This window comes from Lysobacter sp. S4-A87 (assembly GCF_022637455.1).
Lineage (GTDB): Bacteria > Pseudomonadota > Gammaproteobacteria > Xanthomonadales > Xanthomonadaceae > Lysobacter_J.
The window spans coordinates 3,644,916-3,702,586 of sequence record NZ_CP093341.1; the positions used below are offsets into that span (position 1 = coordinate 3,644,916).

At 67.7% G+C, this 57,671-nt stretch carries 44 protein-coding genes (2 of these 44 cut by a window edge); 34 read left to right on the plus strand and 10 right to left on the minus strand.

Annotated elements, in window-relative coordinates:
• Together MNR01_RS16500 and MNR01_RS16505 are read right to left on the minus strand one after the other, a co-directional pair.
• A protein-coding gene (locus MNR01_RS16500; protein WP_241920662.1) for a C40 family peptidase crosses the window boundary here: on the minus strand, window positions 1-167 show its beginning. It extends 421 nt beyond the left edge of the window; 167 of the gene's 588 nt are visible here — the first part of the coding sequence; it begins with the start codon at window positions 165-167; the stop codon falls past the left edge of the window.
• A gap of 252 nt (window positions 168-419) precedes the next feature.
• Window positions 420-980 (minus strand): C40 family peptidase, encoded by a 561-nt coding sequence (locus MNR01_RS16505; protein ID WP_241918800.1) that lies wholly within the window; start codon window positions 978-980, stop codon window positions 420-422.
• Window positions 981-1,066: 86 nt separating this feature from the next.
• Here MNR01_RS16505 and MNR01_RS16510 point away from each other — a divergent pair, with 86 nt between their 5' ends.
• The 8 genes from MNR01_RS16510 to MNR01_RS16545 all read left to right on the plus strand — a co-directional run bounded on the left by MNR01_RS16510 (window position 1,067) and on the right by MNR01_RS16545 (window position 11,555).
• A complete protein-coding gene (locus MNR01_RS16510) occupies window positions 1,067-1,546 on the plus strand; it encodes a peptidylprolyl isomerase (protein WP_241918801.1) in 480 nt (159 codons plus the stop codon).
• Window positions 1,547-1,866: 320 nt separating this feature from the next.
• Entirely contained in the window at window positions 1,867-3,780 is a 1,914-nt protein-coding gene (locus MNR01_RS16515) for a serine hydrolase domain-containing protein (protein WP_241918802.1), read from the plus strand.
• Window positions 3,781-3,791: 11 nt separating this feature from the next.
• Window positions 3,792-5,510, plus strand: a complete 1,719-nt coding sequence (locus tag MNR01_RS16520) for a D-aminoacylase (protein ID WP_241918803.1) — start codon at window positions 3,792-3,794, stop codon at window positions 5,508-5,510.
• Window positions 5,507-6,748: a DUF418 domain-containing protein gene (locus MNR01_RS16525; protein ID WP_241918804.1), complete on the plus strand. Its 1,242-nt coding sequence runs from the start codon at window positions 5,507-5,509 to the stop codon at window positions 6,746-6,748. Before MNR01_RS16520 ends, MNR01_RS16525 begins: the two co-directional genes overlap by 4 nt.
• Window positions 6,749-6,832: 84 nt before the next feature.
• Window positions 6,833-8,089, plus strand: a complete 1,257-nt coding sequence (locus tag MNR01_RS16530; protein ID WP_241918805.1) for an FAD-dependent oxidoreductase — start codon at window positions 6,833-6,835, stop codon at window positions 8,087-8,089.
• On the plus strand, window positions 8,086-9,450 hold the full coding sequence (gorA, locus tag MNR01_RS16535; protein ID WP_241918806.1) for a glutathione-disulfide reductase: 1,365 nt from the start codon (window positions 8,086-8,088) through the stop codon (window positions 9,448-9,450). The genes MNR01_RS16530 and gorA overlap by 4 nt, the downstream gene beginning before the upstream one ends.
• A 52-nt stretch (window positions 9,451-9,502) precedes the next feature.
• Window positions 9,503-10,291 carry an N-formylglutamate deformylase gene (gene hutG, locus MNR01_RS16540; protein WP_241918807.1) on the plus strand — a complete coding sequence of 263 codons (789 nt, stop codon included), beginning with the start codon at window positions 9,503-9,505 and terminating at the stop codon, window positions 10,289-10,291.
• Window positions 10,292-10,301: 10 nt separating this feature from the next.
• Window positions 10,302-11,555, plus strand: a complete 1,254-nt coding sequence (locus tag MNR01_RS16545; RefSeq protein WP_241918808.1) for a crosslink repair DNA glycosylase YcaQ family protein — start codon at window positions 10,302-10,304, stop codon at window positions 11,553-11,555.
• A 22-nt stretch (window positions 11,556-11,577) separates the two neighbouring features.
• Here the strand turns inward: MNR01_RS16545 and MNR01_RS16550 are convergent, their stop codons facing one another.
• Window positions 11,578-13,569: a prolyl oligopeptidase family serine peptidase gene (locus MNR01_RS16550; protein ID WP_241918809.1), complete on the minus strand. Its 1,992-nt coding sequence runs from the start codon at window positions 13,567-13,569 to the stop codon at window positions 11,578-11,580.
• Window positions 13,570-13,680: 111 nt separating this feature from the next.
• The gene (gene parE, locus MNR01_RS16555; protein ID WP_241918810.1) at window positions 13,681-15,588 is read right to left on the minus strand and encodes a DNA topoisomerase IV subunit B; all 1,908 of its coding nucleotides are present in this window, start codon (window positions 15,586-15,588) and stop codon (window positions 13,681-13,683) included.
• A gap of 284 nt (window positions 15,589-15,872) precedes the next feature.
• On the opposite strand from parE, the gene MNR01_RS16560 reads away from it, so the two are divergent.
• The 9 genes from MNR01_RS16560 to MNR01_RS16600 all read left to right on the plus strand — a co-directional run bounded on the left by MNR01_RS16560 (window position 15,873) and on the right by MNR01_RS16600 (window position 23,445).
• The gene (locus tag MNR01_RS16560) at window positions 15,873-16,121 is read left to right on the plus strand and encodes a hypothetical protein (RefSeq protein ID WP_241918811.1); all 249 of its coding nucleotides are present in this window, start codon (window positions 15,873-15,875) and stop codon (window positions 16,119-16,121) included.
• 183 nt (window positions 16,122-16,304) lie between these two features.
• Window positions 16,305-17,969: a CTP synthase gene (locus MNR01_RS16565; protein WP_241918812.1), complete on the plus strand. Its 1,665-nt coding sequence runs from the start codon at window positions 16,305-16,307 to the stop codon at window positions 17,967-17,969.
• 66 nt (window positions 17,970-18,035) lie between these two features.
• A complete protein-coding gene (gene kdsA / locus MNR01_RS16570; protein ID WP_241918813.1) occupies window positions 18,036-18,869 on the plus strand; it encodes a 3-deoxy-8-phosphooctulonate synthase in 834 nt (277 codons plus the stop codon).
• A gap of 174 nt (window positions 18,870-19,043) precedes the next feature.
• Window positions 19,044-20,333 carry a phosphopyruvate hydratase gene (eno, locus tag MNR01_RS16575; RefSeq protein ID WP_241918814.1) on the plus strand — a complete coding sequence of 430 codons (1,290 nt, stop codon included), beginning with the start codon at window positions 19,044-19,046 and terminating at the stop codon, window positions 20,331-20,333.
• A 17-nt stretch (window positions 20,334-20,350) separates the two neighbouring features.
• Window positions 20,351-20,680: a cell division protein FtsB gene (gene ftsB, locus MNR01_RS16580; RefSeq protein WP_256451850.1), complete on the plus strand. Its 330-nt coding sequence runs from the start codon at window positions 20,351-20,353 to the stop codon at window positions 20,678-20,680.
• A 72-nt stretch (window positions 20,681-20,752) separates the two neighbouring features.
• The gene (gene ispD / locus MNR01_RS16585) at window positions 20,753-21,439 is read left to right on the plus strand and encodes a 2-C-methyl-D-erythritol 4-phosphate cytidylyltransferase (RefSeq protein ID WP_241918815.1); all 687 of its coding nucleotides are present in this window, start codon (window positions 20,753-20,755) and stop codon (window positions 21,437-21,439) included.
• Window positions 21,440-21,508: 69 nt separating this feature from the next.
• Window positions 21,509-21,988 carry a 2-C-methyl-D-erythritol 2,4-cyclodiphosphate synthase gene (gene ispF, locus MNR01_RS16590; RefSeq protein ID WP_241918816.1) on the plus strand — a complete coding sequence of 160 codons (480 nt, stop codon included), beginning with the start codon at window positions 21,509-21,511 and terminating at the stop codon, window positions 21,986-21,988.
• Window positions 21,985-23,061: a tRNA pseudouridine(13) synthase TruD gene (truD, locus tag MNR01_RS16595; protein WP_256451851.1), complete on the plus strand. Its 1,077-nt coding sequence runs from the start codon at window positions 21,985-21,987 to the stop codon at window positions 23,059-23,061. The genes ispF and truD overlap by 4 nt, the downstream gene beginning before the upstream one ends.
• 147 nt (window positions 23,062-23,208) lie before the next feature.
• The gene (locus MNR01_RS16600) at window positions 23,209-23,445 is read left to right on the plus strand and encodes a hypothetical protein (RefSeq protein WP_241918817.1); all 237 of its coding nucleotides are present in this window, start codon (window positions 23,209-23,211) and stop codon (window positions 23,443-23,445) included.
• A gap of 29 nt (window positions 23,446-23,474) precedes the next feature.
• Here MNR01_RS16600 and MNR01_RS16605 read toward each other — a convergent pair whose 3' ends face one another.
• Window positions 23,475-24,038: a Smr/MutS family protein gene (locus MNR01_RS16605; protein WP_241918818.1), complete on the minus strand. Its 564-nt coding sequence runs from the start codon at window positions 24,036-24,038 to the stop codon at window positions 23,475-23,477.
• 184 nt (window positions 24,039-24,222) lie between these two features.
• Here MNR01_RS16605 and surE point away from each other — a divergent pair, with 184 nt between their 5' ends.
• The 4 genes from surE to MNR01_RS16625 are packed head-to-tail and all read left to right on the plus strand — an operon-like array spanning window position 24,223 to window position 27,218.
• A complete protein-coding gene (gene surE / locus MNR01_RS16610; RefSeq protein WP_241918819.1) occupies window positions 24,223-25,038 on the plus strand; it encodes a 5'/3'-nucleotidase SurE in 816 nt (271 codons plus the stop codon).
• A complete protein-coding gene (locus tag MNR01_RS16615; RefSeq protein ID WP_241918820.1) occupies window positions 25,035-25,712 on the plus strand; it encodes a protein-L-isoaspartate(D-aspartate) O-methyltransferase in 678 nt (225 codons plus the stop codon). The genes surE and MNR01_RS16615 overlap by 4 nt, the downstream gene beginning before the upstream one ends.
• Before the next feature lie 46 nt (window positions 25,713-25,758).
• Complete coding sequence (locus MNR01_RS16620) at window positions 25,759-26,376, plus strand: YqaA family protein (RefSeq protein WP_241918821.1); 618 nt, start codon at window positions 25,759-25,761, stop codon at window positions 26,374-26,376.
• Entirely contained in the window at window positions 26,343-27,218 is an 876-nt protein-coding gene (locus MNR01_RS16625; RefSeq protein WP_241918822.1) for a peptidoglycan DD-metalloendopeptidase family protein, read from the plus strand. Before MNR01_RS16620 ends, MNR01_RS16625 begins: the two co-directional genes overlap by 34 nt.
• 122 nt (window positions 27,219-27,340) lie before the next feature.
• Here the strand turns inward: MNR01_RS16625 and MNR01_RS16630 are convergent, their stop codons facing one another.
• Complete coding sequence (locus MNR01_RS16630) at window positions 27,341-27,715, minus strand: Mth938-like domain-containing protein (protein ID WP_241918823.1); 375 nt, start codon at window positions 27,713-27,715, stop codon at window positions 27,341-27,343.
• Window positions 27,716-27,742: 27 nt separating this feature from the next.
• On the minus strand, window positions 27,743-28,048 hold the full coding sequence (gene yhbY, locus MNR01_RS16635) for a ribosome assembly RNA-binding protein YhbY (protein WP_241918824.1): 306 nt from the start codon (window positions 28,046-28,048) through the stop codon (window positions 27,743-27,745).
• Between the two features lie 92 nt (window positions 28,049-28,140).
• On the opposite strand from yhbY, the gene rlmE reads away from it, so the two are divergent.
• From rlmE to MNR01_RS16685, 10 genes are all read left to right on the plus strand, one after another.
• Entirely contained in the window at window positions 28,141-28,788 is a 648-nt protein-coding gene (rlmE, locus tag MNR01_RS16640) for a 23S rRNA (uridine(2552)-2'-O)-methyltransferase RlmE (RefSeq protein ID WP_241918825.1), read from the plus strand.
• 81 nt (window positions 28,789-28,869) lie between these two features.
• Window positions 28,870-30,765, plus strand: a complete 1,896-nt coding sequence (ftsH, locus tag MNR01_RS16645) for an ATP-dependent zinc metalloprotease FtsH (RefSeq protein WP_241918826.1) — start codon at window positions 28,870-28,872, stop codon at window positions 30,763-30,765.
• Between the two features lie 229 nt (window positions 30,766-30,994).
• A complete protein-coding gene (folP, locus tag MNR01_RS16650; RefSeq protein ID WP_241918827.1) occupies window positions 30,995-31,894 on the plus strand; it encodes a dihydropteroate synthase in 900 nt (299 codons plus the stop codon).
• Between the two features lie 751 nt (window positions 31,895-32,645).
• Window positions 32,646-33,614 (plus strand): tRNA (adenosine(37)-N6)-dimethylallyltransferase MiaA, encoded by a 969-nt coding sequence (miaA, locus tag MNR01_RS16655; RefSeq protein ID WP_241918828.1) that lies wholly within the window; start codon window positions 32,646-32,648, stop codon window positions 33,612-33,614.
• A 149-nt stretch (window positions 33,615-33,763) separates the two neighbouring features.
• Window positions 33,764-34,042, plus strand: coding sequence for an RNA chaperone Hfq (hfq, locus tag MNR01_RS16660; RefSeq protein ID WP_241918829.1), 279 nt, complete (start codon window positions 33,764-33,766; stop codon window positions 34,040-34,042).
• A 159-nt stretch (window positions 34,043-34,201) separates the two neighbouring features.
• Window positions 34,202-35,518: a ribosome rescue GTPase HflX gene (gene hflX, locus MNR01_RS16665; RefSeq protein WP_241918830.1), complete on the plus strand. Its 1,317-nt coding sequence runs from the start codon at window positions 34,202-34,204 to the stop codon at window positions 35,516-35,518.
• A gap of 104 nt (window positions 35,519-35,622) precedes the next feature.
• Window positions 35,623-36,738: an FtsH protease activity modulator HflK gene (gene hflK, locus MNR01_RS16670; RefSeq protein ID WP_241918831.1), complete on the plus strand. Its 1,116-nt coding sequence runs from the start codon at window positions 35,623-35,625 to the stop codon at window positions 36,736-36,738.
• Entirely contained in the window at window positions 36,735-37,598 is an 864-nt protein-coding gene (gene hflC, locus MNR01_RS16675; RefSeq protein WP_241918832.1) for a protease modulator HflC, read from the plus strand. The genes hflK and hflC overlap by 4 nt, the downstream gene beginning before the upstream one ends.
• Before the next feature lie 17 nt (window positions 37,599-37,615).
• On the plus strand, window positions 37,616-37,804 hold the full coding sequence (locus tag MNR01_RS16680; protein ID WP_158731711.1) for a DUF2065 family protein: 189 nt from the start codon (window positions 37,616-37,618) through the stop codon (window positions 37,802-37,804).
• Window positions 37,805-38,223: 419 nt separating this feature from the next.
• On the plus strand, window positions 38,224-39,516 hold the full coding sequence (locus MNR01_RS16685; protein WP_241918833.1) for an adenylosuccinate synthase: 1,293 nt from the start codon (window positions 38,224-38,226) through the stop codon (window positions 39,514-39,516).
• Window positions 39,517-39,572: 56 nt separating this feature from the next.
• Here MNR01_RS16685 and MNR01_RS16690 read toward each other — a convergent pair whose 3' ends face one another.
• Both MNR01_RS16690 and MNR01_RS16695 read right to left on the minus strand, forming a co-directional pair.
• Entirely contained in the window at window positions 39,573-40,346 is a 774-nt protein-coding gene (locus MNR01_RS16690) for a hypothetical protein (protein WP_241918834.1), read from the minus strand.
• Window positions 40,347-40,376: 30 nt separating this feature from the next.
• Window positions 40,377-41,168: a transporter gene (locus tag MNR01_RS16695; protein ID WP_241918835.1), complete on the minus strand. Its 792-nt coding sequence runs from the start codon at window positions 41,166-41,168 to the stop codon at window positions 40,377-40,379.
• Window positions 41,169-41,669: 501 nt separating this feature from the next.
• On the opposite strand from MNR01_RS16695, the gene MNR01_RS16700 reads away from it, so the two are divergent.
• Both MNR01_RS16700 and MNR01_RS16705 read left to right on the plus strand, forming a co-directional pair.
• Window positions 41,670-54,293: an SdrD B-like domain-containing protein gene (locus MNR01_RS16700; protein WP_241918836.1), complete on the plus strand. Its 12,624-nt coding sequence runs from the start codon at window positions 41,670-41,672 to the stop codon at window positions 54,291-54,293.
• A gap of 8 nt (window positions 54,294-54,301) precedes the next feature.
• On the plus strand, window positions 54,302-55,300 hold the full coding sequence (locus MNR01_RS16705) for an OmpA family protein (RefSeq protein ID WP_241918837.1): 999 nt from the start codon (window positions 54,302-54,304) through the stop codon (window positions 55,298-55,300).
• A 107-nt stretch (window positions 55,301-55,407) separates the two neighbouring features.
• Here the strand turns inward: MNR01_RS16705 and MNR01_RS16710 are convergent, their stop codons facing one another.
• Window positions 55,408-57,093 (minus strand): mechanosensitive ion channel family protein, encoded by a 1,686-nt coding sequence (locus MNR01_RS16710; protein ID WP_241918838.1) that lies wholly within the window; start codon window positions 57,091-57,093, stop codon window positions 55,408-55,410.
• A 324-nt stretch (window positions 57,094-57,417) separates the two neighbouring features.
• Between MNR01_RS16710 and MNR01_RS16715 the strand changes: the two genes are divergently transcribed.
• Window positions 57,418-57,671, plus strand: the beginning of a protein-coding gene (locus tag MNR01_RS16715) for a M1 family metallopeptidase (RefSeq protein WP_241918839.1). It continues 2,410 nt past the right edge of the window; only the first 254 of its 2,664 coding nucleotides appear in the window; it begins with the start codon at window positions 57,418-57,420; the stop codon falls past the right edge of the window.

The following is a 57,671-nucleotide window of genomic DNA, read 5'->3' on the forward strand; positions in this document are numbered from 1 at the left end:
CCCGGGGCGAACAGGCGGTTGAGGTCGGTGGCCAGCAGCAGGGCGCGATCGGACAGGCCCATGGCCTCCGGCAGCATCGTGCTGGTGGCGGCGGCCGGTGCATCGGCGGAATCGGCGGCCAGCGACGACGACGGCATCTGCTGGGCCAGCGCCGGCACGGCCAGCATGGCCAGCACGGCGGAGAAGAGGAATTGCACGCACACCCGGAAGGGGCGGCGGAGGGTTACGGCGGCTTGGCCGGTGCAGGGCAGGTTGAGCGTCACGCGGTCATCACGAAGTCGTCGACCCGGGGGATCATGCCTGCCAAACCCGTGGATTGGGTTCAAATTTCGTTATGGAAACGTTAAACGACCTGTGGGCAGTCACAAATCGTGCCACTACTAAGCCCATGTCCCTGTTCAGAAATTCGGCCGAACGGCCTAGTTCAGCACACGCTTGGCGCCGCTGTAGTGGTCGCGCCAGTAGCTGCCATCGAGGGTGTCCAGGCGGACCGTGCCACCGGTGCTGGGCGCATGCACGAAGCGGCCTTCACCGACGTAGATGCCGACGTGGCTGACATTGCCGCCCTGGCCAAAGAACACCAGGTCGCCGGCGGCGAGGCGCTCGGGGACGATGCGCGGGCCCTGGAAGCTGGCGAGGTCGCGCGAGGTGCGGGGCAGGCGCAGGTCGAGCATGTCGCGGTAGACGTAGTTGACCAGGCCGCTGCAGTCGAAGCCGCCTTCCGGGGAGTTGCCGCCGTAGCGGTAGGGCGTGCCGACCAGGCTGATCGCGCGCATCAGCACCGCGTTGGCGGCGACCGGGTCCTCGGGCTGGACGGCCGGCCAGGCCCGTGCCGGGGGCCGCGACTGGCGCACGGCTTCGTGGCCGCCACCGCAGGCGGCGAGGGCCAGGCACAGCAGCACGAGGGAAATGGTCCGCGGTCCGCGCAGTGGCGCGGGGGCGGTGTTGCCGGGATAATGCCGCGCTTTCGTCACGGCCATTAGCTTGGCCGTTCATGTTGCCGACGGTCAAGCCGTCGCCGCCCCCAGCTGCCGTATCGGTGGCATTCCATGTCGAGCCCCCTGCAATGAACATCGAGAAAGATCGCGTCGTCCTTTTCCATTACTCCGTTTCCGAGCAGGGCCAGGAGACGCTTGAAAGTTCGGAAGGCCGCGAGCCGCTGGCGATCCTGATTGGCCACGGCAACATCATCCCGGGCCTGGAGAAGGCGATGGAAGGCCACGTGGCCGGCGACAAGTTCGAAGTCGATGTCGCTGCGGTCGATGCCTATGGCGAGCGTCGCGAGGGTCTGACCCAGCGCGTGCCGAAGAAGCACTTCCAGGGTGCTCGCCTGGAGCCGGGCATGCAGGCGGTGCTGCCGACCAATTTCGGTCCGCGCGCTGTCACCATCCAGAAGGTCGGCATGAGCGTGGTCGATGTCGATCTGAACCATCCGATGGCGGGCAAGGATCTGCATTTCTCGATCGAGATCGTGGAAGTGCGTGAGGCTTCGGCGGAAGAGGTCGAGCACGGTCACGTCCACGGTGAAGGTGGTCATCAGCACTGATCCACTGGGTTCCGCCAGGGAGAGCAGACGGCCCGCGCAAGCGGGCCGTTCTTGTTTGCAACTTCACCGTCGTCCCGGCGAACGCCGGACCCAGGCCATTGCTCGACCCGCCGCGTCACGTCATCCCCGCGATGGCGGGGATCCATGGACGTTGCTTTTCGAACCGCACGCACCACCCCATGCCCATGCTTTAATCGGCGCTTCTCCTGGGGAGGGGCGCGTCAATGGCGGCAACTGGCTTGCACTGGGCGCGGGCAGTCGCGCTGGCTCTGGCGATTTCCGGGGTCGCGATCGCAAACGCTGCTCCGCCGCAAGGCGCCTTGCCTGCGGCTCCCTCCGATACGTCAGCCCTGGCCGCCGATGCACTCGCGCTGCCACCGCCGCGCGTGGTCGATGCCGCCGACCTGTCGGCCTACGTCGATGGTGTGGTCGAAGGCTACATGCGCCGGCTCGGCATCGCCGGCGTCACCGTTGCCGTGGTTGACCAGCAGGGTCCGCTGCTGCTGCGCGGCTACGGCATGGCCGGGCAGTCGCCGCATCGCGATGTCGATCCTGCGCGCACGCTGTTCCGCGTCGGCTCGGTGTCCAAGACCTTCACCTACCTGGAAGCGCTCAAGCTCATCGATGCCGGCAAGCTGTCGCTCGATGCTCCGGTAAACGACTACCTTCCGGCCGACCTGCACCTTCCCGACGACGGCTATCCGCCGGTGCTGGTCCGACACCTGCTCACCCACAGCGCCGGCTACGAGGACATTGCCCTCGGTCACCTGTTCGCCAGTACGCCCGAAAACTCGCTGACCCTGCACGACTACCTGCTCAACCACCGTCCGGCCCGGGTGCGACCGCCGGGCACGCATGCGGTCTACTCGAACTACTCGCTGGCGCTGCTCGGTGCGGTGCTGGCCCGGGTCAACGACGTCTCCTTCGAAACGCTGGCCGAACGCGACCTGTTCGAGCCGATGGGCATGCAGCTGACCACCTTCCGCGAGCCACTCGGCCAGGGCGACCCGCGCAACGCCGATGCCCGTTTCCAGGGGCTGTGGTCGCAGGGCTTCAAGCGCGAAGGCGGCGGCTACAGCAGTGAGCCGTTCGAATACATCGCGCAGATCGCGCCGGCCGGCAGCGTATCGAGCAATGCCGCCGACATGGCGCGCTACCTGACCATGCTGGTCAACCGCGGCGAACTCGACGGCCGTCGCATCGTCCCGGCTGAGGCATTCGCGCGCCTGGAAGGCGAACCGCTGTTCCGCAATGCGCCCGACGCCACCGGCTTCGCCTATGGCTTCTTCCGCAAGCGCTACGGCCAGGTGCAGAGCCTGGAGCACGGCGGCGCGACGATGTACTTCCATTCCAACCTGGTCGCGGTGCCGGAACTGGGTTTCGGTGTGTTCGTCTCGACCAACACCGACAACGGCGTGCGCCTTGCCGCGGAACTGCCGCAGCTGCTGCTGCAGCGCTACTTCCCGCGTGCCCGTGACGCCGCGCTGCCGGCGCCGCCAAAAGACTTCGCCGAGCGCGGCCAGGCCTACGCCGGCAAGTACCTGGGCGAGCGCCGGCCGTTCCTCGGCTTCGAGAAGCTGCTGCTGGCCAGCGACGCCACCGTCGCCGTCACCGACGATGGCTACCTGACCCTGACCAGCGGCGGCGAAAGCTCGCGCTGGGTCGAGGAGAAGCCGAATGTGTTCCGCGCCCTGCAGGGGCCGGGACGGCTGGCCTTTCTCGTCGGCCAGGACGGTGCGGTCACCGGCTTCGTCAGCCCCGGCGGCCATGACGTCTACGACCGCGCCGGCACCCTCGACGATTCGCAACTGCTGATCGCGATGATCGTGCTGGCGGCGCTGACCGCGCTGGCCATCATCACCGGTGCCTGGATGCGGCGCTGGAAGCGGCGCAACGGCGAGACGATGGGCGCCATTCGCAGTGCGCAATGGCTGTATGTCGCAGCGGCGGCGTGGCTGGTGCTGGCGGTGCTGCTGGCGGTGGCTGCCTTCGGCATCGTCCAGGGCGGCAATGGCCTGATGTTCAGCTACCCGGGCGTGCCGTTGCGACTGGCCCTGTGGTGGGCGCTGCCGGTGATGCTGCTGACGCTGGTGTGCATCGTCCAGCTGTGGCCGGCATGGCGCGCGCGCACCTGGGGCTTCTGGCGCAAGCTGCGGCACACCAGCGCGGTGGCGATCTTCGCCTTCGCCGCCGTGCTGATGTGGTCCTGGAACATGGTGGGCTGGAAACTCTGAGGAGACTGCCGATGCTGCGTGCGTCCGTGATTGCCGGTTCGATTGCGCTTTCCCTCGCCCTGGCTGGGTGCAGCGGGTCGGCGCCGCCGGATGTTCCCCGCTATGACCTGCTGATCCGCCACGGCCAGGTCTTCGACGGCAGCGGTGCGCCGGCCAGGCGGGTCGATGTCGCCGTGCGCGGTGACCGCGTCGTTGCGCTCCTTGCGCCCGGCACGTCCGCGCAGGCCAAGCAGGAACTCGACGCGCACGGCCAGGCCGTCACGCCGGGCTTCATCAACGTGCTCAGCTGGGCCACCGAATCGCTGATCGCCGACGGCCGCGGCCAGGCCGATACGCGCCAGGGCGTGACCCTGGAAATCTTCGGCGAAGGCTGGTCGATGGGACCGCTGACGCCGGCGATGAAGACCGAGGCCATCAAGCAGCAGGGCGACATCCGCTATCCGATCGAGTGGACGACGCTCGGCCAGTACCTCGAGTACCTCGAGCATCGCGGCATCACGCCGAACGTCGCCTCCTTCGTCGGTGCCGCCACGGTGCGCATCCACGAACTGGGCGAGGCCGATGTCCAGCCCGACGCGCAGCAACTGGCGCGGATGCAGGACCAGGTGCGCCAGGCGATGCGCGAAGGTGCACTCGGCGTTGGCAGCTCGCTGATCTATCCGCCGGGGTTCTATGCGCGCACCGACGAGCTGATCGCGCTGACGCAGGCGGCCGCCGAAACCGGCGGCGGCTACGTCGCGCACATGCGCAGCGAGGCCAACGGCATGCTCGAGGCCCTCGACGAGACAATCGCGATCGGTCGCGCCAGCGGCCAGCACGTCGAGGTCTACCACCTCAAGGCGGCCGGGCAGGGCAACTGGCCGAAGATGGCCGAGGCCATCTCCAGGATCGACGGCGCGCGCGGGCAGGGCGTCGACATCGCCGCCAACATGTACGCCTACACCGCCGGTGCCACCGGCCTGAGCGCGAGCCTGCCGCCGTGGGTGCAGGACGGTGGCCATGACGCGATGATCCGTCGCCTGAAGGATCCCGCCACGCGCGCCCGCGTCATCGCCGAGATGAAACGCAGCGACGGCAAGTGGGAAAACCTGCGCCTGCAGGCCGGCTCGCCCGAACGCGTGCAGTTCATCGGATTCAAGAGCGACAAGCTCAAGCCGCTCACCGGCCTGACCCTGGCGGAAGTCGCCAAGCGTCGTGGCACACCGGCCGAGGACACGGTGGTCGATCTGATCGTCGAGGACGACTCGCGGGTGGACACCGCCTACTTCCTGATGAGCGAGGACAACGTCGAACTGGGCCTGCGCCAGCCGTGGGTAAGCCTGGGCTCGGACGCCGAGTCGTCGGCGCCGGAAGGCGTGTTCCTCAAGTCCAGCACGCACCCGCGCGCCTACGGCAACTTCGCCCGCTTCCTCGGCCACTACGTGCGCGAGCAGAAGCTGATGCCGCTGGAGCAGGCAGTCTTCCGCCTGACCGGCCTGCCTGCGCGCAACTGGAAACTGAAGGACCGCGGTTGCCTCGCCGTCGGCTGCTACGCCGACATCGCCGTGTTCGATCCGGCGACGATCCGCGACCACGCCACGTTCGCCAAGCCGCAGCAGTACGCGACCGGGGTCAGCGATGTGTTCGTCAACGGCGTGCAGGTGCTGCGCGCCGGCGAACACACCGGTGCCAAGCCGGGACGCGTGGTGCGCGGGCCGGGCTGGCAGGGCGCCGCACAGGGACGTCCATGACCGAAGCGGCACCGCTGGCGCCGGTTGCAGCGCGCCAACGCCTGCACGCGCTGGACGTCCTGCGCGGCATTGCCCTGCTGGGCATCGCGCTGATGAATGTCGAGTACTTCGGCCGGCCGCTGGCCGATGTCGGCAACGGCGTCGATCCGTCGCAGACCGGGCTCGACCACGCACTGTCGTGGCTGATCTACGTGTTCGTGCAGGGCAAGTTCTGGATCCTGTTCTCTCTGCTGTTCGGCATGGGTTTCGCGGTGATGGGCGCGCGTACGCAGGCAGCGGGCGGCGGGTTCACCCGCCTGTACGTGCGCCGCAGCCTCGGCCTGCTGGTGATCGGTCTGGTGCATGCGCTGGCGATCTGGGCCGGTGACATCCTGGTCACCTACGCCATCGGCGCCCTGCTGTTGTTGCTGTTCCGCGATGCGTCGCCACGGCGGCAGGGCCAATGGGGTGCACTTCTGTACGGTGCGCCGGTGCTGGGGCTGCTGATGATGGCCGCGGTCATGCTCGCGCTGCAGTCGTCCGGACTGTCGTCCGGCGACCACGTCGATCTGGCGCAGGAGGCCCGTGAGCAGGCCGCGCGCGCGGCGGAGATCGCCGCCTATTCCGACGGCACCTGGTGGCAGGCGACCGTGGTCCGTGCGCGTTACCTGCTGACCCACATCCCGGAAATGCTGGTGTTCGAGTGCTTCGCCGTCGGCATCTTCCTGATCGGCGCCTGGTTGCTGCGCAGCGGCGCGATCGCGCAACCGTCGGATCATGCCGCGCTGTACCGGCGCCTGCGCCACCTTGCGCTGCCGGTCGGCGTGGTGCTGGCGCTGCTCAGTGCCGCGGTGACCGTGCACCTGGACTGGAAGGAGCAGGGTGCGCGCGCGATGCTGGCGATGGCCCTGATGCTGGCCGCCAGTCCGCTGCTCAGCCTGGGCTACCTGGCCCTGGTCGTCGCTGCGCTGCAGACGGCGTTCGGCGCGCGCCTGCTGGCCCCGCTCGCGCCGCTGGGGCGGATGGCGCTGAGTAACTATCTGCTGCAGTCCCTGGTCGGTACCTGGCTGTTCTATGGTCATGGACTGGGCCTGTGGGGCTCTGTGCCGCGGCGCTGGCAGGTTGCCGGCGTGGTCGCGGTGTTCGTCCTGCAGGTGCTGCTCAGCCGGATCTGGCTGGCGCACTTCCGCCACGGGCCGGTGGAATGGCTGTGGCGAGCGTGGACCTACCGGCAGGTTCCGCCGATGCGGGCGCGCTGAGCACCGCACCAGGCACCCGAACGCAACAATCGAGAAGACCTTTGTCTGATGGCCGAGCCGACCCAAGCGTCTAAACTTGCCTCCATGGAACAACGCGAAGATGTACTGATCGTCGGCGCCGGCGTGATCGGCCTGGCCTGCGCCCTGGCCCTGCTCGAAACTGGCCGGAGTGTGCGTGTGATCGATGCCGGCCGCATCGGCGGCGGCAGCTCGCACGGCAATTGCGGCACGATCACGCCCAGCCATGCGCCGCCGCTGGCCGCGCCCGGCGTGGTGCTCAAGGCGCTGCGCTGGATGCTGACCCCGGATGCGCCGCTGTACGTGCGACCGCGCTTCGATCCGCGCCTGTGGTCGTGGCTGCTGCGCTTCGCCCTGCGCTGCAACGAGCGCGACTGGCGTGCCAGCGCGGTGGCCAAGTCGGCGATCCTCAACGACTCGCGCGCGCGGCTGGCGCAATGGGTCGAGCAGTATTCGCTGGCGTGCGAGTTCGCACCGTCCGGCGAGGACTACATCTTCCGCACCCAGGACTATTTCGAGCACACCCTCGAAGAGGTTGGCCTGCTACGCGAGCTGGGTGTTTCGGTCGAGATCGTCGACGGCCGCGCCTACGAGGCGATCGAGCCGGCGCTCAAGCCCGGCCTGGCCGGCGCGATCCGTTTCAACGGCGACGCGGTGCTGCGTCCGGACCGGTATGTCGCCGAGCTGGCGCGCGTGGTCCGCGCACGCGGCGGCACCATCGTCGAGGACTGTGCATTCGTCGGCGCCGTGGCTGGGCAGCGCGGCGTGCGCGTGACCACCGCGCAGGGCCGTCTGCTGGCGGGCGACGTGGTCATGGCGCTGGGTGCGTGGTCGGCGAAACTGGCCGATGCCATCGGTGCGCCAGCACTGAAGCGGGCCATGCAACCGGGCAAGGGTTACTCGATCACCTATTCATCGCCGGCCCTGGTGCCGAAGCGGCCACTCGTGCTGCGCGAGCGCCAGGTCTGCGTGACGGCGTGGGGCAGCGGCTATCGCCTCGGCAGTACCATGGAATTCAGCGGCTTCGACGACAGCCTCAATCCGCGCCGCCTGGCCGCGCTGGAGCGCGGCGCGGGCGAGTACCTGCATGAACCGGTCGGCGCGCAGAAGCAGGAACAGTGGTTCGGCTGGCGCCCGATGAGCTGCGACGACGTCCCGATCATCGGCCAGGTGCCAGGTCGTGATCACATCTGGTTGGCGACCGGTCACGGCATGATGGGCGTCAGCATGAGCTCGGCGACCGGCCAGCTGGTCGCCGACCTGATCGCCGGGCGTGATCCGGCGATCGATCCTGCGCCCTTCCGCATCGAGCGATTCGAATGAACACCCGGCCTGCCACCAGCGAATTCGACCTCATCGTGATCGGGGGCGGATCCGGTGGACTGGCAGGCGCCTTCCGCGCCGCCGAACATGGTGCGCGCGTGGCCCTGCTCGAGCCGCATCTGCTGGGCGGCACCTGCGTCAATGTCGGCTGCGTGCCGAAGAAGGCGATGTGGCTGGCCGCGGAAATGGCGTCCAGGCTCAAGCTCGCGCCGACGCTCGGCCTGCCGGTGCAACCTGCACCGCTGAACTGGCCGGAGTTCATCGTCCACCGCGAGCGCTACATCGAAGGCATCCACGCCAGCTACCGGCGCCGCCTGGACGCGGCGGGCATCGTGCTCGCGCCGATGCGCGCGCACCTGGTCGACGCGTGCACGGTCGAATGCGAGAACGGCACGCGCCTGCGTGCCCGCCACCTGCTGATCGCTACCGGCGGGCGCCCGGAGCGGCCGGACATTCCCGGCGCCCACCTGGGCGGCGTGTCCGATGATTTCTTCCAGTGGCGCGCCGCGCCCGAGCGCGTGGCAATCATCGGCGGCGGCTACATCGCGGTGGAACTGGCCGGCGTCCTGCAGGCGCTGGGCAGCCGGGTCGAGATGTACGTGCGCGGTCCGCATCTGCTCAGGGAGTTCGATCATGAAGTGGTCGAACAACTGACCGAGGACTATCGCCAGTCCGGCGTGCGCCTGCATTTCGACCAGCGCCTGGTTGCGGTCGAGCAGGACAGCGGCGGTGTACGCCTGCGTGGTGCCGATGGCAGTGCCAGCGATCGCTTCGATGCATTGCTGTTTGCCACCGGGCGCCGCCCCAACAGCGAGCGCCTGGGCCTGGAGGTCGTGGGTGTCGCCACCGATGCCGATGGTTGCATCGCGGTCAACGAGCGCCATGAAACCAGCGTCGAGGGCGTGTACGCCGTCGGCGACATCACTGCCAACGCACAGTTGACGCCGGTTGCCATCGCCGCCGCGCGTCGCCTGATGGACCGCGTCTTTGCCGGCAGCCAGGACGTCCTCGACCAGCGCGACATCCCGACCGTGGTGTTCTCGCATCCGCCGTTTGGCCAGGTCGGGTTGACCGAGGCCCAGGCCCGCGCCGAGCACGGTGCCGACGCGGTGCATGTCTATCGCGCCGCGTTCCGGCCGATGCTGTACGCGCTCGCCGACGTGCCGCAGCGCAGCCTGTTCAAGCTGGTCTGCGTGGGCGAAGAGCGCCGCGTGGTCGGCATCCACCTGATGGGCGAGGCCGCCGACGAGATGCTGCAGGGCTTCGCCGTCGCCCTCAAGCGCGGCATCACCCTGCAGGACCTGCGCGACACCGTGGCCATCCACCCGACCAGCGCCGAAGAAGTGGTGCTGATGCGCTGACAAGCGCCCACGCACTGGACATGTCAGACGCACTGGATATGAGCGAGCGGAAATGAACGACGACATCTACACCCTGCATCGCGGCACCGCGCCGCTGCTGGTCAGCCTGCCGCACGACGGCAGCCACATCCCGCAGGAGCTGGCGGCGCGCATGACCGAACGCGCGCGCGTGGCACCCGATACCGACTGGCACGTGTCGATCCTCTACGACTTCGCCCGCGAGCTTGGCGCGTCGATCATCGTTCCACGCCATTCGCGCTACGTCGTCGACCTCAACCGTCCGTCCGACGACACCTCGCTGTACCCCGGCCAGAACACCACCGGTCTGTGCCCGGCCGTGCAGTTCAGTGGCGAACCGGTGTACCGGGAAGGGCAGGCGCCGCCGCCTGCCGAAGTCGCCCAGCGCGTGGACACCTATTGGCGCCCGTACCACGAAGCACTGCGTGCCGAGCTCGACCGCATCCACGGCCAGCACGGCAGCGTGGTGCTGTGGGAGGGGCATTCGATCCGCGGCAGCGATCTGCCGTTCCTGTTCGAGGGCCGGTTGCCGGACCTCAACCTGGGCACGTCCGCCGGCGCCAGTTGCGCCCCGGCGCTGCAGCACCGGCTCGAATCGGTGCTGGCCTCGCAGGACGAATACGACTTCGTGGTCAACGGCCGCTTCAAGGGCGGCTACATCACTCGCCACTACGGCGAGCCGGCGCGCGGTATCGACGCCGTGCAGATGGAGATCAGCCAGCGCAACTACATGGACGAGGACAGCTTCGCCTACGACGCCGGCAAGGCCGCGCACCTGCGCAAGCTGCTGACGTCCCTGTTGCAGGCCACGCTGAAGCCATGAAGGCGACGGCGTGACCGGCGCCGCTGCGGCGCTGGCGCCGGCACAGGCGCGCGCGCTGCACCTGGCCGCGCAGGGCCTGGCCACGCGTCCGCGCCGGCGCGCCGGCAAGGCCGACCTGCTCGCGGCCATTGCGCGCATGCAACTGCTGCAGATCGACACCATCCACGTCGTGGCACGCAGCCCGTACCTGGTGCTGTTCTCGCGCGTGGGTGCCTACCCGGCGCAGTGGCTGGAGGAGCTGCTGGCGCAGCGTGACATCTTCGAGACCTGGGCCCACGAGGCCTGCTTCGCGCCATCGGCTGACTACACGTTGCTGCGCAGCGCGATCGATCACCGCGCCCATCACTGGGCCATCCGCAATGCCCGCCACCGGCAAGCCGAGCACGGCGCGGACATCGCACTGCTGCTCGCGCACGTGCGTGAGCGCGGCGCGGTCAAGGCGGCCGATTTCGAGCGGGAAGCCGGCAGCGGCAGCGGTGGCGGCTGGTGGCAGTGGAAGGACGAGAAGCTGTGGCTGGAAACCGCGTTCGCCCTGGGTGATCTGATGGTGAGCCGGCGCGAGAACTTCCACCGCGTCTACGACCTCGCCGAACGCGTGATCGGCCAGGTGCAACCGGACTGGGACAACGCCGTGGTGGCCACCGACCTGGCCCGGCGCGAGCTGCTGCTCAAGTCGGTGCGCGCACTCGGCATCGCCCAGGCCCGCTGGATTGCCGACTACTACCGCCTGCGTCCGCGCCTGCGCGACAGCGACCTCGACGGACTGGTCGAAGAGGGCGCCTTGCTGCGGGTGGAGGTCAAGGGCTGGCAGGCTCCGGGCTACGTGCATCGCGACCTGGCGCCGCAGCTGGCGATGGCCAGCGCCGGTCGCTTGCGCGCCACCCATGCCACGCTGCTGTCGCCGTTCGATCCGGTGGTCTGGGATCGCGAGCGCGCCAGCGAGTTCTTCGGCTTCGACTACACGCTGGAGTGCTACACACCGGAACCGAAGCGCCGCTACGGCTACTTCGTGCTGCCGATCCTGGTTGGCGGCCGCCTGGTCGGCCGCCTCGACGCCAAGGCGCACCGGCGCGAGGGCGTGTTCGAGGTCAAGGCGCTTTACCTGGAAGACGGCATCGCCGCCGACGATTCGCTGGCGCAGTCCGTGGCCCGTGCCATCGACGACTGCGCGCGCTGGCACGCGACTCCGCGGGTGGCGCTGGGGCGTTGTCGCCCGGCTTCGTTCGCGCGGATGCTCAGGGCGCAGCTGGCCGCGATGCGCTGATGCGCACCGCGGCGAGCGGCGCTTACTTCGCGTTCGCGCTGGCGGTCACGCCGGCATCCGGCCCCAGGTTGCGGGCAAGGAAGGCCTCGATGCGCCGGTAGACCTCGACGCGGTTTTCCGGCTTGTAGAAGCCGTGGCCTTCGCCCTTGACCACCATGGTGTCGACCTGCACGCCGGCCTTGCGGAAGCCGGTGACCATCGCGTCGAACTGCTCCATCGGCACGCGCTTGTCGACGCTGCCCTGGAACAGCATGACCGGCACCTTGATCTTGTCGGCATTGCGCGCCGGCGAGTTGGCGGCGAGTGCGGCCTGGTCGGTGCCGAGGGCCTGGTCAAGATAGTCGCGCCCGGCCCCGGTGCCGCGGACGTCGCCGAACTTCTTCATCAGCGCCAGGTCGTAGACGCCGATCGAGCCGATCGCGCAGCGATACAGGTCCGGATAGCGAATGGGATTCATCAGCGCCGCATAGCCGCCGAAGCTGGCGCCATACGTGCAGATGCGGCCGGGGTCGGCGCGCTTGTTGTCGATCGCCCAGCGCACGCCGTCGGCGATGTCGTCCATCATCCTGCCGCCCCATTGCTGGTAGCCGGAGTACGTGAAGAGGTCGCCGCGACCGGCCGAACCGCGGAAATTGACCTGCAGCACGGCATACCCGCGACTGGCGAGGAACTGGACATCGTTGTCGTAGCTCCAGCTGTCGTAGACGCCGTGCGGGCCGCCGTGCGGCATCACGATCAGCGGTTGCGGGCCCTTGGCGCCCACCGGTGCGGTGTAGAAGCCGTGCAGCGTCACGCCGTCACGCGTCTTGAAGGTGATCGGCGCGACCGGTGCCATGCGTTCGCGCTTGATCCACGGCTCGGCCTCGTTGATCAGCTGGATCTTGCCAGCCTGGCGATCGAACACGTAGTAGGCACCGGGATTGCGATCACTGAAGACAGTGAACAGGACCTTGTTGTTGTCCTGGCTGTAGTCGGACATCGATACCAGTTCGCCCGGGAACGACTTCATCAGGCTGGCATGCAGGCGCGCCCATTCCGATGACGGATCCAGGTACTCGACCGTCGGCGTGGCCGCGTCGTAATACACGCCGAACGGCGCGCCACCGTGGCCGGAATACATCAGTCCGGCGATCTCGATGTCGTCGCGACCGACCACGCGGGTTCGCGTGCCGGCGGACAGGCTGATGCGGAACAGCTGCTCCGGTTCGCCCTTGTCGGTGATCAGCGCGTAGGCCGTGTCGTCGTCGTCGGCCACGTACGCCAGCGACATCCTGCGGCCCGCCAGGGTCGCCGGCACCGGCGTCCAGTCCTGGTCGTTCGGGCGCGGGCGATAGAACAGGTCCGGCGCCTCCATGCCGGGCCGGTTGACCACGCGCAGGCGCGCGCGGGACTTGCTGTCGAAATAGAATCCAGCAGCCTCCGGCGAGTACTCCACCTGCTTGCGATCCCCGGTGACGGTGTCGACGCGGAAGATGGTGGTGGGCTGGTACTCGTCGTCCGGCCGGGTCCGCCAGGCCGTGAAGTTGACCATGGCGACGCCTGGCTCGCGCTCGACCAGATCGTCGATCTGCGCATAGCCCATGTCCTTGCGGCGGCCCCCCATGAAGCCGTCGTCCGGGATGTAGGCGAACAGGATTCCCTGATGCTTGCCATCGATGTCGCTGGCGACCAGTTCACCCTGGCTGAACAACTGCGCCTTCATCGGCTCCATGTTCGCCCGTGAGACCACGACGCGGGTCGGGCTCGTCCAGACGATGTCGGTGACGTGCTGGCGCTTGCCGAAGCGAAGGACCTGGGTCTTGCCGCTGCCGTCGAGCGCCACGATCAGCAGTTGCGATTCATTGCCGTCATCGGCAGGCACCGTCATCGCGACGTGGCGGCCATCGGGCGAGAGAGCCACTTCCTGCACTTCGGCGTGGCGCGCGAAGTCTTCCACTGGAACCACTTGCGCAGCTGCCACGACAGGCAGCATCAACAGCAAACCGGCCATCAGCCGGTGACGGACTAGATGCATCGGGTGGCCCTCCCCAAGGCCTGGCGATCGGCCGAAGCATATCGCCTCCCTGTGCGGCCGCGCAGCCGCGGCGCGGCAGGGCCAGCCTGCGGACCGTGACCGGTTGCCCGGTCAGACCTCCAGCGTCGCCAGGTCGCCCTTGGTTTCCAGCCACTGCTTGCGGTCGCCGGCGCGCTTCTTGGCCAGCAGCATGTCCATCAGCGAGTGCGTCTCGGTGTTGTCGTCGACGGTCAGCTGGACCAGGCGGCGGGTGTCGGGGTGGATGGTCGACTCGCGCAGCTGCGAGGGGTTCATCTCGCCCAGGCCCTTGAAGCGGGTGGTGTTGACCTGGCCGCTGAAGCCCTTCTTGCGGTCGCCCTTCTCGCGCTCGATCTTCTCCAGCAGGATCCGCTTTTCTTCCTCGTCGAGCGCATAGAACACCTGCTTGCCCACGTCGACGCGGAACAGCGGCGGCATCGCCACGAACACATGCCCGGCCGAGACCAGCGACGGGAAGTGCTTGAGGAACAGCGCCGTCAGCAGGGTGGCGATGTGCAGGCCGTCGGAGTCGGCGTCGGCGAGGATGATGACCTTGCCGTAGCGCAGGCCCGACAGGTCGTCCTTGCCCGGATCGCAGCCGATGGCGACCGCCAGGTCGTGCACTTCCTGCGAGGCCAGCACGCTGCCGGAGGCCACTTCCCAGGTGTTGAGGATCTTGCCGCGCAGCGGCAGGATCGCCTGGAAGTCCTTGTCGCGGGCCTGGCGCGCGCTGCCGCCGGCCGAATCGCCTTCGACCAGGAACAACTCGGTACGCGACAGGTCCTGGCTGCTGCAGTCGGCCAGCTTGCCCGGCAGGGCGGGGCCCTGGGTGACCTTCTTGCGGACGACCTGCTTCTCGGTCTTCAGGCGCGCGCTGGCACGTTCGATCGCCAGCTGCGCGATCCGTTCGCCCATCTCGGTGTGCTGGTTGAGCCACAGCGAGAAGGCGTCGTGCGCGGCGCCTTCGACGAAGCCGGCGGCCTGGCGCGACGACAGCCGCTCCTTGGTCTGGCCGCTGAACTGCGGGTCGGTCATCTTGATGCTGAGCACGAAGGCGACGCGGTCCCAGACGTCTTCCGGCGCCAGCTTGACGCCGCGCGGCAGCAGGTTGCGGAAGTCGCAGAACTCGCGCAGCGCATCGGTGAAGCCGGTGCGCAGGCCATTGACGTGCGTGCCGTGCTGCGCGGTCGGGATCAGGTTGACGTAGCTCTCCTGCACCAGCTCGCCTTCGGGAACCCACGCCACCGCCCAGTCGGCGGTCTCGGTGTCCTTGGTGAGCTTGCCGACGAACAGGTCCGGCGGCAGCAGCTCGCGCTCGGCCAGTTCGCCGCGCAGGTAATCGCGCAGGCCGTCCTCGTAGTACCACTCGTTGCGCTCGTCGCTGGCCTCATCAAGCAGGCGCACGGTAAGGCCCGGGCACAGCACGGCCTTGGCACGCAGCAGGTGGCGCAGCGAACGCAGGTTGAACTTGGGGGTGTCGAAGTACTTCGGGTCGGGCCAGAAGTGCACGCGCGTACCGGTGTTCTTCTTGCCGACGCTGCCGATCACTTCCAGCGGCGTGGCGCGGTCGCCGTCCTTGAAGGTCATGCGGTATTCGTTGCCGTCGCGCTTGATGCGCACGTCGACCAGGGTCGACAGCGCATTGACCACGCTGACGCCGACGCCGTGCAGGCCGCCGGAGAAGGTGTAGTTCTTGTTGCTGAACTTGCCGCCGGCGTGCAGGCGCGTGAGGATCAGTTCCACGCCCGGGATCTTCTCCTCGGGATGGATGTCCACCGGCATGCCGCGGCCGTCGTCGCCGACAGAGCAACTGCCGTCGCTGTGCAGGGTGACGTCGATGAAGCGGGCATGGCCGGCCAGCGCCTCGTCGACCGCGTTGTCGATGACTTCCTGCGCCAGGTGGTTCGGGCGCGTGGTGTCGGTGTACATGCCGGGGCGGCGCTTGACCGGATCCAGCCCGGACAGGACTTCGATATCAGCTGCGTTGTAACGGGAACTCATTCGGGGCTACGACAGCGGGGGCAGGAGCGGGGATGGTCTGCGCGTAGCGACGGAAATTCAACCGCGCGCTCCGGCGCACGGGGCGCACCCTTGAAGCGACAGGGTTCCGGCCGCATCTGGAAAGGGCACGGCGACGCCGCCGGGGCCACTTCGCGCAAGCCGTTCAGTCGAGGCTACGGAAGGCGCCGCTAGGGTCGCCCGGTCGTCAACCGCGCGTCCTGTGACGCGTTACCCAATAGGATGGCGATGCCGCTGTCGCTACTGTTCCTCAGGAGGTCAACCGCATGAATACCCGCAAGCTACTGCTCCCGAGCCTGATTGCCGCGATCCTGGCGTCGCCTCTGGCACTCGCGCAGCAGCACGACGCCCAGGCCGATGCCAAGGCCAAGGAACAGGCAGCGCAGGCCCAGAAGGCCGACGCAGCGCAGTCCGGAAAGGCCGACAAGGCCCCGGCCGACGCCAACAAGGCCGGCAAGAAGGACAAGTCCAAGTCCCGGCCGGAGGTCGAGCCGGAGGAAGAGGACGAGCGCTGAGCCGCTGCGGCTCGACTTGCTCGACCCACGCTTGACCCACGATGCCCCGGCTTGCCGGGGCATCTTCATTTTGCAGGCGCGGCGACGGGCTTCCGAAGCATCTGAACGGGCTTCAGGTGCCCGGACGGCTCGCCGTGAACCGGCTCAGCCTGTAGACTATGGCTTTCCAGCGGTAGCAAAACCATGACTCCCCTGATTTTCGTCACCGGCGGCGTGGTGTCCTCGCTTGGCAAGGGCATTGCGGCAGCCTCGCTGGCGACCATCCTCGAAGCACGCGGCCTGCGCGTGACGATGATGAAGCTCGACCCCTACATCAACGTCGATCCGGGCACGATGAGCCCGTTCCAGCACGGTGAGGTGTACGTCACCGACGACGGCGCCGAGACCGACCTGGACCTGGGCCACTACGAGCGCTACCTGCGCAACCGGCTCAGCCGCAAGAACTCGATCACCACCGGTCGCATCTACGACAACGTCATCCGCAAGGAGCGCCGCGGCGACTACCTGGGTGGCACCGTGCAGGTGATCCCGCACATCACCGACGAGATCAAGCGCTGCATCATCGAGGCCACCGAAGGCTTCGACGTGGCCCTGGTCGAGGTCGGCGGCACCGTCGGCGACATCGAGTCGCTGCCGTTCCTTGAGGCCATTCGCCAGATCCGCAGCGAGCGCGGCTCGGAAGGCGCGTTGTTCATGCACCTGACCCTGGTGCCGTACATCGCCGCCGCCGGCGAGCTCAAGACCAAGCCGACCCAGCACTCGGTCAAGGAGCTGCGTTCGATCGGCATCCAGCCCGACGTGCTGCTGTGCCGCAGCGAGCAGCCGCTGCCCGACAGCGAGCGCCGCAAGATCGCGCTGTTCACCAACGTTCCGGAGCGTGCCGTCATTTCGGCCGTCGACCTGGACAACATCTACAAGATGCCGCGCCGCTTCCACGAAGAAGGCCTGGACGCGATCGTGCTCGACCGCCTGCGCATCAACGCCGGGCCGGCCGACCTGACCGAATGGGACGAAGTCGTCGATGCCAGCGAGCATCCGGTCGACGAGGTCCGCATTGCCGTGGTCGGCAAGTACATCGACCACCAGGATGCCTACAAGTCGCTGGCCGAGGCGCTCAAGCACGGTGGCCTGCGCCAGCGCACCAAGGTCAAGCTGAAGTGGCTCGAATCCAGCGAGATCGAGGAGCAGGGCGTCGCCTCGCTCAAGGACGTCGACGGCATCCTCGTGCCGGGCGGCTTCGGCGACCGCGGTTTCGAAGGCAAGGTGCTCACCGCCAAGTTCGCCCGTGAGGCCGGCGTGCCGTACTTCGGCATCTGCTACGGCATGCAGGCGGCGGTGGTCGACGTTGCCCGCCACCTGGGCGGCCTCGACGGCGCCAACAGCACCGAGAACGACAAGGCCAGCCCGCATCCGGTGATCGGCCTGATCACCGAGTGGCGCACCGCCACCGGCGAGATCGAGCGCCGCAGCGAAGACAGCGACCTGGGCGGGACCATGCGCCTGGGCCTGCAGGAGCAGCGCCTGAAGCCGGCGACGCTGGCGCGCGAGGTGTACGGCCAGGACGTGGTCGCCGAGCGCCATCGCCACCGTTACGAGTTCAACAACCGCTACCGCACCCAGCTCGAGGACGCCGGCCTGGTGATTTCGGCCAAGTCGATGGACGACCTGCTGGTGGAGATGGTCGAGCTGCCGCGCGACAAGCACCCGTGGTTCCTGGCCTGCCAGGCGCACCCGGAGTTCCTGTCGACGCCGCGCGACGGCCACCCGTTGTTCATCGGCTTCGTCCGTGCCGCGCGCGAGCACAAGGCGCAGGCCGGTGGGCGGTTGCTGAAAGAAGCGACCGCGTGACCGTACGCTTGCAACCCATCCCCTCCCAACCCTCCCCTTGAAGGGGAGGGCTTCAGAGCACAAAGCATGAAACTCTGCGGATTCGAAGCCGGTCTGGACCAACCCTTCTTCCTGATCGCCGGCCCGTGCGTGATCGAGTCGATGCAGCTGCAGCTCGATGTCGCCGGCAAGCTCAAGGAGATCACCTCCGAGCTGGGCATCAACTTCATCTTCAAGTCGAGCTTCGACAAGGCCAACCGCACCTCCGGCACCAGCTTCCGCGGCCCCGGCCTGGAAGAGGGCCTGAAGGTGCTGGCCGAAGTGAAGAAGCAGATCGGCGTGCCGGTGCTGACCGACGTCCACGAGTACACGCCGATGAACGAGGTCGCCAGCGTCGTCGACGTGCTGCAGACCCCGGCGTTCCTGTGCCGCCAGACCGACTTCATCCAGAACGTGGCCCGCACCGGCCTGCCGGTGAACATCAAGAAGGGCCAGTTCCTGTCGCCGTGGGAGATGAAGCACGTCACCAACAAGGCCAAGGCAACCGGCAACGAGCTCATCATGGCCTGCGAGCGCGGTGCCAGCTTCGGCTACAACAACCTGGTCTCGGACATGCGCTCGCTGAGCGTGATGCGCGACACCGGCTGCCCGGTCGTGTTCGACGCGACCCACTCGGTGCAGCTGCCCGGCGGCGCCGACGGCAAGAGCGGCGGCCAGCGCGAGTTCGTGCCGGTGCTGGCGCGCGCGGCGATGGCGGTCGGCATTGCCGGCATCTTCATGGAGACCCATCCGGTGCCGGACGAGGCCCTGTCCGACGGCCCCAACGCCTGGCCGCTGCCGAAGATGCGCGCGCTGCTGGAGACGCTCAAGCAGCTCGACGAGATCACCAAGCGCAACGGCTTCCTGGAATCCGACGCCTGATCATGCCGGGCGCAGCCGTCCCCAGCGACGCCCCTTGCGACCCCAGGCGGGCGCCGCCACCGCGCGGCGGCGCCCCAACTCGGCTATCGTCCCCGGCTGGCGCCTGCCCGGCCAGGGTCTTTATGGCCACAGCCCCCCTTTGACCATTCCCACGACGACCATTCCTTCGACGACATGACCACGACCATCGCCAAAGTCCACGCCCGCGAGATCCTCGACAGCCGCGGCAATCCCACGCTCGAAGCCGAGGTCACCCTGGCCGACGGCAGCTTCGGTCGCGCGATGGTGCCGTCTGGCGCCTCCACCGGCACCAAGGAAGCGGTCGAACTGCGCGACGGCGACAAGACCCGTTACCTGGGCAAGGGCGTGCGCAAGGCGGTAGAGAACGTCAACGGCGCCATTGCCACGGCGCTGGCCGGTTTCGACGGCGCCGACCAGGCCGGCCTCGACCGCCGCCTGATCGACCTCGACGGCACCGAGAACAAGGGCCGCCTGGGCGCCAACGCGCTGCTCGGCGTGTCGATGGCCAACGCCCACGCCATGGCCGCCTCGAAGAAGCTGCCGCTGTGGAAGTACCTGGCCGGCGGCCGCGAAGCGGTGCTGCCGGTGCCGATGATGAACATCATCAACGGCGGTGCGCATGCCGACAACAACGTCGACCTGCAGGAATTCATGATCCTGCCGGTGGGCGTGGACAACTTCGCCGAGGCGCTGCGCGCCGGCACCGAGGTGTTCCATGCGCTCAAGTCGGTGCTCAAGGGCCGCGGCCTGAGCACGGCGGTCGGTGACGAGGGCGGTTTCGCCCCTGATCTGCGCAGCAATGAAGAGGCGCTGGAAACGATCCTGGAAGCGATCGGCAAGGCCGGTTACAAGGCCGGCGAAGACATCCTGCTGGGCCTGGACGTCGCCTCCAGCGAGTTCTTCGAGAACGGCAAGTACAACCTCACCGGTGAAGGCAAGCGCCTGACCAGCGAGCAGTTCGTCGACTTCCTCGCCAACTGGGCCGCGCAGTACCCGATCATCACCATCGAAGACGGCATGGCCGAGAACGACTGGGCCGGCTGGAAGCTGCTCACCGACCGCATCGGCAACAAGGTGCAGCTGGTCGGCGACGATCTGTTCGTGACCAACCCGAAGATCTTCCAGGAAGGCATCGACAAGGGCGTGGCCAACGCCATCCTGATCAAGGTCAACCAGATCGGCACCCTGACCGAGACCCTGGAAGCGATCGCGATGGCCGATGCCAACCGCTACGCCTCGATCGTCTCGCACCGTTCGGGCGAAACCGAGGACACCACCATCGCCGACATCTCGGTCGCCACCACCGCGACCCAGATCAAGACCGGCTCGCTGTGCCGCAGCGACCGCGTCGCCAAGTACAACCAGCTGCTGCGCATCGAAGAGCAGCTGGGTGCCGCGGCGAAGTACGCCGGCCGCGACGCCTTCATCTCGCTCAAGCGCTGAGCCTGGAGAACCGGCGCATGCGCGGCTTGCGACTGCTGCTGCTGGCACTGGCCGGGTTGCTGGTGTTCCTGCAGTACCGGCTGTGGGTGGGCGAGGGCGGTAGCCGCTCGGTCGCCCGCCTGCAGCAGCAGGTGCAGCAGCAGGCGCACGAGAACAAGGGAATGCAGCAGCGCAACGACGCGCTCGCCGCCGAAGTCGAGGACCTCAAGTCCGGCGAGGCGGCGGTCGAGGAGCGTGCGCGCAGCGAGCTGGGCATGATCAAGCCTGGCGAAACCTTCTACCGCGTGGTCGAGCCGGAAGGCACGGCGCCGGCGCCGGAAGAAAGTGCCGAGCCGAAAGCCGAGTGACGCTGCTCTCCGTCATCCCGGCGAACGCCGGGACGTCGAGCCGGTGGGACTGTCGATGAGGACTGTGACGAAGTGATCTGGGCCGTGATTCCCGCAGCAGGCCGCGGCTCGCGCTTTGGTGGCGAGACGCCCAAGCAGTACCTCGAAATCGCCGGTCGTCCGTTGATCGCACACGCGCTCGATGCGTTGCTCTCGCACCCGCGGATTGCCGGTGCGATGGTCGCACTGTCGAAGAACGACGCCCTGTGGCCCGGCTGGGCCAACCTGCACGGCAAGCCGGTGCTGCGCTGCGTCGGCGGCGGCGAGCGCGCCGATTCGGTGCTGGCGGCATTGCAGGCACTTCCGGCCGAAGTCGGCGGAGACACGCTGGTGCTGGTGCACGACGCAGCGCGGCCCAACCTGCGCAGTGAAGACCTCGATCGCCTGATCGCATCGGCCAGTGCCCATGCCGACGGCGCCATCCTGGGCGCCCCGGTACGCGACACGCTCAAGCGTGCCGACGCCGCCGCGCGTATCGCCGCCACCGAGCCACGCGAACGGCTGTGGCGTGCGTTCACGCCACAGGCGTTCCGTCGCGACGCCTTGACGGCCGCGCTGGAGCAGGCGAAGGCCGACGGCGTCGTCGTCACCGACGAGGCGATGGCGATGGAGCGCGTTGGCGCGCATCCGGCGCTGGTCGAAGGACGCGAAGACAACCTCAAGGTGACCACGCCGGCGGACCTGGCGTTGGCGCGGTATCTGATTTCCCATCGCGGCTGAGGGCGCAGTTGCCCTCAACCAACCCGTCTGGCGCAAGCGGCAGAGGGGCTCAAAGGCAGAACATCATCCATGAACATCCGCATCGGCCAGGGTTTCGACGTCCACGCTTTCGGCGAAGGCGACCACGTCATGCTGGGCGGCGTTCGAGTGCCGCATGAGCGCGGCATCGTCGCCCACTCCGATGGCGACGTGGTCATCCACGCGCTGTGCGACGCGATGCTCGGCGCACTGGCGCTGGGCGACATCGGCCAGCACTTCCCGCCAAGTGATCCGCAGTGGAAGGGTGCCGACAGCCGCGCCTTCCTGCGCCATTGCCAGGCCCTCATCGGCGAGCGCGGATGGCAGCTGGGCAATGCCGACATCACCGTGATCTGCGAGCGACCCAAGGTCGGTCCGCATGCGGCGGCGATGCGGCAGCTGCTGGCCGGCGACCTGGGACTGGCGGAGGACGCCGTCAGCATCAAGGCCACCACCACCGAGAAGCTCGGCTTCACCGGCCGCGGCGAAGGCATCGCGGCGATGGCGGTCTGCCTGCTGGTGCGCGCGTGAGCGCGCAGGAGCCGGTGCTGGCGCGTGCGCACGGGCCGTCCGTGCTCAGCGCCAACATGCGCACCACGCCCGAGGATTTCCTGGTCGAGGAACTGCCGGGCTTCGAGCCCAGCGGCAGCGGCGAGCACCTGCTGCTGACCATCGAGAAGCGCGGCATGAACACCGCCTTCGCCGCACGTCGCATCGCCGAGTGGGCCGGTGTCGGCGAAGTCGCGATCGGCTATGCCGGCCTCAAGGACCGCAACGCCGTGACCCGGCAACGTTTCAGCGTCCATCTGCCCAAGCGCGTGGCGCCGGACCTGGCGGCGCTCGAGACCGGCGGCGACGACGGCGAGCGTCTGCGCGTGCTCGAACACACCTGGCATGCGCGCAAGCTGCCGCGCGGCGCACTGGCGGGAAACCGGTTCGTGCTGGTGCTGCGTGAAGTGGCCGGTGAGCGCGCGGCGATCGAGTCGCGTCTGCTGGCCATCGCCGAACGTGGCGTGCCCAACTACTTCGGCGAGCAACGCTTCGGTCGCGACGGTGACAACGTCGCCAACGCGCTGGCGATGTTCGGCGGCCGCCGCGTCCGCCGCGAGCAGCGCTCGCTGCTGCTGTCGGCGGCGCGTTCGGAACTGTTCAACCGGGCGCTGGCGATGCGGGTCGCGGCGGGCAACTGGGACCGGGCGCTGGACGGCGAGGTGTGGACGCTCGATGGCAGCCGCAGCGTGTTCGGCCCGGAGCCCTTCAGCGAGGAGCTGGCGCAGCGGCTGGCAGTGTTCGACATCCATCCCAGCGGGCCGTTGTGGGGTCGCGGTGACCTGCGCAGTCAGGGGGCTGCGGCCGAACTCGAACTGTCGGCGCTTGCCGGCGACGACGCCCTGGCGCTGCGCGCCGGCCTGGAGTCGGAAGGCCTCAAGCAGGAGCGCAGGGCGCTGCGCCTGAAACCCGACGATCTGTCCTGGCGTTGGCTCGACGACGATGCTGCCGGCCCGGATGTACTCCAGTTGGCTTTCAGCCTTCCGCAGGGCACGTATGCCACCGTCGTGCTGGCGGAACTGGGTGACGTGCGCGCGCTTGGCCGCAGCGGCTGAACGGGATTTTCCGACCGTTCGTCGGAAAGCATCTGCTGGCACTGGTGCCAGTATTGCGCCGGCGTATAAGCCGAAATCGTACAGGGCATCAAGTCCTGTGCCGTCGTACCCGTCGGGTAGGACGCGTCACGTCATGGAGATGTCGTCATGAACGCATCGTTACGCATGGTCGTGTTGGTCTCGGTGTGCGGTCTGGCGGCCTGCGCCGGCATGGAGAGCAAGAGCACCTACGTGCCTGAGCAGAAGAAGCCGTCGATCATGGACAACGACGAGGCGTACATCGCGTACGTCGAACGCGTTGCCCGTCGCCGTGGAATCGAGGTGGTCTGGGTGAACTCGCCGCGCAAGTCCGAAGCGCAGGTTGCCCAGGAAAGCGGTCAGTAAAATCCCTGCTTGGCGTCCCGGTGGCCGGCTCAGGACGAGCGCAGGCGACGGGGCGCGAGCAGTACCAGCACCGCTCCGGTGCCGCCCTGCGTGGGCGGTGCGGAGTGGAATGCAAGGACGTCCGCGCGCTGCCTGAGCATGCGGTCGACCAGGTTCTTCAGCACCGGCATGCCGCTGCTCGCGATCGAGGCGGCGCCATGCAATCCCTTGCCGTGGATCACCCGCACGCAGCCCACGCCGTGCTGGCGGGCGTCGTGCAGGAACGCCCGCAGCAGCAGCTCGGCCTCGCGAGTGTCGGCACCGTGCAGGTCGAGTTCTTCCTGTATCGAAATCTCGCCCCGCTTGAGTTTCTGCAGAAGGCGCGGTGAGACTTCGTCGCGGCGATAGGAAAGGGCATCGCCGGCATCCAGCAGGCTTTCATCCAGGGCATGGCGGAACTGCTCGCGCGCCTGGGCTTCGTCGCGCTCGGCCATGCGGGCCCGCGGCCGCGGCTTGGGTGCCGCCGGTGGCGGAGCGGTGTCGCGCAGCCGCCGCACCGGACCGATCGCGGCGCGGAACAGCTCGGCGTCGTCGTCGTCGTGCTCTTCAGACATGCCTCAAGTCTAGGCGAAAACCACTGCCGGCCAGGGCGGTGAGGTATCGACGACGCCGGAGCGGGCAGGGTGAGGGCGGGCAATCCCCATCGGCTATCATGGGTGCCGAACGGTCCGGCAAGCGATGCACCAGCCGGCCGGCAACGTCTCAAGCCCACGTTCCAAGGTTCGATCAAGGGAGTTCATGCGAGTTCTGGTCAGCAACGACGACGGCGTCGACGCCCCCGGTATCCGCGTCCTCGCCGAAGGCCTGCGCGCCGCCGGCCATGAGGTGCTGGTGGTCGCCCCCGACCGGGACCGCTCCGGCGCCAGCAATTCGCTCACCCTGGATGCGCCCGTGCGCGTCCAGCGGCTCGACGAGACGACCTGGCGCGTCTATGGCACGCCCACCGACTGCGTGCACGTGGCCATCACCGGCATGCTCGAGGTCGAGCCGGACATCGTCGTGTCGGGCATCAACAACACCGCCAACCTGGGCGACGACGTCATCTATTCCGGCACCGTTGCCGCGGCCATGGAAGGACGGTTCCTCGGCCTGCCGGCGGTGGCGATGTCGCTGCAGACGGTCGACCACACCGGCCGCCATTACGAGACGGCCGCGCGCGCCGCGGTGGAGATCATCGCCCGCCTGCGCGTCGACCCGCTGCCGGCCGACACGATCCTCAACGTCAACGTGCCCGACCTGCCCTGGGACGAGGTCCGCGGCTTCGAAGTCACCCGCCTTGGCAACCGCCATCGCGCCGAGGCCTGCATTCCGCAGCACGATCCGCGCGGTCGCGAGTGGTGGTGGATAGGTGCGGCCGGCCAGGAGCAGGATGCCGGCCCCGGTACCGATTTCCATGCGCTGCGCACCGGCAACATCTCGATCACGCCGATCCATGTCGACCTGACCCGCTACCAGGCGCTGGACCAGGTCGCCAGCTGGGTCGATGGGCTGGCGGTGTCGCTGGATCGGGTCCGCCAGGACACGTTGCCGAAGAGCCCGGAGCACAGCGCATGACGCTGCGCATGCGCCTGCAGCCCGAGGCGATCGGTTCGGGAATGACCTCGCAGCGGGTCCGCGACCGCCTGGTCGAGCGCCTGCGCGAGAACGGCATCCGCGACGAGCGCGTGCTCAACGCGATCCGCACCGTGCCGCGCCACCTGTTCGTCGACGAGGCGCTGGCCACGCGCGCCTACGAGGACACGGCGCTGCCGATCGGCCACGGCCAGACCATCTCGCAGCCGTGGGTGGTGGCGAAGATGACCGAAGCCGTGCTCGAGGCCGAGCCGAAGAAGGTGCTCGAGATCGGCACGGGCTCCGGCTACCAGGCCGCCGTGCTCGCCGCGCTGGGCCTGGAAGTCCACACGGTGGAGCGCATCGGCGAACTGCTGCGCACCGCGCGCAAGCGTTTCCGCCAGCTCGGCATGAACATCCGCAGCAAGCACGACGACGGCCGCATCGGCTGGGCCGAGAACGGCCCGTTCGATTCGATCATCGTCACCGCGGCAGCACCGGCGCTGGTCGAATCCTTGACCGCGCAGCTGGCGCCGGGCGGCACGCTGATCGCGCCGGTCGGCGCGGCATCGTCGCAATCGCTGCTGAAGCTGCACAAGGACGCCGAAGGCGTCGTCACCCAACACACGCTGGCTCCGGTCGTTTTCGTGCCGCTGCTGTCAGGGATGATCGATTGAACACCGCAGGGACCGACACCGCAGTGACATTCTGGAAGGACTGGCGTTGAAGATTTTTGGACCGCTTTACGAGCGCACCATCAGCTGGGCGCGTCATCGCCATGCCCCCGCCTTGCTGACCGGCCTGAGTTTTGCCGAGGCAGTGGTGTTCCCGGTGCCGCCGGAAGTGATGCTGGCGCCGATGTGCCTGGCCGATCGCCGGCGTGCGTTCTGGTTTGCCACGCTGAGCCTGGCCGGTTCGATGGTCGGCGCACTGCTGGGCTACGCGCTCGGCCACTTCGCCTACGAGCTGGTCAAGCCGCTGCTGACGTCGCTGGGCTGGATCGATCGCATCGACGCCCAGGTCACGCAGCTGCGCGAGATTGCCGCGAACTCGCCGTGGAAGGCGTTCTGGTTGCTGGTTCTGGCCGGGTTCACGCCGATTCCGCTGAAGATATTCACCTGGGCGTCGGGCATCGTCGGTGTACCGGTTCTGCCGTTCATGGCCAGCATGTTCATCGGTCGCGGCAAGCGCGTGTACCTGATTGCCCTGGCGATCCGCCTGGGCGGCGAGCGCGCGGAAGCGGCGCTGCGCCGATACATCGAGCCGATCGGCTGGGCCGCATCGGTCCTGTTGCTGGCGGCGGTGGCATGGCTGGTCTGGAAGGCACAATTCGCAGGATGAGCGCACGTACGACACGAGCACGAATGTCCACCGCATCGCGCCATCTCATGGTGGCGGCGCTGGTCGTGGCCGCGCTGGCCGGCTGCGCCAGCACCAAGGTGACCCGGACGCCCGAAGGCGGCACGACCACGGTCAAGGCGTCGGTACCCAGGTACGGCAAGACCGTGGTGGTGCAACGCGGCGACACGATGTACCGCGTGGCCTCCAGCAATGGGATCCGTGCGGTCGACCTGGCGGCATGGAATGGCATTCCGGCGCCTTACACCATCTACCCGGGCCAGCGCCTGCGCCTGTATCCGCCCGGCGCCTCGGGCAGTTCGGGCTCCAGCTCGGGCAGCACTTCAGGCCGCACTTCAGGCAGCACTGCCGCGACGCGGCCGGTGCCGACGACCCGGCCGCCTGCCGGCACGTCGCGCCCGCCAACCACCACGGCACCGCCCAGCCCGCCGCAGTCGGCGCCGGTCGCCAGCGGTTTCAACTGGCGCTGGCCTGCCGATGGCGAGCTGATCGGTCGATACGTCGCGGGCGAGCCGACCAAGCAGGGCATCGACATTGCCGGCAGCAGCGGCGCACCGGTGCGCGCGGCCGCCGATGGTGTGGTGGTGTATTCCGGTTCGGGCCTGGTCGGCTATGGCGAGCTGATCATCATCAAGCACAACGAACAGTGGCTGTCGGCCTATGGCCACAACCGCAATCGCCTGGTCAACGAAGGTCAGCTGGTCAAGGCCGGGCAGCAGATTGCCGAGATGGGTCGCAGCGGCGCACCGCGCGAGATGCTGCACTTCGAGGTGCGTTACAACGGCAAGCCGGTTGATCCGCTGCTGTATCTGCCGAAGAAGTGACGTCGTCCCGGCGAACGCCGGGACCCAGGCCATTACTCAACCAGCCGCTACTCAACCAGCCGCGTCACGTCATCCCCGCGAAGGCGGGGATCCATGGACGTTGCTCTCGTGAGGGCCGCCCGTCAGGCGGTGAACACGAAGGCCGCAACCACGCGCCGGCCTTCGCCGGCCAGCACATTGAACGTGCGCGCGGCGGCGGCATTGGTCATGGTCTCCAGGCCGACGCCGCGGCCGAGGCATGCCGCCATCACGGCGGCGGTCGGGAACACCTGGGTCGCGCCGCTGCCGAGCAGGATCACTTCCGGATCCAGCGCCAGCACCGGTTCGAGGTCCTGTGGCGTGATGGCCTTGACCTCGCGCACCTGCCAGTCTTCGATCAGCTGGTCGGGCGAGAGGACGAAACTGGTGTGCAGGCGTCGATCATTGACCAGCGCCGAGGTGCCGTCGGCGGCACGCAGGTAGAACGCCTGGTCGGGATGTTCGAGGTTGAGCTGCATCGGCGAAAGACGTTCGGACGGCAGGTCTCAAGACCGCGGCAGCACGATCTGGCGACGGTCCTGGCTGGGCTTGTACAGGATCGCGGTATGGCCGATGCGCTGGACCAGGGCCGCTTCGGTGCGAAGGGCGATGTCGTCGATCATGGCGTCGCGGGCTTCGCGGTCCTCGGCGGCCACCTTGATCTTGATCAGCTCATGGTGTTCCAGGGCCAGGGCGACTTCGGCGATGAGCGACTCGGTCACGCCCTTGCCTCCGACCTGCAGCATGGCCTTCAGGTCATGGGCCTGGCCGCGCAGGAAACGGGTCTGGGCGGCGGTCAGGACGGTCTGCATTGGGGCACGGGGAGCATGGGGGTGGGTTGCGCAGGGTATCATGACCACCCCCACGGGCCCCACGGCCCAATCACGCCGGCCCCCCACGCCCGATGGCGACTCGCAGCAAATCCAGCCAGCGCTGGCTCAAGGAACACTTTTCCGACCCCTTCGTTAAGAAGGCCAAGGCGGAAGGGCTGCGTTCGCGCGCCGCTTACAAGCTCGAGGAGCTCGTCGAGCGTGACCGGTTGCTGAAGCCCGGAATGGTCGTGGTCGACCTCGGCGCCGCCCCCGGGGGCTGGTCGCAGTGGCTGCGGCAGGAGCTCGACCGCCTCGATCAGGCCCGGCCGGGCCGGGTGATCGCCCTGGACATCCTCGAGATGCCCTCGCTGGCCGGGGTCGAGTTCCTCCTGGGCGATTTCCGCGAGGAAGAGGTCCTGGCGCGGCTGGTGGCCTCGCTCGAGGGCCAGCGCGTGGACCTTGTCCTGTCGGATATGGCCCCCAATAAGAGCGGTGTGGATGCGGTCGACATGCCGCGGGCGATGTACCTGTCCGAATTGGCGATGGATTTCGCCGACCAGCACCTGCGTACCGGCGGCAACTTCCTGATCAAGCTGTTCCAGGGGGTGGGTTTCGACGAGTACGTCAAGGAACTGCGGCGACGCTATGACAAGGTCGTCATCCGCAAGCCGGAGGCGTCGCGCAAGCGCTCGCCCGAGGTGTACGCGCTGGCACAGGGCAAGCGCGCGGTTATGAAGTAATGTGCGACAACCCCGAGATGTACAGGCGCCACGGCGCCGCCCCCGCTGCAACAACGCCATGAGGGCGACAGGTAGGAATTGATGAACGACTTGGCCAAGAATCTGCTGCTCTGGGTAATCGTCGCCGTCGTGCTGATGGTGGTGTTCCAGGCGTTCGGACCGCGCGCGGCAGGCAGCGAAACGCTCGCCTACGACCAGTTCGTCCAGCAGGTGCAGCAGGACCGGGTGAAGGAGGTCAAGATCGGCGACGATCGGACCACCATCAACGGCGAGCGCAAGGACGGCAGCAAGTTCGTCACCTACAGCCCCGGCGACGAATACCTCATCAACGACCTGATCTCGCACAAGGTCGCCATCGACCAGGCGCCGCCGCAGAGCGGGCCGTCGCTGCTCTACATCATCATCAACGTCCTGCCCTGGCTGCTGTTCATCGGCATCTGGGTGTACTTCATGCGGCAGATGCAGCAGGGCGGCAGCAAGGGCGCGATGAGCTTCGGCCGTTCGCGCGCCAAGCTGCAGGGCGAGGACCAGGTCAAGGTGACCCTGGCCGACGTCGCCGGCTGCGATGAAGCCAAGGAAGAAGTCGGCGAACTCGTCGAGTTCCTGCGCGACCCGTCCAAGTTCCAGAAGCTCGGCGGCAAGATCCCGCGCGGCGTGCTGATGGTCGGTCCGCCCGGCACCGGCAAGACCCTGCTGGCCCGCGCCATCGCCGGCGAGGCCAAGGTGCCGTTCTTCAGCATTTCCGGTTCCGACTTCGTCGAGATGTTCGTCGGCGTCGGCGCCAGCCGCGTGCGCGACATGTTCGAGCAGGCCAAGAAGCACGCGCCGTGCATCATCTTCATCGACGAAATCGACGCCGTCGGTCGCCATCGCGGCGCCGGCCTGGGCGGTGGTCATGACGAGCGCGAGCAGACCCTGAACCAGTTGCTGGTCGAGATGGACGGCTTCGAGGGTGGCGAGGGCGTGATCGTGATCGCCGCGACCAACCGTCCCGACGTGCTCGACCCGGCGCTGCTGCGCCCGGGCCGTTTCGATCGCCAGGTCGTGGTCGGCCTGCCGGACGTGAAGGGCCGCGAGCAGATCCTGCGCGTGCACATGCGCAAGCTGCCGCTGCACGACGACGTCGAGCCGATGACGATTGCCCGTGGCACCCCCGGTTTCTCCGGCGCCGACCTGGCCAACCTCTGCAACGAGGCGGCCCTGTTCGCGGCGCGCGAGAACGCCAAGGACGTGCGCATGGAGCACTTCGACAAGGCGCGCGACAAGATCCTGATGGGCGCCGAGCGCCGCTCGATGGCGATGAGCGAGGACGAGAAGAAGCTGACCGCCTACCACGAGGCCGGCCACGCGATCGTCGGCCGCATGGTTCCGGAGCACGATCCGGTCTACAAGGTCACGATCATTCCGCGCGGTCGCGCGCTGGGCGTGACGATGTACCTGCCGGAAGGCGACAAGTACAGCTACAACCGCACCGCGATCGAGTCGCAGTTGTGCTCGCTGTACGGCGGCCGCGTCGCCGAGGAGCTGATCTTCGGTGTCGACAAGGTCACGACAGGTGCGTCCAACGACATCGAGCGTGCGACCAAGATGGCGCGCAACATGGTCACCAAGTGGGGTCTGTCCGAGCTGGGGCCGATCACGTTTGGCGAGGAAGAGGACGAGGTGTTCCTTGGCCGGTCGGTGACGCAGCACAAGAACGTCTCCAACGAGACTGCGCGCAAGATCGACGAGGTCGTGCGCGACATCCTCGACCGGGCCTACGGTCGCACCACGGAAATCCTCAAGGACAACCTCGACAAGCTGCACGCGATGGCCGATGCGCTGCTGCTGTACGAGACCATCGACGCGCACCAGATCGACGACATCATGGCCGGCCGTGTGCCGGGCCCGCCGGCGGACTGGTCCAAGTCGGGCAAGACGTCGAAGGACGATGGCGAGCGTCCGGGTGCGATTGGCGGGCCTGCGGCGCAGACCTGATCCAGTTGGATTGAGACACGAAAAGGCCGGGGATTCCCCGGCCTTTTCTTTTGACCCACTCGTAGCCCGGGTAAGCGCAGCCCGTAGCCGGGGTAAGCGCAGCTCGTAGCCCGGGTAAGCGCAGCGCACCCGGGGATGACAGCCTGGGAACAAAGGGGGCCGGGCGACCGCTTCCTCGCAGCGATGCCAACAGCTAACCTGCCTTGGCATCAATCCAGGACGCCCGCGCATGTTCGACACCACACTCACCCTCGACTGCAACGGCCGCCCGCTGGTGCTCGATCGCCCGCGCGTGATGGGCATCGTCAACGTCACCCCGGACTCGTTCTCCGATGGTGGCGCGCACGACACGCTCGAAGCAGCGGTCGCGCACGGCCTGAAGCTGGCGGAGGAGGGGGCCGACATCCTCGACATCGGCGGCGAATCCACGCGCCCGGGTTCCGATGAGGTCAGCCTCGAGGAAGAACTGCGCCGCACCATCCCGGTGATCGAGCGCCTGGCCCGCGAGACCACGCTGCCGATCAGCATCGACACCTCCAAGCCGGACGTGATGCGCGCCGCCATCCAGGCCGGTGCCGGCATGATCAACGACGTCTACGCACTGCGTCGCGAAGGCGCCCTCGATGCCGCAGCGAGCCTGCGCGTGCCTGTGGTGCTGATGCACATGCAGGGCGAACCGCGTTCGATGCAACAGTCGCCGCAATACGACGACGTCGTTGCCGAAGTGCATCGCTTCCTCGCCGAGCGCATCTTCGCCGCCGAGATGGCTGGCATCTCGAAGAAGAACATCGTCGTCGACCCGGGGTTCGGATTCGGCAAGGACACGCAACACAACCTGACGTTGCTCGCGCAACTCGAACGCTTCGCCGAACTCGGCGCGCCGGTGCTCGCCGGACTCTCCCGCAAGAAGACCATCGGCGAGATCACCGGACGCGCCGATCCGCGCGATCGCATGCACGGTTCGGTGGCTGCGCACCTCATTGCCGCGCAGCGTGGCGCGAAGCTGCTGCGCGTGCACGATGTCGCCGCGACCGTGGATGCGCTGAAAGTGTGGAACGCCCTGTCGGCGCAGAAGCTGCCAAGAGCGAAAGCCACGCCACAGATGCCGAAGTGGCCCGACGACGAGTAAACGCGCGCCGCCCGCAAGTCAACGCTCTTCGCTGGTCAATTCTTCGCCAACCCTCTTGCGTGCCTTGTGCCGCAAGGCGCGCAGCATTCGCTCCACACCACTGTCCGCAGGCTTGTCCACAGGCGTTGTGGATAGAAGCATGCGTGCTGCGGAGCGACTTTCGCAGATGCCGAATCGGCGCGGCAAGTCAACCTTTTTCGCTGGTCAATTTTTCGCCACACCTCTTGCATTGCTTGTGCAGCAAGGCGTGCAGCGTTGTCTCCACACAACTGTCCGCAGGTTTGTCCACAGGGTTTGTGGATAGAGTGCGTGACCGGGCGGGAAGGGCTTGCGCCCTGACGGATTCGCCGGGTGGTGCCCGTGCCCTGGAACCTCTCCTGCACATTCCCGCGCACATGCCCAATCCGTGTGCGAAGTCAACGGATTTCGCTGGCCAATTATTCGCCATCATGACGCAGGCCCCGTCGCAGCAGCCTGTCCGCCATCTGCACACATCACTGTCCGCAGGCTTGTCCACAGGGCTTGTGGACAGCGCGACCGGGCTGGCGAAAATTTCGACAATCACCCGGGAACTGTTGCGGGTAAAGGCGTGGAACACGTTATCAACAGCCTTGCCCCAGTGCTTGCCCACAGGAGCTGTGGAGGGCGGTGCCGATGCTGCGTTGCGCCACGGTTGTGGCGGTGACCGTTCCGCCGGGCCGATGCCTGTGCGAGGCTACGCCTCCGCTCCAGCCGTGCCTGCCTGCCGCCCATGCCCGTTGATTCACGCCCGATCGCGATTGCCCTGATGGGTCCGACCGCTTCGGGCAAGACCGCGCTTGCGCTGGAATGGGCCGAGCGCCACGGCGGCGAGATCGTCAGCGTAGATTCCGCCCTGGTCTATCGCCGGCTCGACATCGGCGCGGCCAAGCCTGGCGCCGACGAACTGGCCCGGGTCCCTCATCACCTGGTCGATCTGCGTGAACCCTGGCAGCCGTACTCGGCGGCCGAGTTCGCCGTGGATGCGCGGCGCTCGCTGGACGATATCGTCGCCCGGGGGCGGTTGCCGATCCTCGCCGGTGGCACCGGCCTGTACTTCCATGCGCTGCTGCAGGGGCTGTCGCCGATGCCGGAGGCCGACCCGGCCACGCGCGCGCAACTGGAGGCCGAGGCCGGCGAACGCGGGTGGGCGGCAATGCACGCCGATCTGGCCGCGATCGACCCGGACGCCGCGGCCCGCATCCACGCCACCGATGCCCAGCGCATCCAGCGGGCGCTGGAGGTCTACCGGTTGTCCGGCCGCAGCATCAGCGATTGGCGGCGCGACCGCACCCAGGTGCCGCGCCTGCCGCTGCGGGTGCTCAAGCTGGTGCTGGCGCCACAGGACCGCGCGCTGCTGCATGCACGCATCGAGCGGCGCTTCGACCAGATGCTGGCCGATGGCTTCCTCGACGAGGTCAGGGGCCTGCGCGCATTGCCGGAACTGGCCGCGCAGCCACGGCCCCTGGAGTTGCCGGCCCTGCGCGCGGTCGGCTACCGCCAGGCCTGGGAGCACCTGGACGGCGCCAGTTCGGCGGCGCGGATGCGCGAGCTGGGTGTGTTCGCCACCCGCCAGCTGGCCAAGCGCCAGCTGACCTGGTTGCGCGGCGAGCTCGACGCGCAGTGGTTCGACCCGCAACTGCAGCGGCCCGCGCTGGAGCGGGCCAGGGCAATGTTCATCGAGAGCCCGGCAGGGGTTTGACCTACCGGGAAAGGGTGCAACCGGTGCAGTGCGCCCGGGGGGTTTGCGCTACCATCAGTTCCGGTCGCCGCTGTGGGGACAGGTTCCGGCGACTGCGGCCGGCTTCGCCACGCCGCCCTTATAACTAGAACGAGTTGGGGAACAACACCATGTCCAAGGGACAATCTTTGCAGGATCCTTTCCTGAATGCGCTGCGCCGCGAACGCGTGCCGGTTTCGGTTTACCTGGTCAACGGCATCAAGCTGCAGGGCACCATCGAGTCGTTCGACCAGTTCGTGGTCCTGTTGCGCAACACCGTGAGCCAGATGGTCTACAAGCACGCGATCTCCACCGTCGTGCCGGCGCGCAATGTCCGCGTCGGGCCGGGCGGCGGCTACGTGCAGTCCTCCGAGGGCGATGGCGAAGGCCACGCCGACGAGACCGAATAAGCCGGATGCGGGGCTTCCGCCCCGATCGGCCGGTCACCTCCAGTCCGGATCCCCTGCCATGTCGGCGGGGATTCGAGGCCATCGTCGGGTGGAGGCCTTGTTTGGCGGGCTTCGCAGACCCATCTTGTGATCCTGTCCCCCGCTCAGGCATGACCCCGCTTGTTTGAAAGATCCCGCAAAGGCGAACACGCACTATTGATCCAGCCCCATGCCGGCGGTCCGCCGGACGAAGGCCTGCTGGAGGAGTTCGCCGACCTGGCCCGCTCGGCCGGTGCCACGGTGGCGGCGGTGCTGACCGCGCGCATCGACCGTCCGAACGCGGCGATGCTGATCGGCAGCGGCAAGCTGGAAGAGGTCAAGGCCGCGGCCGAAGCCACCGGCGCCGACCTGATCCTGATCAACCATCCGCTCTCGCCCGGCCAGGAGCGCAACCTCGAACGCGAACTCAAGCGCCGTGTGGTCGATCGTACCGGCCTGATCCTCGACATCTTTGCCCAGCGTGCGCACAGCCACGACGGCAAGTTGCAGGTCGAGCTGGCGCAGCTCAAGCACATGGCGACCCGGCTGGTTCGCGGCTGGACCCACCTGGAGCGCCAGCGCGGTGGCTCGATCGGCCTGCGCGGCCCGGGTGAAACCCAGCTGGAAACCGACCGCCGCCTGCTGCAGAAGCGCCTGGAGCAGCTGCAGAAACGCCTGGAAAAGGTCGAGGTGCAGCGCACCCAGATGCGCCGTGCGCGCATGCGCAGCGAGATGCCGCGCGTGGCCCTGGTGGGTTACACCAACGCCGGCAAGTCGACCTTGTTCAATGCCATGACCGGTGCGGAGGCCTATGCCGCCGACCAGTTGTTCGCCACGCTCGATCCGACGGTGCGTCGCATCGAGTTGTCGGGCGGGAACGTGGTGCTGGCCGATACCGTCGGCTTCGTCCGCGACCTGCCGCACGAACTGGTGGCCGCGTTCCGCTCGACGTTGTCGGAAGCGCGCGAGGCCGACTTGCTGATACACGTGGTCGACGCCGCCGACCCGCTGCGCGACGAGCGCATCGCCCAGGTCGATGCGGTCCTCAAGGACATCGGCGCAGGCGACCTGCCGCAGCTGCTGGTGTTCAACAAGATCGACAAACTCGGCGATGGCGACGAGCCGGTGCAGCCGCGCCTGGATCGCCCGGCCGAAGGGCGCATGCGGGTGTGGCTGTCGGCGCGCGACGGTCGCGGCCTGGAGCTGCTGCGTGAAGGCCTGGCCGAAGCGCTGGAGCTGCGCCACGTCAGCGGCGAGCTGCGCCTGCCGCCACAGGCGGCGCGCCTGCGTGCACGCCTGCACGAGCTGGGCGCGGTCCGCGGTGAGGATCACGACGAACACGGCTGGGTGATCAACGTCGACCTGGCCCTGGCCGACGCCCAGCGTCTGTTCGTCCAGGCACACGGCGAGGTGCTCCGGCCCCTTTTGCCGCCCGAAGAAGGCGATGATGCCGCCTGAGCGGGCCATCGCCTTGCTTGAGCCCCATCGCACCCCCACCTAGAATCGACCCACGCCCGCATTGCTGAACGCGGTTGCGGACGTATCCCCTTCTTGGAGCAGGCATGGCCTGGAACACACCTGGCAGTGACAATTCCGGCGGTTCGAATGGTCGAACCCCGCGGCGCAGACCCAATGGCCGCGGCCTGGATGCCTTGCTCGACCCCCTGCGTGGCCTCTTCGGCGGTGGCGCGGGCGGTGGCAACAACATCCTGCGCTGGGTCGCGATCGTCATCGGCCTGTGGCTGGTGTTCAACTGCTTCGTGCTGGTGACCGAGCAGGAGCGCGGCGTGGTGCTGCGCTTCGGCCAGTTCTCGCGCGTGCTGCAGCCGGGCCCGCACTTCAAGGCGCCGTGGCCGATCGAGCGCGTGACCAAGGTCAACGCCACCCAGAGCAACGCCTACAGCGACACCGTGCCGGTGTTCACCCGTGACGCCAACATGGTGAACGTGGAGATCAACGTGCAGTACCGCATCGGCGATCCGCAGCTGTACCTGTTCGGTTCGCGCGATGCCGATCGCGTGCTCAAGGAAGCCGCGCAGAGTGCGGTGCGCGAGCAGGTCGGCCGTTCCGATCTCGATGTCGTGCTCAACGCGCGTTCGGAGCTGACCGTGGTCGTGAGACAGCGCCTGCAGGCTTCGTTGCAGGACTACCGCACCGGCCTGGTCGTGACCGAACTGAACCTGCCCAACGCCCGTCCGCCGGACGAGGTCAAGGACGCGTTCGACGAAGTCCAGCGCGCCGCCGCCGACAAGACCACCGCGATCAACCAGGCCCAGGCCTACGCCAAGCAGGTCGTGCCGGAAGCGCGCGGTGAAGCGTCGCGCGTGCGCACCGCTGCCGAGGGTTACAAGACGTCCTCGGTTGCACGTGCCGAAGGTGACGCCAACCGCTTCTCGCTGCTGGTCGACCAGTACAAGGCAGCGCCGGACGTCACCCGCAAGCGTCTGTGGCTGGATACGCTGCAGGACGTGCTGAGCGACAACCGAAAGATCATCGGCGGCGACTCGCGCCAGCTGATCTACGTGCCGATGCCCGACAAGCGCAGCGGTCCGGCCGCGACGGGTGCGCCGTTGCTGACGCCCGACCTGCTGCCCCCGTCCATTACCACCGAGCCCGCCGACGGCGGTCGCGGTGCACGACCGACCCGGCCGACCGGTCGCGATGAGGTGACGCGATGAGATTCTCCCTCTGGATCGCCGCCGTGGTGGCCGCGCTGTTCGCGCTGCTCGGTTCGATGTTCGTGGTCACCGAAGGCCGCACCGCGATCGTGCTAAACCTCGGTCGGGTGGTTCGTACCGACATCGGTCCGGGCCTGCACTTCAAGTGGCCCCTGGTCGAGACCGCGCGCGTGTTCGATCGTCGCCTGCAGGTGCTCGATGCCGAGCCCGAGCGCTACCTGACCGCCGACAAGCAGAACGTCAGCGTCGACTTCTTTGCCCTGGGCCGCATCGAGAACTCGCGTGCGTTCTATCGCGCCACCGGCGGCGACGAGGTCACCGCGGTCGAGCGCCTGGCGCCGATCATCAAGGATTCGCTGCGCAACGAGATCAATGCGCGCACGTTGCAGCAGGTTGTCTCCGGCGATCGCACGTCGGTGATCGGCAAGCAGTTGGACGCGATCAACTCGGGCGCGGCGACGCTGGGCGTGAAGATCGTCGACATCCGCATCAAGCGCATCGAGCTGCCGCAGGACAGCAACGTGGTCGGTTCGGTTTACAACCAGATGCGCAGCCAGCGTCTGCAGGTGGCCAGCCAGCTGCGCGCCGAGGGCGTCGAGCAGGCCCAGGCGATCCGCGCCCAGGCCGATCGCGAGAAGCTGGTGATCGTGGCCGAGGCCGAGCGTGATGCGCAGAAGCTGCGCGGCGAGGGCGATGCCGAGGCGACGCGACTGTACGCGCAGGCGGCCAACAAGGATCCGTCCTTCTATGCGTTCCAGCGCAGCCTGGAGGCGTACCGGAAGGCGTTCGCCGACGGTGAGGGCGTGATCGTGCTCGACCGCGACGATCCGTTCCTGCAGTACCTCAAGTCGGACCGCTGATCGGGCGCGCCTGAACCATGCTGCTGGAGCTGTTGTCGGCGGTTTGCCTGGTGGCGGTGCTGGAGGGGTTGTTCCTCTTCGTCGCTCCGCGCGGCTGGAAGCGTGCCGCCGAGCAATTGCACGCGCTGCCGGACCGTCACCTTAGGGTGGTCGGGGCGGTGGTGGTGGGGCTGGGGCTGCTGTCCTTGTGGCTGGTGCGGCTGTAGTTCTTCCGCCGCGTTAGAGCGTCGGCTACGGACGGGCGCCGTCCGCCGGGCCGGGGATTGCTCCGTCCCTTGGTCGGACATCCTGTCCGAATGCGGGGCGCGGGACATCCATGTCCCGCTGCGGATCAATCCCCGGCCCGGCGGACGACGCTCGGCGTTTCCTCGCACCGTCTTCGTCCTGAGCCTTGAGCCCCTCTGCCGCGTGCCGGAGCTGGGTTGGGGTGAGGGCAGGGCGACGTCCACCCTTCTGAATCTGTCCAATCCCGCTTCCGGGGTGGCCCCCGCCCCCCAAAACCCGGATAATGCACAAAAGCCGGACGGGGCCCCTGCGCCCCTCCGGCTTTCTTGCTGTTTGCGGGGTCTCCGCAGCAGCCCGGCCCTGGGCCGGTTCCCAATGCAACGGAGTCAGGAGCTTCAAAATGGGTCAGTCAGTCGTCGTTCTCGGTGCCCAATGGGGCGATGAAGGCAAGGGCAAGATCGTCGATCTGCTCACCAAGGAGATCGGCGCCGTCGTGCGCTTCCAGGGTGGCCACAATGCCGGCCATACGCTCGTCATCGGCGGCAAGAAGACCGTCCTGCACCTGATTCCGTCCGGCATCCTGCGCCCCGATGCGCTGTGCCTGATCGGCAACGGCGTGGTGCTGTCCCCGGCCGCGCTGCAGAAGGAAATCGGCGAGCTCGAAAGCAATGGCGTGGAAGTGCGTTCGCGCCTGAAGATCAGCCCGGCCACGCCGCTGATCATGCCGTACCACATCGCCCTGGATCAGGCCCGCGAGAAGGCCGCCGGCGGCAAGGCCATCGGCACCACCGGTCGCGGTATCGGTCCGGCCTATGAGGACAAGGTGGCGCGTCGCGGCATCCGCATCGCCGACCTGCATTATCCGCAGCAGCTCGCCGAGAAACTGCGCAGCACCATGGACTACCACAACTTCGTCCTGACCAAGTACCTGGGCGTGGACGCGGTCGACTTCCAGCAGACGCTCGACGAGGCGCTGGCCTTCGGTGAGTACGTCGAGCCGATGAAGTCCGACGTCGCCGGCATCCTTCACGAGCTGCGCAAGCAGGGCAAGCGCGTGCTGTTCGAAGGCGCGCAGGGTTCGCTGCTCGACATCGACCACGGCACCTATCCGTACGTGACGTCGTCCAACACCACGGTGGGCGGCGCGTATGCCGGTACCGGCGTCGGTGCGGATGCCATCGACTACGTGCTCGGCATCGCCAAGGCCTACGCCACGCGCGTGGGCGGTGGTCCGTTCCCGACCGAGCTGGACGACGACGTCGGCCAGGGCCTGCGTGACCGCGGCCAGGAATACGGTGCGACCACCGGCCGTCCGCGTCGCTGCGGCTGGATGGACATCGTCGCGCTGCGTCGCGCGGTTGCCGTCAACGGCATCACCGGTCTGTGCATCACCAAGCTCGACGTGCTCGACGGCATGGAGAAGCTGAAGATCTGCATCGCCTATGAGTACCGTGGCAAGCGCACCGAGTACGCGCCGCTCGATGCGGCCGGCTGGGAAGAGTGCACGCCGGTGTACCTGGAGTTCCCGGGCTGGGAAGAGAACACCCACAACGTCACCGAGTGGGACAAGCTGCCGGCTGCCGCGCGCGCTTACCTGCGTGCGCTGGAAGAACTGGCCGGTTGTCCGCTGGCGATCGTTTCGACCGGTCCGGACCGCGACGCCAACATCGTGCTGCAGGATCCGTTCGCCTGATCCGGTTGCCGATGTGAAAAAGAGCCCCGCGAATGCGGGGCTTTTTTTTGGCGATGTCATTTGCCTGTCGGCAAGGCGATGGCATCGCGCAGGTCGAACATCGGACCTTGAGGCACATTGGTTATGCCGGTCGATGGTCGGTCCAGGTCGATGACCAGTGTCACCGCCAACGTCAGCAGCACGAACATCACCGTGGTGGCCTTGCGTTGCGTGCCGCGCTCGTAGCCGACCATGGCGGCGGCCAGCAAGGCGAAGAGGGTCAGGAAGCGGAGGATCCTGGGCGGTACGTGCGCCTGCCGGGTCGCAAAGCGCTCGGCGGAGAGGTCGATCGAATCGTTGGTCGTGGTCACCAGCAACGCCGCGCGCGGGGAATCGCGGAACGGGGCGATCACCTTCATCAGTTCATTCCAGTACTGCGTCTGCAGCGCCTCGGTCACCTGGTACTGCTTCGATTCTTCCTCCGCTGTCTTCGCCAGCCCGAATGCGATGCGCGCATCGACATAGTGGCGCAGGAGTGCTGCCATCCGGTCGCGATCGGGCTGGTCCAGCAATTGCAGGCGCAGCCAGGTCGTGCCGATGGCGTTGGCTTCCTGGACCACCAGTTCGCGCCTGGACTCGTAGCGCGACAGCGCGATGGAGAAGGTGAAACCGATCAGCAGGGCGAGCAGGCCCAGCACCGATGTCATCGCGAAGGTGTCGCTGTCCGCGTCCTGCGGTGAGGTGCGACGGTCGCTGAAGTACTTGCCGATCTCGCGCGCGAGCACCAGCCCGATGAAGAACGCGATCGATATCACCCACAGCGGCAGGCGCGTGAACGTCAGCGGTTCCATTACAGGTCCCCTGGTGGATGGCGGAAGCTGTCAGTGCTTGGGAAACAGCAGCGTGAACACGAACCGCAGGCCCCATTCGGCGCCGCTGTCAGGCGCTTCGATGTAGTAGCGGACCCCACCCTGGTAGCTGACCAGTTGCCGGCCGATCTTGCTGACCTTGCTGTAGCCGAAGTTGATCGGCACGGTCCATTGCTCGCTCTTCCAGTCGTAGGTCGACTCCAGGTTGACCGTGGCGGTCCGTCCCTGGCCCAGTCCCTTCGACACGAAGGGCTGCAGGAAGGTGTTGCTGATGTCGGCACGGTCGTCGTCGCCGGCGAACGACCAGACGTGATTGACCAGTGCGCCATAGGTCCATCCCGAATGCGTCTGCTTGAGCACGACTGCGGTCGGTCCCGCGCCCCATTTCTCGGCGCCGAGCAGGTCGTCGCTGGCCGTGGGCAGGTAGAGCACCGGGCCGATGCCCCATATCCAGCCGGAGCTGGTCGGCGCCTTCGGCGAGAAGAAGAAGCTCTGCAACACGTCGCCGGTGCCGAACTGACTGCCAGCGCCGGGGACGACGTCCTCCTGATAGACGATCGGAATGATCGTGCGCGAGATCAGGTTCCAGTCCTCGCTGATCGAAATCGGGATCACCGGCTGGACGTTGAGGTAGGCCTTGCTGCCGTCGTCGTCCGGACCCAGGCCGTCGTCCCAGTTCAACTGCAGCGGCACGCTGATCAGGCTGGCGACAGGATTGGACAGCTGTTTGGCCAGCTCATCCGCGTCCTGCGCATGCGCTGCCGTGCCCAGCGATGAAAGAAACAGCGCGAGGCAGATTGCCATCCGGACCGCTCTCATCATCGCTCCCCCAGCTGCCAAGGTTGTGCCAGTGACGAGATCCTACGTTCGGTGATTGGGCTTTGCGCTCACAAAAGAATCACGCCGGCAAACTTCTCAACTGCATCGCCGGTTCACACGCGGAAATTTCGTTCACGTTCCTGATTGGCGAGTAGCGCGGCTGCTAGTCGTGCAGATGTGAAGACGCGATGATTCGCGCGTTGTTTTCACGCTATTTGCACGTGCGCCGATCAACCTTAAGCAACTGTTCATCGATGGTCCGCGGCGCGCAGTTCGCGCCTGGACCGGTCGATGGATGAGCAAGGTCGTTGATGCGTAGTTGCTTTCTTGTTGCATGCATTGCGGTAGCGCCGCGGAGCCGGCGCTGTTGCGCAAGTCGGACTTTCAGGACGAACGATCGGCGACAGAGGGGCTTGCATGGTTCAATCGGGGCGAAGCGACCCGCAACGCAATCACGCACCCCTCTGGCGTGCCGCGGCGTGGTGCGTGCGCTCGCTTCTGATGACCCTGTTGTTGTGCGCGGCGAGTCTTCCCGCGTTCGCCGTCGACCTTCAGGTGTCCGACCTGTCCGACACCGGATCTGACCCCACTCCCGCCGGCGGCGTGGTGACGTACAGCATCACCGTCGAGAACTCCGACGCGGATGTCGCTGACGGCGCTTACGTGCTGCTCGACCTGCCACCCGGTACCACGGCGGTGAGCCTGCCGCCTTTCTGCTCTGCCAATGCGGTGGTGCCTACCCGCATCGAGTGCAACCTGGGCAGCCTGGAAGGTGTCTTGGCCGGCGGACAGCCGGTGACCTTCCAGATCCAGGTGGACACGGGCGCGCTGCCGCCCGGACTCATCACCATCGATGCGGCCGTCGGGCAGTCGCCCCTTCCCGATCCCTCCATTCCCTTGTCGGACCTGCCGGACACGGACCCGTTCTTCGCAGGTGACGAAAACGCGGCCGACAACCGTGCCTCGCAAAGCACGACGCTGATCGACTCGGCCGATCTGTCGCTGGAAAAAACGGCCTCGCCCAATCCGGCGGTGGCCGGCGGCATCGTCACCTTCACCATTGCAGTGACCAACAACGGACCCAGTGACGCCACCAACTTCAGCGTCAACGACTCGCTGCCTGCCGGCCTCAACTACATCGACGGCAGCGCGAGCGGCACTGGCTGGACCTTTGTCGGCCCCAACGGCACGTTCGCCGGTACGCTGCCGGCCGGGCAGACCGCCACCTACACGTTCCAGGCGCAGGTCACCGCGACCAGTGGCAGCGTGGTCAACAGCGCCGATGTCACCGCGACCGGGACGCCGGATCCGAACCCGTCCAACAACGTCGATGACGTCTCGGTGGGCATCGGCGAAGGCGCCGACATGCGCATCAACAAGAGCGTCAGCCCGGCGCCTGCAACGGCCGGCGAGACCGTGACGTTCACGATCCTGGTCACCAACGACGGCCCCGGCGCTGCCGAGAATGTCAGCTTCACCGATCCGATGCCGCCCGGGTTCAACATCACCGGCGGCAACGAGCCCGCAGGCTGGACCTGCACCACCGGGCCGCTGGGAGGTCAGCGCACGTGTACCCACAACGGTCCGTATCCGGCCGGGTCGAGCGACACCTTCACCATCACGGCAACCGTGCCGGCCAGCGGTCCCGGCAGCAGCGGCGACCAGACCAATACCGCCACGGTGACCGCCGACACCGCTGATCCGGCGCCGAACGACAACAGCAGCAGCGTCACGTTCACGGTGCTGACTCCGGGCGCCGACCTGGCGCTGACCAAGGACAAGCAACCGGCACTGGTCAATGTCTGGGACGGCACCGAGCCCGACCTCGACAGCCAGATGACGACGACCATCAACGTCACCAACCAGGGACCGGACACGGTGACCGGGCAGCTGGTGGTGGTCGACACGCTGGCGCCGGGCGAACAGTTCCTCGGCGGCGGCCCGACACCGCCGTGGACATGTACCGCGGCGCCGGCCATATATATAGGTCCGGGAAACCCGCAGGTCGTGACCTGCACGCTCGATGCTTCGGCGTTGCCCTTGGCATCTGGCCAGAGCGCACCGCCGCTTACCATCACCACGCGTGCCCGCGAGGAGGGCACGCTGACCAACAACGCCTGCACCGGCGGCTCGGGCGGTTCGCCGGAACCGATCACCGGTGGCGGCGCCAATGTCGATGGCAATCCGGGCAACGACTGTTCAGGCGATGGCAGCGGCAGCACCACCGAATCGGCCGACCTGAGCATCACCAAGCAGACCAATGGCCCCGGCACCGCCGACAACACCCTGCCGGTGACCTATACCAGCTTCACCTACACGATCACCGTCAGCAACGCCGGCCCGAACGGCACGCCGGGTGTGGTCATCAACGACCCGATCCCCGGTTTCATTCCCAATCGCAGCACCGCCACCGTGGTCGGGCCGCCGGCATGGACCTGCAGCATCGACGGTGGCGGCAGCCTGGTCTGCCGGTCAGGTGCGACGATCCTGGCGCCCGGCACGAGCGCGACCGCCACTGTCACCGTGAGCGGGCCGCTGGACGACAGCGCGGCACGCCCGGCGGGCATCTGCGGCGCGGTCGCGATGCCGGCCGGGGCGTGGTGCAACACCGCAGGCGTCGCCGTCGATCCGGCGATCCCAGGCGCGATCGGCGAAATCGACGACAGCAACAACACGGCTTCGGACTTCGTCCGCATTCCGCGCGTGGCCAACGTGCAGACCACCGCCAAGACGATCACCACCGGCACCACCGGCCAGGTCGGCGTGTCCAGCCAGTCGCGCATCGACTACCGCAACGAGGGGCCGTCGACGGTGCCGGGCGTGGTGTTCCGCGACGTGATCGGATTGCCGCCGAACGATTCGGGATTCGTGGTCGCCACGGCGACGCGCGACGGCGCCGGCGACACCGTCTGCACCGCGGTGGGCGGCGCGAACGTGACGACCGTGGCGAGCCCGGCCGGGCCGCGCTTCCACACCGAAGGCTCGGGTGCTGGCGAGGTGACGATCACGTGCACGCCGCTCGACATGGCCAGCGGCCAGGTCAACAGCATGACGGTCGTGATCGTCCCGATCTTCAACCTGACCGGCAATCCGGCACGCGCATTCCCGGACACCGGCACCTTCTTCTTCGACCGCAACGGCGACGGTGCGCCCGATCCGAGCGGCGGCACCGATGCCTCGGGTGACTTCGAGTTCAACACCGTTGCCACCAATGCCGACGATGTGAAGGCGGCGGCGCTGACGTTCGCGACCGGCGAGGTCGACCTGATCACCAACAAGGTCGATATCGGCTTCGCCGGCGGCGTCGACCCGATGGGCTACGACCCGACCGACCCGAGCCAGAACTTCGTCACGTACCGGATCACCGTTCTCAACAATGGCGGGCCCTCGATCGCGACCGGCGTAAGGATCACCGACGTGATCTCGCCGCAGGCCGGCGCGACGGTTCGTTACGACGGCGCTTCGGCGAGCGAGGGCGGCCCCTTCCTGCCGGGCGCCTGCAACATCACCGCCGGCAGCAATCCGGTCACCGGCCCGGCCACGCTGACGCTGACTTGCTTCATGCCCGGTGCCGGCTTCGACAACAACCAGCTTGGTGTGATCGGCGTCAACGCCGAGAGCGCGTTGTACGTGCGATTCGAGTACCTGACTGCGCCATCGGCGACCGGCGACACGCTGGTCGACCAGGCCAGTTCGGCGGCCAACGAAACCGACACGCAGCCGGGCAACAACAGCGAGAACGAGAACACCAGCATCCGCACCCGCGCCGACCTGGCGGTAAGCAAGACCACCGTGACCCAGACGCCTGCCGCCAGTCCGGCGGTGGCGCTGCCGCCGACGGTTGATCCGGTCACGGTGCGCGAGCCGTTCTTCTATGTCATCGAGGCGGTCAACAACGGTCCGGGCTCCAGCCTGACGCTCGACCGCAGCGGCACCAATCCGCTGAACGGCCCCGGCACGCGGGTCGTCGATACCTTGCCGGCCGGCGTGATTGTGACCGGGGCCATCACCTGGCAGAAGATCGGCCCCGATCCGCCGGGCCCCGACGAAGTGCCCAACGGCACCGGCACCTGCACGCTGTCGGGCAGCACCATCGATTGCTCGGTCGGTGACCTGACCTTCGTGCCGGGCAACGGCGGCCGCGTCCGCATCATCGTGCCGGCGCGCTGGGACAGCGTCCCGCCCGGCGGCACCAGCAGCAACACCGCCACCGTCTCGACCCAGCAGGTCGACAACATCAACGGCAACGACACCGTGACCGTGCCGCTGGGCGTGATCGCCTCGACCATCACCGGCACCGTGTTCGAGGACCGCGACCGCACCGGCGGCAACGGCGGCGTGCCGCAGGATGCGGGCACCGAGCCGCGCATTCCCGGTGTCGCCCTGGCGCTGGCCGGTACCGACGTCTACGGCAACGCGATCAGCCTGACCACGACCACCGATGCCAGCGGCAACTTCACCTTCGGCGAGCTGTCGCCGTCGACCAGCGGATACACCATCACCGAGACGCAGCCGGTCGGGTTCGTCAACGGACCCGTCGATCCGCCACCGCCGTCGCTCGGTGGCACCTATGCGCGCGGCACCCCTGACTCGAGCTACGCGACCATCCCGGTCGGCCGCCAGGATGCTGGCATCAACTACAACTTCCCCGAGCTGATCAACGCCAGCCTGTCGGGCTTCGTCTATTCAGACGTCGACTTCAGCAACACACGCACGCCAGGCACCGACCTGCCCATCGTCGGCGCGACTGTCGAACTGCTCGACGCGGCCAGCAGCTCCTTGCTGCAAACCGCCACCACCGACGGCAACGGCGCATACAGCTTCGTCAACCTCGACCCGCTGGTGATCTATACGCTGCGCGAACCGCTGCCGGCCGGCGATTTCAACAACGCGCCGCTGGCGGTGAACCCCGGCCTGGTCAGTGGCGCGCCATGCGCCACCGGTTGCGTGCGCGGCACCGCGGTGGGCGGCGATCCGCTCACCACCGACCGCATTTCCACCATCGACCTGGCGGTCGGCAACGGGCAGGGCACCGAGTTCAACTTCGGCGAGAACCCGCAGGACACCGCGATCAGCGGTCGCGTCTGGCTCGATCTCGACAACGACGGCGTGATCGACACCGGCGAGGCCGGGATCGCCAACATCGGCATCCGCCTTAGCGGCATCAACGAGAACGGTCTGCCGGTCCTGCGCGACACCACCACCGACGTCGACGGCAACTATTCCTTCACCGCGATCGTGCCCGGTACGTACACGGTCACCGAGCTGACCCAGCCTCCGGGCACCTTCAACGGCATCACCGTCGTCGGCAGCCTCGGCGGGACCGCCACGGACCTGGCGACGACGCCATCAGCGATCAGCGCGATCACCACCACCGCGGGCGTCGCCGGCACCGGCTACAACTTCGGCGAGATCCAGCCGGCCTCCATTACCGGACGGGTGTTCTATGACTTCAACAATGACGGTGTCTTCGACAGCGGCGAAGCCGGCATTGCAACCGTTGCCATCAACCTCACCGGCACCGCCGACTCCGGTGCCGCCGTCAACGTCAGTGCCAACAGCGATGCCAACGGCGTGTTCACCTTCCCGGACCTGCGCCCGGGCACCTACACGCTGACCGAACCGACGCAGCCGCCAGGCACCAACAACGGCATCACCACCGCAGGCACCATCAATGGCGCGGCCAGCGGCACGGCGACGCCGGTGGCCACGGTGCCCTCGGCGATCAGCAACATTGCCTTGCCAGCTGGCGGCGCATCGATCGAGAACCGGTTCGGCGAGATCGCCGACGGTTCGATTTCCGGCCGCGTCTGGCTCGACAACAACAACGATGGCGTGATCAACCTCATCGAGAACGGCCTGCCCAACGAGCAGATCCAGCTCGCCGGCATCGTCAGCGGCGGTGGTGCGATCACGCGCAGCGTGATCACCCTGGCCGACGGAACCTGGTCGTTCACCAGCCTGCCGCCGGGCACCTACATCGTCACCCAGCCCAACCAGCCGCCCGACACGCTCAGCGGCATCACGGTCGCCGGCACCGGCGGCGGCACCGCGACCGGCGCGGCGACGACGCCGTCGACGGTGGTCGGCATCAGCCTGGCAATCAGCCAGGCAGTCGATGGTTACAACTTCGGCGAGATTCCGCCGGCATCGATCATCGGGCGGGTCTACATCGACGGCAACCGCAACGGCGTGCCCGACACCATCGAAGTCGGCATCGCCAACGTCGCGGTGGTGCTGTCGGGCATCGACGACCTGGGGCAGGGCGTCTCCGTTCCGGGCACCACTGGGCCGCTGGGCGCGTTCCGGTTCGAGAACCTGCGTCCGGGCCAGTACCTCGTCACTGAACCGGACCAGCCCCCGGCCACCAGCGACGGCATCACCGAGGCGGGCAACATCGATGGCACCCGCGCCGGCAGCGCGACCCAGGTCGGCGAACTGCCTTCGCGCATCCGCGACATCATCCTCGGCCCGGGCCGGATTGCGCTGGACAACCTCTTCGGCGAGTTCCCGACCGGTGCGCTCTCCGGACGTGTCTGGCTGGATACCAACAATGACGGCGTGATCGACACCAGCGAAACGGGCATCGCCAGCGTGACCATCCAGCTGACCGGCCAGTCGCTGACAGGTACGCCGGTGAGCCTGACGCAGACCACGGATGCGGACGGCCGCTATCGGTTCGAGGGACTGCCCGCGGGCACCTACGTACTGACCGAGCCCGACCAGCCGCCGGGCACCGTCAACGGCATCACCGTGCCCGGAAGCTCCACCGGAACCGCGACGGCGCCCAACACCGTGCCTTCGCAGATCAGCGGCATTCTGCTGACGCTGAACCAGGAGGCCATCAATTACAACTTCGGCGAGGCACCGGGCGCGTCGATCGCCGGCAAGGTCTACATCGACGAGAACCTCAACGGTGCCTTCGACGCAGGCGAAGCGGGCATCCCGAACGTGATCGTCACGTTGACCGGCAATGACGACCTCGGCCAGACCGTGAACGCGCCATTGCCGGCGCTGGCGATGGCGCTGGTCGTGAACGGCTCTACCGCGACCGACGCCAACGGCGACTACATCTTCGACACGTTGCGTCCGGGCACCTACACGGTGACCGAACCCGACCAGCCGCCGCTGACCACCGACGGCGTGACCACGCCGGGCACGGTCAACGGCGTCTCCGACGGCACGGCGACGCCGCGCGGCACGCTGCCCTCGGCCATCAGTGCGATCACCCTCACGCCGGGTGCGGCCGCGATCGGCGCCAACTTCGGCGAGATCGCCGACTCGCCCGACCTCAAGGTCAGCAAGACCGCCGAGCCGGCGCAGTTCACCGTCAACAACATCGGCCGCTACAGCATCCGCGTGCGCAACACCGGACCGAAACCGACGGTCGGCAACTACGTGGTCGAAGACCGCCTGCCGCCGGGCCTGACACTGGCGGCAACGCCGACTGGCAACGGCTGGGCCTGCACCGGCGCGATCGGCGAATCGCAGCTGAGCTGCACCAGCAGCACGGTGATCGTGCGCGACCAGACCAACCCCGATGCCATCGTGGTCCAGGCCCGGGTGGCCGAATCGGCGGTCGCCAGTTCGCCGGTGAACAACGCCGTGCTGGTCGAAGGCGGTGGCGAAGACCAGGCGCATGTTCCGTCGCCCGCCGAGCGCGCGGCCTTCAGTGGCGATGTCACCGCGCTGCCGGTCTGCGATCCGGCGATCACCCAGAACGCCTGCCGCATCGCCACGCCCATCCAGCTTGCATCGGCCATTTCGGGCACGGTGTGGTTCGACGCCGGCGATGACGACACGCACCTCGACGGCGGCGACCGTCGCCTCGATGGCTGGCGCGTGGAACTGGTCGACCCGGCCAGCAATGCCGTCATCGCAGACGCCGTCACCGCGGCCGACGGCACCTATCGCATCCGCGACCTGATCCCGGGCGTTCGCCAGTACGTGCGCTTCCGTCATCCGACTTCCGGCGTGCTGTGGGGCTTCCCGGTCACTGGCGAGACCGCCGGTGGGCCACCGGCGCCGTGCAATCCCGATGGTGCGATCGCAGGCGGCACCGCCAGCACTTGTCGCGTGACCGACCAGAGCATCAGCCAGCTCGAAGTGGTGCTGCAGTCCGGCGCCGAGCTGCCGCAGCAGAGCCTGCCGGTCGATCCGGGCGGCGTGGTCTACGACGTGGTCAGCCGTGATCCGGTGCCGGGCTCCGTCGTCACGCTGGCACCGTCGGGCGTGTGCGCCGGTTTCGAGCCGACGACCTCGATCCTCAACGGCGGCGCCGGTGGTTACAGCATCGACGGCACCGCGATCTCGATGACGGTCGACGCCAACGGCTTCTATCAGTTCCTGTTCGCGCCGTCGGCGCCGGCGCGCTGCGACTACACGCTGCGGGTGACGCCGCCGGGCGGCTTCACCTTCCCGTCGGCGGTGATCCCGTCGCAGCCCAATGCCCTGAACCCGCCGGGCGCGGTCGGCACCAACTTTGAAGTGCAACCGCAGGCCACGGCGCCGAGCGCACCGATCGGCCCGGGCACGGCGTACTACCTGTCGCTGGTGGCCGGTTCGGCGACGGCCAGCATCGTCCACAACCACATTCCGCTCGATCCGGCGTCCGCGCCGGGCCTGGTGATCAGCAAGACCGGCGACCGCCAGATCGTCGAGCTCGGCGACACGCTGATGTACACCATCACGATCCGGCAAACCGCCGGCGCGCCGATGGACACGGTCAACGTCATCGACAACCTGCCGCCGGGCTTCACCTACATCGACGGCACCGCGCGCGCAGACGGCAGTGCCATTCCCGATCCGGCAGGCAAGCCGGGCCCGCGCCTGGTGTTCACCACCGGGCCGATCTCGGTGGGCGAGCAGATCATCCTGACCTACCGCGTCGGCGTCGGTTCGATGCAGGGCGACGGCATCAACCGCGCGCAGGCGTACGGCTGTTCGATCACCGGTGGCTGCGTCGACCCGAACACGCTGCAGCCGCTGCCGGGCGTGGTGCCGTCCAACCAGGCGCAGTACCGCGTGCGCATCACCGGCGGCGTGTTCACCGACGAAGGCTGCGTGCTCGGCAAGATCTACGTCGACACCAACAACAACCAGATGCAGGACCACGAAGAGCTGGGCATCCCCGGCGTGCGCATGTACTTCGAGGACGGCACCTGGATGGTCAGCGACTCGGAGGGCAAGTACAGCTACTGCGGCCTGCCGCCCAAGAGCCACACGCTGAAGGTCGACGCGAGCACGCTGCCGGTCGGCTCGCGTCTGGTCGCCAGCAGCAACCGCAACCTCGGCGATGCCGACAGCCTGTTCATCGACCTCAAGAACGGCGAGCTGCATCGCGCCGACTTCATCGAAGGCAGCGGCTCCAACGAAGTGCTCGAGCAGGTCAAGGCGCGCCGCACGCAGGGCGAAGTGGCCGCGCCGGAAAGCGAAGTCGGCCAGGCCCCGCTGAGCTTCGAAAGCCAGCCGCTGCGCGCGCCGACACAGGCGACCAGTTCGGCCAATCAGCCGCCCTCGATCGTCGCGCCGCGCGGGGCGAGGGCGACGACGGAAGCCGGCAGCGTGCAGGGCGCGGCGACGCCTGCGGCGGTGACGCCAGGTGCAACGGCGCCAGATGCAACGGCGCCGGCCACTTCGCCGGTGCGCTCGACCCTACCCGGCGCGGCACCGCCGTCGGTTGACCAGATGCTGCCGATGCCGCAGCCGGCGTCCGGTGCGGAATCGCAACCACGGCCGGATTCGGACTCGGAATCAGATCCGGAATCGGCAGAACCCCAAGCGCTGTCGGCGGCCCGTGAGCTGACCCCGGTCGAGGCCGCCGCAACCAGCGAAGTGCCGCGGTTCGTGCCGGCGCTTGGCGATCCGGCACCGGAGTATCCGCAATCGCCGGAGACCACAGATTCGGCGCCGCAGGCCGTGCCGGTGCAGTCGGGCCAGGTCGACTACAGCGTCAACTCGTCCGTCGCCATCGTTGCAGTCGATGTCGACCGCGATGGCGTCCCGGCCGACGGCCAGTCGCCAGTGCACGTGGTGGTGCAACTGCTCGGCGAGGACGGCAAGCCGCTGGCCGGCCAGGCCTTCGCCACCATCGAGTACAGCGGCGGCCGGGTGAAGCTGCCCGGCGCGCGCACCGACGAACTCGGCCCGGGCCAACTGGATTCGGACCGCTTCACGCCGGGCATCCAGCTGCCGGTCGACAACGGCCGCGCCGAGTTCGACCTGCTCGCGCCCGACGTGCCGCAGGACGTGATCCTGCGCATCACCTCCGGTGGCCAGACGGCCGAGAACACGCTGTCGTTCCTGCCGGAGATGCGCGAGATGATCGCCACCGGCCTGATCGAGGGCGTGATCAACTTCCGCGGTACCAGCAACGCCAACCCGATCGATCCGGTGCGGCGCGACGACGGCTTCGACCGCGACATCCGCCGCTGGGAGAAGGAGTTCAACGACGGCAAGGCCAACGCCGCCGCGCGCACCGCGTTCTTCGTCAAGGGCCGGATCAAGGGCGAGTACCTGCTGACTGCTGCCTACGACTCCGACAAGGACGTGCGTGGCCGCCTGCTGCGCGACATCCAGCCCGAGGAGTTCTATCCGGTCTACGGCGACTCGTCGCTGCGCGGATTCGACGCGCAGTCGGCCGAGCGCCTGTACGTGCGCATCGACAAGAACCGCAGCTACCTGATGTACGGCGACTTCCAGAGCGGCGAGACGCTGGCGACGCAGACCGGGGTCAACAGCCGCGGCCAGATCCGCATGCGCAGTCTGGGTACCTACAACCGCACCGCCACGGGCCTGGGCTGGCACTTCGAGAGCAAGAAGGTCAGCGGCAATGTGTTCGCGTTCGAGGACTCGCTGCGCCAGGTGATCGACGAGTTCCCGAGCCAGGGCAGTGGCCCGTACGGGTTGAGCAACAACGCCGTGCTCGAAGGCAGCGAGCGCGTCGAAGTGATCGTGCGCGACCGCAACCAGCCCTCGCGGATCATCTCGGTGCGGTCGCTGGCGCGCCTGGTGGACTACAGCTTCGAGCCGTTCTCCGGGCGGATCCTGCTCAACACCTTCCTGCCGGGCTTCGACACCGAGCTCAACCCGGTCTCGCTGCGGGTGACCTACGAACTCGACCAGGGCACCGAGAAGTTCTGGGTCTACGGCACCGATGTGCAGTGGCGCATCACCAGCAAGTTCGAGATCGGCGGGTCCTACGTCCAGGACGAGAACCCGTTCGCCGAGTTCAAGATGGCCAGCGCCAACCTGGGCTACCGCTTCGGAAAGAACACCTGGATGGTGCTGGAGGCCGCGCGCACGCAGAGCGAGGTCAACACCAACCCGATCAACCAGTACGCGACGCCGGCGCTCAGCGGTCTCAGCGGCGAGGTCGAGGGCGACGCCTATCGCTTCGAGTTCGGCCACGACGGCAAGAATTTCGACGTGAGCCTGTTCGGTGCCCGCACGGACCCGGAGTTCAACAACGCCGCCTCGCCGCTGTACGGCGGTCGTGGCGAGTACAGCCTGGAGATGGAGTACGCGATCGGCGAGCGCTTTGAGCTGTATGTCGAAGCCCTGCGCAGCGAGGACCGCAACCCTGACGGCGGTGAGCGCGACGCCGCCGGTGCCGGCATCCGCATCGACGCGACCAAGCGCCTGACCCTGGACTTCGGCGTGCGCACGATCGACGAGACCATCGGCATCACCTCGCCGTGGTCGATCTCGCCACCGTTCGGCTCCACCGGCGGACTCAGCGGTGGCTTCGCCTCCGGCGCGGGTGGCGGCGCGCTGGGCTTCGGCCAGCAGCCACTGGATCCGGCGACGGGCCTGCCGGTGATCCGCAGCAATGGCACCGTGCCGACGTCCGACCTGCCGGTCGGCACCGAGCTGTCCTCCGATACCGTCCATGCCGGCGTCGGCTACGTCATCAACGACAAGTTCGTCGTCGGCGGCGAGTACGAGCAGGACTTCAACGGCGAGGACCGCAATCGCGTCGCCCTCGGCGTCGACTACCGGCTGCGCGAGCGCAACCGCCTGTACGGCCGCTACGAGCGCCAGACCGGCCTGACCAGCGCCTACGGCATCACCACCGCCGATCGCGAGAGCGACGCGCTGGTGTTCGGTGTCGACAGCACCTACATCAAGGACACGCAGGTGTTCAGCGAGTACCGCATGCGCGATGCGATCAGCGGTCGCGACATCCAGATGGCCTCGGGCATCCGCAACTCCTGGGACATCAAGGAGGGCCTGCGCCTGAGCAGCGCGGCCGAACACGTGCGCATCTACGACGGCGACACCGGCGATGCCACCGCCCTGGCGTTCGGCCTGGATTACAGCGCCAACCCGCTGTGGCGCGGCGCGGCGCGGATCGAGTACCGCATCTCCGGCGATGTCGACTCCACGCCGGACACCGACGAGCAGTTCGACACAACGCTGCTGCAGCTGCTGTACGCGCGCAAGATCAACCGCGACTGGACGTTGCTGGCACGCAACTACCTGCTGGCCACCAACTACGAATCGCGCGGCGACGTCATGCAGGACCGCTTCCAGCTCGGCGTCGCCTACCGCGACACCGACCGCAACCGCGTCAATGCGCTGGCGCGCTACGAATACAAGCTCGAGGAAGACGACAGCGGCATCGTCAATGGCTTCCTGACCGGCGGCGACATCGGTCAGGACGTGCGCACGCGCGCCCATATCTTCTCGACCCATGCCGACTGGCATCCGTTGCGGCCGTGGTGGCTGACCGGCCGTGTCGCTGCCAAGTGGCAGGAAGACCGCTTCTCCTACAACGACGGCACCCGCGTCGACAGCCGCTTCCGTGGCGTGCTGGTGTCCGGCCGGGTGGTCTACGACATCACCGAGAACTGGGACATTGGCGTGCTGGCCTCGAGCTTCTTCGGCGACAACGACGCCAACCAGTACGCCTATGGTGTCGAGGTCGGGCGGTTGCTCAAGCAGAACCTGTGGCTGTCGGCCGGCTACAACTTCGTCGGATTCGTCGGCGACCCGGACCTGACCGGCTACGAGTACACGGATGAAGGCGCGTTCATCCGCCTGCGCATCAAGTTCGACGAAGACCTGTTCCTGAGAGAAGACGACCGCTACCGCAAGCCGGAGCAGTGAGGACGGACATGACCATTCCATCGACGCCCCTGTTGATCGGCTTGCTGCTGGCAATCGTTCAGGCACCCGTGCTTGCGCAGAGCAGCGATGCCCAGGCCGGCGACCCGCAGCTCACGCCGTCGAAGGCGCGGATCACCGACGAATCGATCTACCGCGACGAGTCGACCTACCAGGCAACGCAGGACCGCATCCAGGCGCTCAACGACGGTGGGCGGCCGGTACGCGACTACCATCTGTCGAAGGCGCAGTGCTGGCTCGATGTCTCGTTCCACGAGTACAGCCGCAACGACCGCAGCGACTTCCCGCAGGGCGCGCTGGACGAATCGACCAAGCTGATCACCGCGATGGAGCAGGGCGTGACGCCGCTGCCGAACGAAACGCCGGCAGTGAACAACGCCGCCCGCCTGCGCGAGGACCTGTGGAAACGCCTTGGCGCCATCTACGGCACGCCCGGCTATGAATGCGCGCAGCAGGAGATGGCCTGCGGCGAGGTCGAACTGGTGCACGCCGGCAACGAGTTCAACCAGCAGGGCTGGCGCCATGCCAAACCCTACGTGCAGATGGCCGAGGATCATGTCAACGACGCCGAGGCCCTGGCGCGAAACTGCACGCCGGTGCCGCAGAACATGGAGCTGACGGCGAACCTGGTGTTCGACTTCGACCGCGACACGATCAAGCAGGTACGGCCCGACTCGATGCGCGCGGTCACCGAAGCGCTGGCGCGGGTGAAGGACGAGAACCTGCGCGTCACCTCGGTGCGCCTGATCGGCCACGCCGATCGCATCCAGGGGCCGAACCGCCAGTACAACGAGGATCTGTCCAAGCGCCGGGCGATGGCCGTGCGCGACTACCTGGTCGCGCAGGGCATTGCCGCGGACGTGATCAGCTACGAATGGCGCGGCGACCGCGAGCCGGTGCAGGCCTGCGAAGGCGTGCCGGCGAAGCAGTTGCACGAATGCCTGCTGCCCAACCGCCGTGTCGAAGTGAAGTTCGACGTACAGCGCTGACATATCTCACGTAGCCCGGGTAAGCGAAGCGCACCCGGGGTCGAGGCGCGCAGGACCCCGGGTGCGCTTCGCTTACCCGGGCTACGGTGCTTCGACGGCGATGGTGTTTACCCGGCCTGGTCGGCGGTCGGTGGCGGCACGCCTTCCCAGTGCGCGCGGCCGACCATCTTCGGTTGCTCGGGGTCGGCTTCGTAGTTGGGCGACATGATCTGCACGCCGGCCTCGTTGAACGCGTCCTGGATGTTGGCGTGCAGTTCGGTCAGCACGAACGGGCGCAGGAACGGCTCGAGGATGCGCGCACGCAGCTTGTACTCGACGTAGAAGTCCGACAGCGCGGTCTGCAGCACATACGGCGCCGGTGACGCCTGGATCTTCGCGGTCTTGGCGGCCGCGTCCAGCAGCAGGCGGTGCACCTGTCGCCATGGCGAGTCGTAACCAATGGTCACGCCGGTTTCGAGCCAGAGGCCGGGGCCATCGGGATTGCGCGAGTAGTTGTGCAGCTGGCCACCGAGGACGACGTTGTTGGGGATGCTGATCTCCACGCCCATCAGGTTGCGCAGGCGGGTAGTGAACAGGCCGATCTGCAACACCTGGCCGTCGACCTCGCCGATCCGCACCAGGTCGCCCACCGCCATCGTGCGGGCATACAGCAGCGTGAATCCGCCGGCCGCCTGGCCGACGATGCTGGATGCGCCCAGCGAGATCATCAGGCCCACCAGCACGCTCAGGCCCTTGAACGCGTCGGTCTGCGCGCCGGGCAGGTACGGGTAGGCCATCGCCACGGCGAACAGCCAGATCACCGCCACCAGCAGTTTGCGGGTGGGTTCGGCGAGCTGGTCGTCGATGCCGAACAGCTGGAACCGGCCACTCTGCACGGCGCGGAAGGTCAGGCTCAGGGTCCGGGTCAGGAAGCGGGCGAGGAACAGGATGACGAATGCCGCCACCAGGCCAGGCACTGCGCCGGCAATCGCCTGGCCCCAGCCCGACAGCAGGTCGACGATCCAGCCGGTCATGCGTTGCGCCCACGGCTGGGTGAAGCCGAATTGACCGAGGACGAATCTCAGCCATTCCTCCAGCACGAGCAGGGCGATCAGCCACAGCACCACGCGTTTGAACCAGTTGACGATGGTGCGCATGCTGGTCACGACGTGGCGCGTGGACTCCTGGCGCAGCGTCTGCACGCGTACTTCGATCCAGCGCTGGAATCGCGATTCGATCTGCCGGCGCAGCCACAGCAGCGCGAGCATCGCCAGCGCGGCGACCAACGTCGCCAGCAATGACATGAGCACGCCATTGAGCAGTTGCCGCGGCGCGTGGTCGCGCTCGGCCGCCTGCACGGCTTCGGTCAGGTTGCGCGCGATCTGCGCGCGGGCCTGGGCCATGGTCTGGTGGTTCAGGGCATCCAGGTCGGCGGGCGTGAACATCGCCACGAGTTGTCCGCCCAGCAGGACCAGCGACCCCTGCGGGATGTCCTGGAATGCCACCGTGGGCGTGCCCGGCCGCTCCACCACCTGCTCGATGTTGCCTTCGGCCGTGCGCGCGCGCAGCTCGGGCGGGCGGCCGAGCAGGGTGCTGCGCAGGGTCATGATGTCGCGGTTGAAGAACTTGACCGTCGCCTCGGTGGCAGGTGGCGGCGTGGCAGGCGCGGTGCCTTCGGTGGCGCCGGCCTGTTGTGCCGGGGGAGGGGCCGCGGTCGCGGCCAGCGACAGGCCTGCCAGCACGGCGGCAAGAATCAGCGCACGCAAGCGACGGCCGGCCCCCGGCCGCGCGCCAGCATCGTTTCCTGTGCTCATCCAAAGTCCAGGCATTGGGGTCCCCGGTGCGCATGGCCGCGGTCTCGTACCGCGGCGGCACGCCCTGTTTACCGCACAACGACGTCAAGGGCGCGTGGCGACGGCCAGGCGGGGCCCAGTCAACCAGCCCCACTGTGACCCCGGGCCGCCCAGGCATGACTTCCGGTGCTGGTCATCCGGGCCGATTTGCGCTCAGCTGCCAACGGGCAGGATCGGCACAGCCGGTCTGGGGCAAGTTGCTGCGTGGGGACGCAGCTGCTGTCGCCCGACCCATTACAGGCTCATCAGGGCCGATCACACCGTAGATCATTCAGGGGGAAGTTGATGCGTCGTTTTCTGGTTACCGCTATCACGCTGGCACTGGCCGGCAACTGCGTCACCGCCATGGCAGCTGCACCCGCAACCGTGTCCAATACCGCGGCCGCACAGGCCACCACCACGCAGCTGCCGCGCAACGTGCGCCCGACGCACTACGACGTCGCGATCGCGCCGCATGCGCAGACCCTGACGTTCGATGGCCAGGTGACGATCACGCTGGACGTGCTGGAACCGACCGCGACCATCACCCTGCAGGCCGT

Coding starts and splice junctions, on each gene's coding strand:
- hflK (WP_241918831.1), top strand. CDS start 35,623: ATGGCCTGGAACACACCTGGCAGTGACAATTCCGGCGGTTCGAATGGT.
- MNR01_RS16600 (WP_241918817.1), top strand. CDS start 23,209: ATGAACGCATCGTTACGCATGGTCGTGTTGGTCTCGGTGTGCGGTCTG.
- ftsH (WP_241918826.1), top strand. CDS start 28,870: ATGAACGACTTGGCCAAGAATCTGCTGCTCTGGGTAATCGTCGCCGTC.
- MNR01_RS16510 (WP_241918801.1), top strand. CDS start 1,067: ATGAACATCGAGAAAGATCGCGTCGTCCTTTTCCATTACTCCGTTTCC.
- MNR01_RS16560 (WP_241918811.1), top strand. CDS start 15,873: ATGAATACCCGCAAGCTACTGCTCCCGAGCCTGATTGCCGCGATCCTG.
- MNR01_RS16550 (WP_241918809.1), bottom strand. CDS start 13,569: ATGCATCTAGTCCGTCACCGGCTGATGGCCGGTTTGCTGTTGATGCTG.
- MNR01_RS16520 (WP_241918803.1), top strand. CDS start 3,792: ATGCTGCGTGCGTCCGTGATTGCCGGTTCGATTGCGCTTTCCCTCGCC.
- ispF (WP_241918816.1), top strand. CDS start 21,509: ATGAACATCCGCATCGGCCAGGGTTTCGACGTCCACGCTTTCGGCGAA.
- hflC (WP_241918832.1), top strand. CDS start 36,735: ATGAGATTCTCCCTCTGGATCGCCGCCGTGGTGGCCGCGCTGTTCGCG.
- ftsB (WP_256451850.1), top strand. CDS start 20,351: ATGCGCGGCTTGCGACTGCTGCTGCTGGCACTGGCCGGGTTGCTGGTG.
- MNR01_RS16680 (WP_158731711.1), top strand. CDS start 37,616: ATGCTGCTGGAGCTGTTGTCGGCGGTTTGCCTGGTGGCGGTGCTGGAG.
- hutG (WP_241918807.1), top strand. CDS start 9,503: ATGAACGACGACATCTACACCCTGCATCGCGGCACCGCGCCGCTGCTG.
- MNR01_RS16530 (WP_241918805.1), top strand. CDS start 6,833: ATGGAACAACGCGAAGATGTACTGATCGTCGGCGCCGGCGTGATCGGC.
- MNR01_RS16685 (WP_241918833.1), top strand. CDS start 38,224: ATGGGTCAGTCAGTCGTCGTTCTCGGTGCCCAATGGGGCGATGAAGGC.
- kdsA (WP_241918813.1), top strand. CDS start 18,036: ATGAAACTCTGCGGATTCGAAGCCGGTCTGGACCAACCCTTCTTCCTG.
- MNR01_RS16565 (WP_241918812.1), top strand. CDS start 16,305: ATGACTCCCCTGATTTTCGTCACCGGCGGCGTGGTGTCCTCGCTTGGC.
- hfq (WP_241918829.1), top strand. CDS start 33,764: ATGTCCAAGGGACAATCTTTGCAGGATCCTTTCCTGAATGCGCTGCGC.
- MNR01_RS16690 (WP_241918834.1), bottom strand. CDS start 40,346: ATGGAACCGCTGACGTTCACGCGCCTGCCGCTGTGGGTGATATCGATC.
- MNR01_RS16630 (WP_241918823.1), bottom strand. CDS start 27,715: ATGCAGCTCAACCTCGAACATCCCGACCAGGCGTTCTACCTGCGTGCC.
- surE (WP_241918819.1), top strand. CDS start 24,223: ATGCGAGTTCTGGTCAGCAACGACGACGGCGTCGACGCCCCCGGTATC.
- MNR01_RS16615 (WP_241918820.1), top strand. CDS start 25,035: ATGACGCTGCGCATGCGCCTGCAGCCCGAGGCGATCGGTTCGGGAATG.
- MNR01_RS16625 (WP_241918822.1), top strand. CDS start 26,343: ATGGCTGGTCTGGAAGGCACAATTCGCAGGATGAGCGCACGTACGACA.
- MNR01_RS16505 (WP_241918800.1), bottom strand. CDS start 980: ATGGCCGTGACGAAAGCGCGGCATTATCCCGGCAACACCGCCCCCGCG.
- eno (WP_241918814.1), top strand. CDS start 19,044: ATGACCACGACCATCGCCAAAGTCCACGCCCGCGAGATCCTCGACAGC.
- MNR01_RS16695 (WP_241918835.1), bottom strand. CDS start 41,168: ATGGCAATCTGCCTCGCGCTGTTTCTTTCATCGCTGGGCACGGCAGCG.
- parE (WP_241918810.1), bottom strand. CDS start 15,588: ATGAGTTCCCGTTACAACGCAGCTGATATCGAAGTCCTGTCCGGGCTG.
- MNR01_RS16525 (WP_241918804.1), top strand. CDS start 5,507: ATGACCGAAGCGGCACCGCTGGCGCCGGTTGCAGCGCGCCAACGCCTG.
- MNR01_RS16605 (WP_241918818.1), bottom strand. CDS start 24,038: ATGTCTGAAGAGCACGACGACGACGACGCCGAGCTGTTCCGCGCCGCG.
- rlmE (WP_241918825.1), top strand. CDS start 28,141: ATGGCGACTCGCAGCAAATCCAGCCAGCGCTGGCTCAAGGAACACTTT.
- gorA (WP_241918806.1), top strand. CDS start 8,086: ATGAACACCCGGCCTGCCACCAGCGAATTCGACCTCATCGTGATCGGG.
- miaA (WP_241918828.1), top strand. CDS start 32,646: ATGCCCGTTGATTCACGCCCGATCGCGATTGCCCTGATGGGTCCGACC.
- MNR01_RS16705 (WP_241918837.1), top strand. CDS start 54,302: ATGACCATTCCATCGACGCCCCTGTTGATCGGCTTGCTGCTGGCAATC.
- MNR01_RS16710 (WP_241918838.1), bottom strand. CDS start 57,093: ATGAGCACAGGAAACGATGCTGGCGCGCGGCCGGGGGCCGGCCGTCGC.
- yhbY (WP_241918824.1), bottom strand. CDS start 28,048: ATGCAGACCGTCCTGACCGCCGCCCAGACCCGTTTCCTGCGCGGCCAG.
- folP (WP_241918827.1), top strand. CDS start 30,995: ATGTTCGACACCACACTCACCCTCGACTGCAACGGCCGCCCGCTGGTG.